We start from the raw sequence: 57,347 nt of genomic DNA, 5'->3' as shown, positions 1-57,347 counted from the left end.
GCCAAGGCCGTTCATCTTCAAAAAGGGTCTGGTTTCAGACGCCATACCGGTCGCACTTCTTCAAAGCTTCAAGGAAAAGCGTCCGCCATCTTGCGGACATTTGCCCCTATATGGCGGAAAACACCGCAAATTACCAGTGGGGCAGGCAGTCATCGCAGATATGCGTAAACGCGCCAGCCCGTTATCACTTGGTCGTCATTGCTGGGCTTGCCCCTGCAATCCATCCGTGGGCTTTCAAAGCCGGAAGCGTACGGAAAAGAGCCGATCAAGCGGCATGGATGCCATGGACGTGCCATGGCATGACGCGATGTGTTGGTGCCCTTACAGGCTCGCCGCGCTGAACGTATCGCAGGCATTGAGGTCGCCGGACTGGAAACCCTTCTTGAACCAGCTTGCCCGCTGCGCAGAGGTGCCGTGGTTGAAGCTTTCCGGCACGACATAGCCCTGAGCCTGGCGCTGCAATGTATCGTCGCCAATCCGGCTGGCCGCGTTCAGTGCCTCATCGATATCGCCTTCCTCGACAAACCCTTTCTGCCGGGCGGCATAATGCGCCCAGATGCCGGCATAACAATCGGCCTGCAATTCGACACGTACCGATAGAGCGTTGCCTTCCGCCTTGCTGAGCGTACGCCGGGCCTTTTGGAATTCCGGCAGCACGCCAAGCACGTTCTGGATGTGGTGACCGACTTCATGCGCCAGCACATAGGCCTGTGCGAAATCACCCGGCGCATTCAGCTGGTTTGCCAGTTCCTGATAGAAGGACAGGTCGATGTAAAGCTTGCTGTCGGCTCCGCAGTAGAATGGGCCGGTGGCCGCACTGGCATATCCGCAGGCTGATGAAACCGACCCTGAAAACAGCACCAACGTCGGCTCGGAGTACGTCGCACCACCGTTTTCGAAGATCTGGCCCCAGGTGTTTTCCGTGTCGGCCAGTACGACGGAGACAAATTGCGCGGTTTCCTGGTCGGCCGCACTGCGAGGGGCCTGCGTCTGATAGGACTGCGTATCGTAACCGCCCCCGCCATCCAGCTGTCCGAGAAGTGTCAGCGGGTTGATGCCGGTCAGCCAGGCAATGCCGACGATAATCAGGAGGCCCGTCAACCCGAGGCCACCACCTCTCACCCGGCGGCCACCGACGCGCATGCGTGGTCTCCCGCCCATGGAACGCCTGTCTTCAACGTTGCTGCTGCCGCGGCGGCCTTTCCAGCGCATGTCCTGATTATCTCCGTGAACCCGAACTTCGTCATACCAGACAAGACCGCGGAAACCTATGCGGTTGGCCACCGTCTCTGCCTGTGAGACACTTTTCAAAAAACGCGGCAAGGCGCGTTCGGTTGCCCTCATTGCCAACGGAATCGTGATGCGGGTTACAGAGTTGGCAGTCATGCCGACCTAATATTGCGTCCATGGGGCAGTTATGAAGGATAACGATCATGCCCGACGTAAACGCTCAACAGGCGCAACGCCTGATCAATTTCGCCACCGAAAGACTTGGCCGGGTGGAAGGCGATGGCCAGTGCTGGACGCTGGTCGACAACGCTTTCCGGCACGTCGGCTTCAACAAGCCGGCCTCCACCTATGTCTGGGGAAGGGTGATCAACAACCTGTCGGACGCCCGGCCGGGTGACGTCTTCCAGTTCACGCGCTTCGAAGTCACGGTTCGTGTAACCCAGCCCGACGGCAGCTGGGAGGAACAGACCATGTCCCGCGGCGAACCGCGGCACACGGCGATCCTGGAAAGCGTCAACGGCAACAGGGCGACCTTTCTGGAAAGCAACGTCACAGACGACCAGACCGTCAAGCGCAACGGTTTCGGAATTCGCACGGCGACGACGACCGATGACGCCGGTGTCAGGACCTCGACCACGGTCAGTGGCAGTTTCACCATCTACCGGCCACAGGTCAGTGCCAATCCTTAAGATTGTTCGGGCCGGCTCAGGCGTGGATCACCATCTCCGCGCCAAGGCCGATGTTCTGAAGAATCAGGCGCATGTGTTCCGGTGAAACGGCAACGCAGCCTTCCGTCGGCGAATAGCCCTGCCGCGCGATGTGAAAGAAGATCGCGCTACCTTGGCCCTTCACGGCCGGGTTCAGATTGCAATCCAGCACCACGACGATGTCGTAGAGCCTGTCGTCGCGCCACATCTTCTCGTGGCTGGCCGCAAAAGGCAGTTGCACCGGCCTGTTGTAGAGGCGGTGGCCAGGGTCGTCACACCAGCCGGACGCCGGTGTCAGCGGCTCGGTCGGCAGCAGCGTTGCCGGCGGCAAGCCCCGGTCCGGGCGATAGTAGACGTGCAGCAATTCGAACCGGCCCACCGGCGTGCCGCCATCGCCTTCTCGCTTGCGCATGACAATGCCTGACCGGCCGAGCGCACACGGGACCGTGATCCGCCCAAGACTGAGCACGCCGCGTGTCCGGTTCAGAGGCGACGCACGAACCTCCAGCATTCCCGCCGATTTTTTCAAGGTTTTCATGATCCTGTCCGTTCCGCCTGTCCGCTCTGCCGGTCTTCTTGATAAACCACCCCTAAACCCCGCGTGAAGAAGAATTGACGGGACACCGCTTGTGCGGGAACAATTTCCCACGCACATAGAAGCAGGAACGCGCTTGTGTCCTTTGCACAAGTCGTCGTGAAGAGATTTTGGATTCTGGCGAGGGACGCGACGATGACCGCCCGCACGATTTTGATTGTCGATGATGATACCGAACTGCGCGAAGCGCTGGTGGAGCAGCTGTCGCTTTACGATGAATTTGAGACGATCCAGGCGGATTCGGCCACGTCCGGCATCGCCATGGCCAAGGAAGAGCACGTCGATCTGCTGCTGATGGACGTCGGCCTGCCGGACATAGATGGGCGCGAAGCGGTCAAGCTGCTGCGCAAGGGCGGTTTCAAGGCACCGATCATCATGCTGACCGGTCATGACGGCGACAGCGACACGATCCTGGGGCTTGAGGCCGGTGCCAACGACTATGTCACCAAGCCGTTCAAGTTCGCCGTGCTTCTGGCCCGTGTCCGGGCACATTTGCGCCAGCACGAACAAAGCGAAGACGCCACCTTCGCCATCGGCCGCTATTCGTTCCGGCCCGCCGCCAAGGTGATGCAGGACGACAGCGGCTCCAAGGTTCGCCTGACGGAGAAAGAAACCTCCATCCTGAAATTCCTCTACCGCGCCGGCGAAAAGCCCGTAACCCGCGACGTGCTGCTGCACGAGGTCTGGGGCTACAATTCCGGGGTGACCACCCACACGCTGGAAACCCACATCTACCGCCTCAGGCAGAAAATCGAGCGTGACCCGTCCAATGCGGAGCTTCTTGTCACAGAAGCCGGTGGATATAAGCTTGTGCCGTAACCGGTAATCGGCGTATTTCTTGGGCATGAGCCTTGCCCAAGACATTGCGATTCTCAAACAAATCCCGATGCTTTCGGACTTTCAGGACGATCAGCTGCGCCTGCTCGCCTTCAGCGCCGAAAGCATGGATTACAACCGCGGCCAGCGCCTGTTCGATCAGGGCGACCGCGCCGATGGCGGTTTGGTAATTACCAGCGGCACGGTCAGCCTGCTGACGAGGACCAAGGACGGCTTTGAGGAAATCGAGCGCGTCGGTCAGGGCACACTGCTGGGCGAGACGGCTCTTCTTGCGGAAAACAAGCGTCCTTGCCGGGCAGAAGCCGTTGACGGCGTGCGCATCATCCGCATTCGCCGCGCGCTCTTCAAACGCATGATCCAGGAATTCCCGGAACTTGCACAGCGCATGCTCGACCAGCGCGCCAGCCAGTTCCGCCAAACGGTTTCAGCCCTGCGCCCCATCGGCGAAAAGATGGCCGAACTGGAGCAGATCAACGCCGAACGCCGCGTGCGCGACGACGAGAAACAGTCGTAGGGCGAAAGCCCCGACGCTGATTGTCTCGCAATTCAAACAGGGTGGCTGAATCTGATTCTCGGCTGGTCTTCGAATTCCCTGGAGATAATCTTCACCTGTGGCCGTCATTGCCGGTGTTGATCCCGCAATCCTGGCCGTTCCACACATCCAAGCTCATCAGAAGATAAGGGGATCGGCATGGATCCCATGGTCGAGCCATGGGATGACGGGACTGGGAAACCTGGAGACTCAGCTTATTCCCTCATGGGGTGGCTCCCCAACCAGACCATTCCAATTCCTGAGACCACACCCTCTTTCCGTCATTGCCGGGCCAGACCCGGCAATCCATGCCGTGACCTTTCCGCATGAAACACCCGACCGGGGTGGAGGGTGCTCGACTTGGGTCCGAGGGAAAAGCCACGGGATGATGGTAGTGGGGTGTGAAGGCTCGGCGATATTTTACGCCCGTTTCAGCCCCAGCTTGGGGCCGAGCAGTCCGCCGATCCATTGAACCATTGCCGCCACACCAACCCCGAGCCCGATGATCCCGACCCAGATAGCCGGACGGATTGCAACGGAAAGGGCGAAGTTGGCTTGAAACACCCGGTCGGCAGGAATGCCGGTGGCAAGTGCGTACCAGGCAAATTCGATCCCGGCAGTCCCTGCAGCTGCCAGCAGCGCGCAAACCGCCAGAACCAGCGGGTTTGCAAGGCTGAAGCCTGCCTTGACCGCAAGTCTGTAGGTCATCAGCAGCACGAACATGCCTGCCATCAAGGTGGCCTGCGTGACGTCCGACTTGGACTGCAGGAAGAAGTGGAACAGCATGAGACCGCCGATCGGATAGATCAGGGTGTGCAGCCGCTGCCAGTTCCGCCCGAGTTTGCGGATGGCGCTGTCAAAGGAGGTCGCCCCCAGCACCGCCAGCCCGAACAGCGCGACAAAGCCGATGGCCAGATAGAAACGCAGAACGATTTCAGACACGACCTTGCCGAGGTTCCAGCTTTCCTGCGCAGCGTAAAGCCCCAGGTGCAAGAGCGCATAGGCAAGCACTGTCACACCCAGCATGCGCCTGACACCGACGATCCTGTTCCAGGAGAAGATCCTCCGCAGCGGGGTGACCGCCAGGGTCACAAGCAGGAAGCGCACCGTCCAGTCGCCACTGGCATGAAGCTCCATCTCGAAGGGCTCCGGCAGCACTGGTCCGAAGGCGAGTCTGTAGAAGATCTGCAACGCCGGAAGAAGCACGGCAATGAATACAGCCAATCGCAGACCGGAAAGGTTGCCGCGTCGGTCGGTCCAGGGAGCGTATGGTGCCAAGGTCATCATATCCATGCGTTCGGACTATCGCACGAAACGTTCAAGGACACTGAAAAGCTTTTCAAGCCTGCGTGAAGAAGATGAGAGGCGGTTATCCAGCTTTCCCTGTCCCGCTTCACCGGCAAGCGCCTTTCGGCGCCGCCCCTTTGTATTCAATCCGACAGGAACCAGGGATGCCCAGGTGATTTGTCATCCCGGTTTGTCGCGTCAGCGGCAAGACCGGGATCCAGTACGCCATGGGAACAGACTTCGAAAACCTTGCGAACCCAGTGAATCCTGGATCCCTGCCTTTGCAGGGATGACAAGGTTGATGGGCTTCAGGACAACACGGCTGAATGCTGTAGCCGTGATCGAAATCCGGAGGATTGCCCCTGTGAGTGGGGGATCATGTCTTGGCGACGCGTCGCGCGCCTTAAAGAACCTGAGGCAACCAAAACAAAAAAGCCGGGTCGTGAAACCCGGCTTTTCAAAAGTCTTTGCAGTCCGGCTCAGACCCAGGGACGGTCGTTGCCCATCTTGCTTTCAAAGGTGTCGATTTCACCGGCCTTCGCCATGGTCAGGCCGATGTCGTCGAGGCCGTTGATCAGGCAATGCTTGCGGAAGCTGTCGATCTTGAAGGCGATGTCGCCGCTTTCAAGACCTTTGATTTCCTGGCTTTCCAGATCGATCGTCAGCGTGAAGTTGGCGCCGCGCTCTGCCGCATGCATCAGGGTTTCCAGCTCGTCTTCGGAAACCTGGATCGGCAGAATGCCGTTCTTGAAGCAGTTGTTGTAGAAAATGTCGGCGAACGAGGTGGAGATCACGCAGCGGATGCCGAAATCAAGCAGCGCCCAGGGCGCATGCTCGCGCGAAGAACCGCAGCCGAAGTTGTCACCGGCGATCAGGATCTTGGCATTGCGGTAGGCGGCCTTGTTGAGAACGAAGCTGTCGTTCTCCGATCCGTCGTCGTTTGTGCGCATTTCGTGGAACAGCGCGGTGCCGAGGCCGGTGCGCTTGATCGTCTTCAGGAACTGCTTCGGAATGATCATGTCCGTGTCGATGTTCACGATCGGCAACGGCGCTGCGACACCGGTCAGGGTCTCAAATTTTTCCATTCTTCTTCTCTCCTGAAAGGCCTGAAAACGGATGCCGCTTACGCGGCAAGGCTGGTTGTCTGATCGACACCGAGCATCAGATTGAGGTTCTGGACCGCAGCACCGGACGCGCCCTTGCCCAGGTTGTCGTAGACGGCAACGATCGCAGCCTGCGCCCTGGCGTCATTTGCAAAGACGTGCAGATGCAGCTTGTTGGTGTCGTTGAGCGCCTGCGGGTTGAGGCTGTCGGATTTTTCGAGCGCTTCCAGCGGCGCGACCTCGACAAAACCGCCGGGTGCCGAAGCGAAATGATCGGCGATCGCCGCATGCAGCTGCTCGCCCGTCGGCACCTTGGCAAGGCCTGCCAGGTTCAACGGAACCACCGTCAGCATGCCCTTGTAGAAATCTCCGACAGTCGGAGTGAACAGTGGAGCTGCGTCGAGCAGGCCGTATTCCGTCATTTCCGGAAGATGCTTGTGATTGAACCCGAGCGCATAGGGCGCAAACGAATTTGCGCTGGTTCCGGCGGCTTCGTAATCGGCAATCATGCCCTTGCCACCACCGGAATACCCGGAGATGCCGAAATAGGTCAGGTTGAAGTCCGTCGGCAGCAGCTCCGCGGCAATCAGCGGACGAACCGCCGCGATCAGGCCTTGCGGCCAGCAGCCCGGATTGGCAACGCGCATGGCCGCGGCGATGATGTCGGCCTGGTCGAGGTCCATTTCGGCAAAACCGTAGGCCCAGCCCTCGGCAACCCGGTGGGCGCTGGAAGCATCAATCACACGGGTGGTGTCGTTCTCGATCAGGGCAATACTTTCCTTGGCCGCCGCATCCGGCAGGCAAAGAATGGCAATATCGGCCTTGTTGAGGTAGTCGGCCCGGGCAGCCGGATCCTTCCGGCTTTCGTCCGGAATGGAGATCAGCTCAAGGTCGCGGCGCATGGCAAGGCGCTCGCGGATCTGCAGACCCGTCGTACCGGCTTCACCATCAATAAACACGCGCGCAACCATCGCCCGTTCCTCTCCCTCTCATGATCGCCGCCAGTTTCGAACCCCAGGGCCCGAAAGCCGTCAGGCAGATCGGTGCAAAATCGCAAGCGTCATACACCCAATCGCGCGGCTTGTCACCGCCGCGCGACGCTCCGTTATCTCAACGGGCCCTTGAGTGATACTCATCATTCGGGCGCATGTCGGACGCCGCAGCCACCCTGTTGGACATGTTGAAGAAGCCCGTTACCGAGGCGATGTCCCAGATGTCGCGATCCGTAAACCCGACATCGCGCAGGGCTTGCCGGTCGCTTTCCACGATTTCCGCCGGCTTCTCCGTCAACTTGACGGCGAAGTCGAGCATCGCCCGCTGCTTTGGCGAAAGGTCCGCAACGCGGTAGTTCATCACCATCAGTTCCCCCAGCACGGGGTCCCCGGAAAGCTCGCGCACCGCAGCACCATGAGCCGTCAGACAATAAAAACAGCGGTTGACCGCTGATACCGCAACGGCAATCATCTCTCTCTCGAGCTTGGAGAGTGTACATTCGCCCAGCATGAGGTCGTTGTACATGTCGGTGAAGGCGCGCAGCTTCGTTTCGTCGAACGCATATGCCTTGAGGACGTTGGGAACGAGACCCAGCTTCTCCTGGCACAAGTCGAAATAAGCCTGTGTCTTTTCACTCAATGTTACATTTGAATCGATTTGCAAGGCCGTGACTTTACTTGACAATTTGCTCCTCCCGTCATGAAACCGTTTATGTCGCTGAAATATGAACTTAAGTCTTAGAACGAGCGAGCGACAGAGCCAAACCATACGATCGCCTAAGGGGATGGAAAATGCCGGACAAACACGACGTCGAGAAACTCAAACTCATCGACGCGGTCCAAGCAACCTTGAATCAGGAAGATCCGGCTCTCGCCGAGTTTTCCCGCGCCTTTTATGACCGGGGCGCAGCGGAAGACCTCGTGGCCTACACCGCGGAAGAGCTGACCGGCTTTGCCCGGGACGCCTGGCAGGATTTCCAGAACCACGAACTCGGCACGCATCGTGTCAGCATCGCCGATCCGGCGTTCAAGGCACAGGGCAGCAAGGTCAAGGGCGTCTCGATTATCGAGATCGTCAACGACAACATGCCCTTCCTGGTCGATTCCGTCATGGACGAGCTGCAGGAAAGCAAGATCGAAGTGCATCTGGTCCTGCACCCGATCTTCATCGTGGAACGGGATGACAACGGCAAACTGACAAGCGCAACGGCCCGCAAGAAACCACCGAAGCGGACCGATCGGCAGGAAAGCCTCATCCATATCCACGTGACACGGATTGATTCGCCCGAAGCCCGCGCGGCCCTCAAGGCACGACTCGACAAGGTTCTGTCCGATGTCCGCGCCGTCGTGTCGGACTTCAAGCCGATGCAGGAACGCCTGGCGGAGGCCATCGACACCTACAAGACCACGCAAATTCCCGGCAGCAGCGACGAGTTGTGGGAAGCAATCCACTTCCTGGAGTGGATGGAGAACGACAACTTCATTTTCCTCGGCATGCGCGAATACATGTTCGAAGGCGGCGTCGAGGAGGGCGAGCTTTCCCCCCATGAGGGCACGGGCCTCGGCCTCTTGTCCGACCCGGACGTGCGCGTTCTCCGCCGCGGCACGGAGTTCGTGCAGATCACGCCGGAAATTCGCGAGTTCCTGAAGAAACCCGAACCGCTGATCATCGCCAAGGCCAACGTGAAGAGCACCGTGCACCGGCGCGTGCACATGGATTACGTCGGCGCCAAGCTTTATGACGACGAAGGCAACATGAACGGTGAGCTGCGCATTGTCGGCCTGTTCGCCTCGACCGCCTATACCGAACCGACCAGCACCATCCCGTTCCTGCGCCGCAAGGTTGCCAGCGTTCTGGCCCGCGCCGGCTACGGGTCGGAAAGCCATTCCGGCCGCGCCCTCCGCAACGTTCTGGAAGCTTTCCCGCGTGACGAGCTGTTCCAGATCGAACGGGAGCGCCTGTTCGACTTTTCCATCGCCATCCTGCAGCTGGACGAGCGCCCGCGCATTCGCGTGCTGTCCCGCCCGGACAAGTTCGACCGCTATGTCTCCATTCTGGTCTTCGTCCCGCGTGATCGCTATTCCACCGAAGTTCGCCTGAACGTCGGCACCTATCTGGCCTCGGTCTATGAAGGACGCGTGTCGGCCTGGTACGTTACCTATCCAGAAGGTCCGCTGGCGCGGGTTCACTACATCATCGGCCGCGATCGCGGGGAAACGCCGACGCCCCAGCAGGAAGAGCTGGAGGCCGCCGTTGCCGACATGGTGCGCACCTGGTCCGACAGCGTGCGCGACGCGCTCAAGGACGAATTCGCACCTTCACAGGCCCGCAAGCTGGCCGACCGTTACGCGCTTTCGTTCCATGGCGGCTACAAGGAAGTCTACAACGCCCAGTCCGCGCTGTTCGACATCGTCAAGCTGGAAACCCTGTCCGACAAGAACGACACCACCATCACGTTCCACCGCCAGGCCGGCACCAGGGACAGCCGCCTGTCGCTGAAGGTCTATCACCGCGGTTCGCCGATCCCGCTGTCCGCGCGCGTGCCGCTTCTGGAAAACATGGGTTTCCGGGTGATCAACGAGCGGACCTACCGCATCACGCCGGCCGATGCCCCCTTGTCCTACCTGCACGAAATGACGCTGGAATCGCGCAGCGGTGAAGACATCGTCTTTTCCGATCAGCTGCAACCCCGGCTGGAAAGCATGTTCATGGCAGTCTGGACCGGGCTGGCGGAAGACGACGGCTATAACCGCCTGGTGCTGACGGCGGAGCTTGCCTGGCGCGACGTGGCGGTGATCCGCGCGCTGTCGAGATACCTGCGCCAGGCCGGCATCCGCTTCTCCGAAGACTATATGTGGTCCACGCTCAACAACTACCCGAAGATCGCGGCCAAACTGGTGGAACTGTTCCACCTGCGCTTCAACCCGGATGTCACCGAAAAGGACCGGGACCTCGGCACGGAACGGCTGGAAAGCGAACTGACCGCCGATCTGGAGGACGTCGCCAGCCTTGACGACGACCGCATCCTGCGCCGGTTCCAGAACACGATTGAATCGATCCTGCGCACGAACTTCTACCAGCTCGACAAGAAGGGGCAGCCCAAGCCGACCTTTGCCTTCAAGATCGACAGCCGCCAGATCGACGACCTGCCCCAACCGCGTCCGTTCCGGGAAATCTTCGTCTACAGCCCCCGCGTGGAAGGCGTGCACCTGCGTTTCGGCATGGTTGCCCGTGGCGGCCTGCGCTGGTCTGACCGGCCGCAGGACTTCCGCACCGAAGTGCTGGGTCTGGTGAAGGCACAGCAGGTGAAGAACGCAGTGATCGTCCCGGTCGGTGCCAAGGGCGGTTTCGTACCCAAGAACCTGCCGCCGATGAGCGATCGCGATGCCTGGTTCAAGGAAGGCACCGAAAGCTACAAGATCTTCATCAACGCCCTTCTGGACGTGACCGACAACCTCGGCGAGGACAACATCCTGCCGCCGGAGCGCGTGCAGCGCTATGACGGTGACGACCCCTATCTGGTGGTTGCAGCCGACAAGGGCACGGCCACCTTCTCCGATACCGCCAACGGCATTTCGGAAGGAAGGCATTTCTGGCTGGGCGACGCTTTCGCCTCCGGCGGGTCCGCCGGCTACGATCACAAGAAGATGGGCATCACCGCACGCGGCGCCTGGGAAGCGGTCAAGCGGCACTTCCGCGAGATGAACCGGGATATCCAGACCCAGCCCTTCACGGCGGCCGGTGTCGGCGACATGTCCGGCGACGTCTTCGGCAACGGCATGTTGCTGTCGAAGGCAACCAGACTGATCGCGGCCTTCGATCACCGCGACATCTTCATTGATCCGGATCCGGACCCGGCAAAGACCTGGGAAGAGCGCAAGCGGATGTTCGACCTCGGCCGCTCGTCCTGGAAGGACTACAACACCGACCTGATTTCCAAGGGTGGCGGCATCTTCTCGCGCCAGCTGAAGTCCATTCCGCTTTCACCGGAGATGCAGTCCCTGCTCAACCTGAACAAGGGCAGCGCAACGCCGCAGGAAGTGATGACCGCCATCTTGAAGATGGAAGTCGACCTGCTGTGGTTCGGCGGTATCGGCACTTATATTCGCGCCAAGTCCGAGACGGACGCCGATGTGGGCGATCGTGCCAATGACCCGATCCGCATCACCGCATCGGAAATCGGCGCAAAGGTGATCGGCGAAGGTGCCAACCTCGGCCTGACCCAGCTCGCCCGTATCGAGTTCAACAAGAAGGGTGGACGCTGCAACTCCGATGCGATCGACAATTCCGCCGGGGTGAACTCCTCGGACATGGAGGTCAACATCAAGATCGCCCTCGGCGCCGCGGTGAAATCCGGCAAGCTGACCATCGAGCAGCGCAACGAACTTCTGGCCGAAATGACCGACGAGGTCGCCGAACTCGTGTTGCGGAACAACTACCTGCAGACCCTGGCCATCTCCATGACCGAACTGCGCGGCATGGAAGACTTCGGCTACCAGGTGCGCATGATGCGCCAGCTGGAACAGGCAGGCCTTCTGGACCGGGTGGTCGAACAGCTGCCGGACGAGGCAACACTCGACGAGATGCGCAAGGCCGGGCAGCTGCTGACCCGCGCCGAACTGGGCGTGCTGCTGGCCTATGCCAAGATCACGCTTTACGACGCGCTGCTGGAAAGCTCGGTTCCGGACGACGATTATCTGGCGCGCGAACTGTTCCGGTATTTCCCGGACCAGATGGCCGACACCTACAAGGACGAGATCAGCGGCCACCGCCTGCGGCGTGAAATCATCGCCACGATGCTGGCCAACTCGATGATCAACCGGGGCGGGGCGACCTTCATCACCCGTCTGCGTGACCAGACCGACGCAACCGCGACCGAAATCGCTCAGGGCTTCGTTGCCGTGCGCAACAGCTACGACCTGACCGATCTCAACACGGAGATCGACCAGCTCGACACAAAGATCGACGGCGCTCTGCAGCTGGAGCTCTATTCGGAAATCCAGTCGCTGCTTCTGGAACGGGTCGTCTGGTTCAAGCGCAACGTGTCCTTCGACAAGGGCCTGTTTGCCGTTGTCGAGCGGTTCCGTGCCGGTATCGCCGCGCTGCGCGACCGCCTGGAAGCGGTCTTGCCGGAAGAACCCGCCGCGGTCCTGGCGGAGCGCACTGCAGCCTTCGTGGAGCAGGGTGTTCCGGAAAGCCTCGCGCGGCGGATTGCCTGGCTGCCGGCCGAGCGGGCCATTCCCGATATCGTCATCGTGTCGGAAGAAACCGGAGCAGATCTGGATACGGCTGCAAGGGCCTATTTCGAAGTTGCTCACCATTTCCAGCTCGGTGCGATGCTCGAGCTCGCCAACGATCTCGACGTCCGGGACTACTACGACGGCCTCGCACTCGACCGGGCACGGGCCATGCTGGTCTCCGCGCAGCGCGCCCTGGCCATCGCGGCGGTTCGCGCCGGCGGTTTTACAAGCTGGCTGGAGGAACACGAGGCGGAAGTGGGCCGGCGCAAACGCTCTGTTTCCGAAATCCTCGACGGCGGTCTCAGCGTGTCGAAATTCTCCGTGGCGGCAAGCCTGCTCGCGGAAATCTGCGGCACCGCGTAACCGGGCGGAAATCGCGTTATGGGGCCGGCAGTTCCGCTGCCGGCCTTGGCTTTTCAGCGGTATTGCCGTCGCCCCGGCAACACTATGCGCGAGCGGGGAATGGAGAGCCAGCGGCACCCAAGGCAAAGCGTACCTTCCCAAGATGATCTTTGGCTCACCGATCCCGGATCTTCGCTGCGCGGTGTCCGGGATGAGGTGATATGTGTTGCCAGGCTGGTGAGAGGCCCACCTTCCCACACCCTCATCCTGAGGAGCCGCGCAAGTGGCGTCTCGAAGGATGGGCCGCATACGCCAACCGAAACTCTCTCCTGCAACAGACACCGGATATTCGCAAACACCTGTGGGCTTCAGGAGCGGGAAGCGATATGCATGAATGAGTTGGGCTCGTCCCGGTCTTGATCCCCCAGGCAGCGAGTTGCCCTTTTCCATGACAACCGTTTCAGACATCCCGTTGCAATCTACCGACAGGCGCGCCGTTCTCTCCTGGGCGCTGTTCGACTGGGCGGCACAGCCCTTTTTCACGCTGATCACAACATTCGTCTTTGCGCCTTACTTTGCCTCGACACTGGCCGCGACCCCGGCCGAAGGCCAATCGCTTTGGGGATACGCAACTGCGGCCGCCGGACTGTGCATTGCCTTTGCAGCACCGGTACTGGGCTCGATCGCGGACGCAACAGGCCGGCGAAAACGCTGGATCCTTCTCTTCTCGTTGCCGTTTGTCATCTGTTGCTGGGCATTCTGGTACGCCGCTCCGGGAAGCCCGAATGGCATCGCCATCGCGCTCATCGCCTTTGCCATCGGCACACTGTCCATCGAAATCGCGACCGTCTTCAACAACGCCATGATGCCTTCGCTGGTGCCGCCGGAACGCATCGGACGCCTGTCCAGTTTCGGCTGGGCACTCGGCTACGCCAGTGGACTGGTCACGCTGGTGATCGCCCTCGGATTTTTCGCCGCCAGCCCCGAGTCAGGCAAGACCCTGCTGGGTTTCAAGCCGGTTCTGGGTCTTGATGCGGCGACACAGGAAGGCGATCGCGCCGTCGGGCCGTTCTCCGCGCTCTGGTATCTCGTTTTCGTGTTGCCGATGTTTCTCTTCGTGCCGGACGTGCCGCACCAGGCAAAGATCGGTCCAGCCATCCGCGCTGGCCTTGCAAACCTGCGCATGAGCCTGGCCCAGGCACGCACAAACAGGAATATCTTCCTGTTCCTTCTCGCCAACATGATCTTCAAGGATGGCCTTGTCGCCCTCTTCGCGTTCGGCGGAATATATGCCGCCGGCCAGCTTGGCTGGGGATCCATCGAAATCGGCACTTTCGGCATCATCCTGACCATCACCGGAACACTGGGCCTGTTGCTGGGCGGGCCGATGGATGATCGTTTCGGGGCCAAGCCGGTGATTGTCTTCTCGCTCATCGTTCTGATGATCTGCGGCCTCGGCATGATCTCCATCGACCGGACAACGGTGTTCTTTGTCATCAAGACCGCCGCTGCCCCCGAGGGTGCCCTCTTCGCGTCGCTGCCGGAACAGGTGTTCATTGCACTCGGCGGTGTCATCGGCGCGGTGTCCGGCCCGTTGCAGGCCTCCTGCCGCAGTCTTCTGGTCCGCATAGCCCCGCCGCAGCACGTGACCCAGTATTTCGGTCTTCTGGCGCTCTCCGGAAAGGTCACCAGCTTCCTGGCCCCGCTCACCGTCGGCGTGGTAACCGCCCTGACTGCCAGCCAACCCGCCGGCATGTCCGTCATCCTGGTCTTTTTCGGAGTTGGCCTCCTGTTGTTGTTGCGGGTGCGGGAGCGCTAACAGACGCTTTTTTAGGAAACGGTGCGGGCATTGCCCAAACAAAAACGCGCCGGAAAATCCGGCGCGCTTCATGTTCAGATGTTGGCAGTTTCGCCTCAGGCGACCTGACGAACGCTGGCAAGGAAACCTTCAACTTCCTGCTTGAGTCGGTCGGCTTCAGTCTGCAGGACGTTGGCGGAGGCCGAGACCTGGCGGGCGGCATTGCCGGTGTCGTCGGCAGAGGCTGCCACCTTGACGATGTTCTGCGCCACTTCCTGGGTGCCGTTGGAGGCTTCCTGGATGTTGCGGGCGATCTCGTCGGTGGCAAGGCCCTGCTGTTCGACCGAAGCCTGGATGGACGAAGAGATCTCGTTCATCTTTTCGATGGTTTCGGAAATGCCCTTGATGGCATCGACCGATCCGGCGGTTTCCGTCTGCACCGACTGGATCTGCAGGGAGATTTCCTCGGTCGCCTTGGCGGTCTGGTTGGCAAGCTCCTTCACCTCGGCGGCAACAACGGCAAAGCCCTTGCCCGCTTCGCCGGCACGCGCCGCCTCGATGGTGGCGTTCAGCGCCAGGAGGTTGGTCTGTTCGGCAATGTCAGTGATCAGCTTGACCACTTCGCTGATCCGATTGGCTGCTTCCGCGAGCCCCTCGATCTTCCGGTTCGTCGACTGGGCCTGTTCCACGGCGTGGGAGGCAATCTCGGTGGACTGGGTCATCTGGCGGGAAATTTCACCGACCGATGCCATCAGTTCTTCAGCCGCGGACGCAACCGTTTCCACGTTCGACGACGCTTCCTCGGAAGCGGCAGCCACTGCCGTGCTCTTCTCGCTGGTGTCGTCTGCTCCCGCCGTCAGCGTCATCGACGCCGCGTTGAGGTCCTGCACCTGGTGCATCACCGTCTGGGTCAGCTCTGAGATTTGGCGGTCGAAATCCTGCGACAACTCGCTGATCCGGCCTGCGCGCGCCAGCTGCTGACGCTGCGCTTCTTCCTGCTCGGCGGCCAGTGCCTCGGCCTGCCGGGCCTTGTCGCGGAAGACTTCCAGCGCCTTGCTGATCTCGCCGATTTCGTCCTGGCGGTCGGTATCGTGGATCGGCTCGTCGTAACGGCGATCGATGAGCGCCTGGATGCTGCGCACGGCGCGCTCCAGCGGACGGCGAACAATCGTGTTACCGACAAGATAGATGGAAAGAGCCACGACGATGAGCAACACGACACCGACGCCGACGATCATGGTCGTGATCGAAGACGAAGCCGCATTGAGGGTCGCCAGCGGCACGTTGACCACCACGGCAAGCTTGGCATCGGTACCGGTCACATGGACCGGCATGACGATGCGGTGCACTTCCGTGCCAAGCGTGTTGGAATATCCGTCATAGGCAAATGGTTCGCCGTTCTTGACCGCCGCCAGAAGCTTGTCCTGCACGGCAAGGTCGGCTTCGGACTGGCCTTCCATCCATGGCTTGCCGAGAACGGCCGGGTCGGCGTGAGCAATCCAGACGCCGTTCTGCGACAGGAGGTGAACCGATCCCGTGTCCAGTGGCCGTTGCTGGCCAAGCACTTCGGACAACGGTGTCAGAAGGATGTCGCCACCGGCAGCACCAATCACCTTGGACCCGTCTCGGATCGGCGAGGAGAACGACACACCGGTTACGGTCTTGCCATCGGCTTCCCAGCTGTAAGGTTCGGTCATGTAGTCCTTGCCGGACACGTAGGCACCATTGAACCAGAGGTCGCTGGTTGCACTCAGATCACCGACGGCGATCTTCTCGATGGGCCGGTAGGCCAGCGTCCCATCCGCCTTGCGGAAGTAATAGGGCTGCCATTCGCCGTCTTCGGCCCATTTCTCGTCGCCCTTGTACTCGGCATCTTTGCCGTCGAGCTCGTCTCCGGCAACCACGCCCCAGGTGCCCGAAAGGTCCTTGTTGGTCAGCGTCAGGTTTTCAACGACGGCGTTCCAGGCTTCACGGTCGACCGATCCGGCCTTCTTCATGCCGCCGAGGGAACTTGCCAGCGTCTGTGCGGATTTCAGGCCGTTTTCAAGACCGCGCTGGACGAATTGCGCCTGCTCGCGTGCCACTGTCTCGGCTTCGGACCGTGCAAGATCTCCCGTAATGCGGGACGCTTCCCATCCGATAAAACTGATGCCGACCACAAGGGCAACCGTCAGGGTCGCCGCACTGGCCCCAATGAGCTTTGTTGTGACCTTCGCTCTTCTAAACACCGGCAATCTCCGCGAATCGCAAGAAAACGGCAGGCGAATACCTGCCAAAGCTTGCTGCAGACTACCCGTTGGGCGTTAACAAGGTCTTCAGTGGGAGGGTTTTTCTTAATGACCCCTGTCATTTTTGACAGTAATTTTGGATCGTTAGCTTGCTAATGTTTTACAAGCTCAGATGAAGTGCCGGTTCGAATGAAAACCGGCACTTCAATTCATCGGCGAATACCCGAAATCAGTGCCGGAAATGACGCATGCCGGTCATGACCATGGCAAGGCCAGCTTCATCGGCTGCCGCAATCACGTCGTCATCGCGCATGGAACCACCCGGCTGGATAACGGCGGTTGCTCCGGCTTCGGCGGCAGACAGAAGACCATCGGCAAACGGGAAGAACGCATCGGAGGCGACCACGCATCCCTTCGTCAGCGGTTCGGAAAGACCGGCGGCCTCGGTCGCGTCCAGAGCCTTGCGGGCAGCGATGCGTGCGGAATCCACCCGGCTCATCTGACCGGCCCCGACACCAACGGTCGCACCGTCCTTGGCATAGACGATGGCATTGGACTTCACGTGCTTGGCAACCCGGAAGGCGAATTTCAGATCGGCCAGTTCCTGCTCGCTCGGGGCGCGCTTGGTAACGACCTTGAGGTCAAGGTCATCGACCACACCGTTGTCGCGTGACTGGACCAGAAGGCCGCCGGCAACGGACTTGACGAAGAGACCCTTGGCGCGTGCATCGGCGAGGCCACCGGTGACCAGAAGGCGCAGGTTCTTCTTCGCCGCGATGATTTCGCGTGCCGCGTCGTCCGCATCCGGCGCGATGATCACTTCCGTGAAGATCTTGACGATTTCCTCGGCCGCAGCGGCATCCAGTGTCTGGTTCAGGGCGACGATGCCGCCGAAGGCTGAAACCGGATCGCAGCGCAGGGCCAGCTCGTAGGCTTCCTTCAGGCTTGCGCCTTCGGCCACACCGCACGGGTTTGCGTGCTTGATGATGGCAACAGCACTGGTGCGGGCCGGATCGAACTCGCTCACCAGCTCAAACGCGGCATCGGTGTCGTTGATGTTGTTGTAGGACAGGGTCTTGCCCTGAAGCTGCCTGGCCGTGGCAACACCCGGTCGCTGCTCACCGGTGGTGTAGAAACCGGCCGACTGATGCGGGTTTTCGCCATAGCGCATGACTTCGGCAAGCGAACCGCCAACCGCACGATGGGCGGGCGTTGCTTCGTCCAGCTGATCCGCCATCCAGTTGGAGACGGCGGCATCATAGGCAGCCGTGCGGGCAAAGGCCTTTTGCGCCAGCTTCTTGCGCAGGGCCAGCGGGGCCTTGCCGCCGTTGGCATCAAGCTCGGAAATCACTGCATCGTAGTCGGCCGGGTCGGTGACCACGGTAACATAGGCATGGTTCTTGGCGGCCGCACGGGTCATTGCCGGTCCACCAATGTCGATGTTCTCGATGCCGGTGGCGTAGTCGGCGCCGGAGGCGACAACGTCCTCGAACGGATAGAGATTGCCGCAAAAGAGATCGATGCCGACGATGTCATGCTCGTTCATCGCCTTCTGGTGGTCGGCATCATCGCGGATCGAGAGCAGACCGCCGTGTACCTTCGGATGCAGCGTCTTCACGCGGCCGTCCATGATTTCCGGAAAGCTCGTGACTTCCGAAATGTCCAGAACCTTAAGCCCGGCTTCCTTCAGCGCCTTGTAGGAACCGCCGGTGGAGACCAGCTCGACGCCGCGCTCGGACAGCGCTTTTGCAAAGTCGACAAGACCGGTCTTGTCGAAGACGGACAGAAGGGCGCGCTTGACGGGAACCAGCTCGGGAACGGGTACGGCTTTGGACACAATGGCCATGAATTTGCCTCGCAATTGGGGACGGTCCGGGAGTTGCCGTCGCCCTATCACGTCTTCAGCAAAAGCGGAAGGTCTCTATTCTTCCAGCGGGAGTTCGTCCGGCTCGTCAAAATCGCTGGTGCCGCGCCGGCTGAGTTTGGCCGTCGCCGTCTTGCGGAACTGCCACCCCACAGAGGGGGCCTCGAGCACGGCACCGGAGATCACGATCTGCTCGGTCTTGCGGTGGCCGTAGACATCCGAAAGATAGATGCTTTCTTCCAGCATGACCTCGGTCCCGGGCGCTTCGAATTCCCAGGCTTCACCGTCCCGGCACACCAGGAGCACCGCTGATCCGCCGCGGATGAGCGAGCTGCGCAGGCCCGGATGCAGGTGAAAGCGGATTGCGTAGCGGTTTTCGCTGTCCACAGGGCCGATTGCCGAAAACGTGTCGATGCCGTCCAGCACCGTGCCGTCGCCTGCAAGGCGAATGTCGCGCTCATGCAGGACATGGAACTCGCTGGCATAACCATCATGGGAGGCCGTGATCCGGCTGCCGGCGGCATCGTCTTCCCGCTCCACCGGCACCCTGACCGGACCGGACAGGATGGGTGCGCCCAGAATATGCCCGAACGGCCGGTTCGACAGGAACCGGCAGGAGGACGTATCCTCGATCACCGCCGTGGAATGGGCAGGCGTCGAGCGGCTGACCCGGCGCCAGGCCGGATTGGACTTGGGCGAGACGCCGCAATTGACGACGATCCGGTTGTTGCCGGAGGAGAATTCGAACGAAAGACAGCCTGCATGAGCGTCGCCGGAAACGCCGATGGCCGGGGCAGGGCCGGTGTCGATCAGGACGACGGAATTGCCACCGGTTAAGCGCTGATAGCCCGAATGCGGCGCATTCTGCGGTGGGGCGCCCCGTGCATCGTCATAGGCAAGGATGGTGGCGACAAGGTCGCTCGGCGTCGAGCCCATGCCGTTGAAATGGGCAAGGGCCCCGTCGCCATGACGGAAGAAGCGCAGCAGTGGCATCATCCGGTCCACCGACTGCACCATCGCCGGCGGCACCTCCAGCCCTTGCGCAACGAAGGCCTGGCGAACCGGCAGCAGGTCCGCGAGAATGTCGATCAGCGCTTTCGGATTGCGCGAGATGTGGCCGCCATCGGGCAGGATCTGGCGTGTCAGCTCCTGATCGAGACGCCGGATGCTCTGGCGTGCAAAGCGGCCCTGTCCGGCCATGGAAATACAGGCGGATGCCATGGCAAGGGCTGCATGCAGGCGCTCGACGCCGTCTTCCGTTTCATTGATGGTCTGGCGCAGGTAACGCACCTGGCGAGCCAGTGACCGCACGAAACTGCGATAGAATTCGTGATCGCCGTCCTGAAGAATGAAGGGAGAATGCGCCAGCCAAGACAGAATGCGGCGGGTCACGACCGACGCTTCCCAGCCGATGTCGTGCCAACGACCGCAAAACTTGATCCAATCCTCCACCAGCGCCCGGGCATTTTGCCGGGAAATCTGGCTGTCGGCGGCGCGAAGGTCCCGCATCCAGCCGAAGCTGTGAAGCTCACGCTGCCAGTCTTCGTGAACGGCCTGAAGCTCGAACGGAGATCTGCCTTGCGTCTCCACCAGATGACCGGAGAACAGGAACCGGCCGCCATAGATATCGGCAGCATTGGTCGCGTCGGCAGTGCGCAGATCCTGCGGCGCAATGAGCAGGCGCGCAGGCACAGCCGAAAACGGCTGCATGCGGAACAGCGGCCCGCCATGCATCCATTTCAAGGAGCGTTGCCAAATATGCAGGGCCACAAGCCGCCAGATGCGGCTTCTTTCACTCAGGCTTGCAGTATTCACCAAACCATCTCCAAAACTGATGGTTTCTGCGCGTTTATGGGGAATCTCCGGTGTCTAATTCAGGAAACGAACCATTAAGGTTAGCATTTCATTTAAAGAATCATTGCAAGTGAACAGTTTATTCCGCGTTAAAACCGGCGGAACCTTGCGGCAAAAAAGCCGTCCATGCCCTTGCTCACCGGATCCAAGGCGGCGCTATGGCAGGGCAGACAGCGAAGATAACCTTCATTTGTGACACATTCGGCAAGGCCGCCCACCTCTGAGGCCTCGACCGGAACCAGTTCGATTTTTCCGGCCTGCCGCTCCAGAAAACCGGCCACCTGGGCTTCACCTTCCGCCGCTTCCAGCGAACAGGTACAATAGACGACCAGCCCACCCGGCTTGACCCAGCCCATCACCCTGTCCAGCAATTCGCTCTGGATTTCCGTCAGCTTTTCAATGTCGTATGGCTTCTTGATCCAGGGCACATCGGGGTGCCGGCGGATCGTGCCTGTCGCGCTGCAGGGCGCATCGAGCAGGATTGCATCAAAGAGTTCTTCCGGCTCAAAGGCCCGCAAATCCGCCGCAACCGTTTCAACACTCAGGCCGAGCCGCGTCATGTTTTCTTCAAGACGTTTCAGGCGCGCCTTTGAAATATCGACCGCGGTTACGCTTGCACCCGCGGCCGCCAATTGCGCGGTCTTGCCGCCCGGTGCAGCGCAAAGATCGGCAACACGCAGACCCTTCACGTCACCAAGAAGCCGGGCGGGAAGTGCCGCGGCGGCATCCTGCACCCACCACTGGCCGTCGCCGTAGCCTTCAAGTGCATCGACAGCGCCCTTGCGCACGAGGCGGATGCTGCCCGCACCCACAATCTGGCCGTCCAGCTTCCTGGCCCATTCTTCGGGATCCGCTTTCACCGACAGATCCAGCGCCGCTTCGCTTTCGTGAGCCCGCGCGATCTCGCGCGCTGTCTCCACTCCATAGGCTGCCTGCCAGCTTTCCATCAGCCAGTCCGGTGTGTTCAGCACCGCCGGATCGAGATCACCAGTCACTTCGTCCCGCTCGCGCCCGAGCCGGCGCAACACACCGTTGACCAGGCCCTTGTAGGGACGAGCCCGGCGGTCGAGACCGGCATGATCAACAGCAAGAGACACGGCAGCACGGTCCGGAATGTCGAGAAACAGCATCTGGGCAATGGCCACATGCAGGATATCCAGGATCCGGCCCGTCTTTTCCGGGATCGGCCGATCAAGCAACCGATCCAGGATTTCAGCGATTTCACCCCGATGGCGCAAGGCCGCACCGATGATTGCGCGAACCAGCGAACGATCGTTGCCGGCCAGCGCCCGAAATCCGGAGTGGCCGGACGTGATATCCAGCTCGCCATCGAGAGGCCGTTTCTTGTGAACGACGTTGCCAAGAATATCGGCAGCCACCTTGCGTGCGGCAAACCCCGGCTTTTCGGCCTGTTCGGGTGCCGGTTTGCCTGAAGGCTTCTGTTTGTTGTTCGGCCGTTTGGTCAAGGCTCAATCCATTCACGCGCCCGGCCCTGCTGTTACGGCCGGTATCAAAATCAAGCGCCGCAGACCGGTCTGCCGGTCGCGGCGCATCTGGTGATACTAAAGCCGGGTGGTCATCCGGCAAAGTTGTTTTTGTCAAAGAAGCTGACGTTCCGGGGGACTGTGGCCTATCCCCACGGCCCTTTTGGACGGCGCGGCGCGGAGGAAGGCCCCGTCGGACCGGCGCCGCTCCACGGGCCGGCCTGCTGTGGAGCCTGGCGGGTAAACGACATGGGACCGCTTCTGCCGCCCCTGCCACCGGTGCCCAGACCTGCATCCGACAGCTTGCGCAGTTCGTCGATCCGGTTCTGGGTGTTCGGGTGGGTGGAGAACAGATTGTCCATCCGCTCGCCTGACAGCGGGTTCATGATGAACATATGTGCGGTTGCCGGGTTCGCTTCCGCGTCCGGGTTATGGATGTGCTCCACCCCGCGCGAGATCTTCGCAAGTGCTGAAGCCAGCCACATGGGTTCGCCGCAGATCTGTGCGCCCATCCGGTCGGCCGCATATTCGCGCGTCCGGGAGATCGCCATCTGCACGACCATTGCCGCCAGCGGCGCCACGACCATCATCAGGATAACCCCGACAATGCCCAGCGGATTGTTGCGGTTGCCGCCGAAGAAGAAGGCAAAGTTGGCCAGCATGGAAATCGCACCGGCGATTGTCGCCGTGATCGTCATGATCAGCGTGTCGTGGTTCTTCACATGGGCCAGCTCATGGGCCATCACACCGGCAATCTCCTCGGGCGTCAGCATGTCGAGCAGGCCCGTCGTTGCCGCGACGGCAGCGTTTTGCGGGTTGCGTCCGGTCGCAAAGGCATTCGGCTGCGGATTGTCGATGATGTAGACCTTGGGCATCGGCAACTCGGCATTCTGCGCCAGCTGCCGTATCATCCGGTAGAACTCCGGCGCTTCGCGCTCACCCACTTCCCTGGCATGATGCATGCGCAGGACCATCTTGTCCGCGTTCCAGTAACTGAACAGGTTCATGGCGGCTGCAATAAGCAGCGCGATCAGCATGCCCGACTGACCGCCGATCATGAAACCGATCCCCATGAACAAGGCGGTCATCCCCGCCAGAAGCATTGCCGTGCGAATGTAGTTCATCGCCGCTTGTTTCCGTTTCTGTCCTGTTTTCGACTGCTTGCAAGAAGGCGCATAATGGCCTTTGTATCCGTCCAACAGATGGGGAGTGCTGCCATTCTTGGCAAGATTACCCTATATACGCCAGACAAGACTGCAAACTGAACGACCCGAAGAGCCATGACAGAAACACCGGACAACCCGACGAGCCGCTACAGCCAGAACGAGGCTCCCTCCCTGAAGACCAATGTCGAGGAAGCTCCGAAGCGGAAATTCGAGGACCTGCCACCGGCAGCCCAGCGCGCCCTCAAGGAAGCCGAAGAACGGCGCAAGGAAATCGACGCAAGACAGCAGAACATGGCCGAAGAAGTCAACGGACGCGGCGGCCTGGAGCCCACCCGCTACGACGATTGGGAGATCAAGGGACTGACCTCAGATTTCTGAGGGAATGTTCAGCCGGTCTGCCTGTCGGAGACAGCTCTAACCGCAGCAGGCAATCCAGTCTGCCAATTCAGTTTGCCAGCTTGCGCACTTCCGCTGCCACTGCCCTGGCGAGATCGGCCTGCGGCTCCGCATCGAAATGGACGGCATCAACCGGGCTGGCGGAAATCACCGTTCCTGCATCGAAGAAAGCTGCACCATATTCAGCCGCCTTCTCCCGGTAGCAGGCGGCCAGGCGATGGGATTCCGTGACGCTCTGTTCGCTGAACTGTGCCACGAAGGGTGTGCCTGCCAGTGGTGCCAGCGGCGGCGGTGACATCAGCAGCACCTTTGGCGCCCGGCCTTCGACATCGTCGGTTGGCCTGCGGGCAAAATCCAGGAGGCGCCCCATGGCAATCGCGATCGTTTCCGCGTTCATGCAGAACCGGGCCTGAAGGTCGTTGGTGCCGAGCATGATGATCAGAATGTCGATCGGCATATGCGTCTTGCGAACGGTGGCCAGATGAGCAAGACCGTTCTTGTCGCCCTTGACCGGATCCTCGAACACGGTTGTTCGGCCGTTGACGCCTTCTTCGGCCACATAAAACCCGTCACCCAGTTCTTTCTGCAGAAGTCGGGTCCAGCGGATGTCGTGGCCGTACCTGGATTTGTCGACCGGATTGAATCCCCAGGTGAGAGAGTCGCCGAAGCAAACGACGCTTATCGGATTTTTTGTTGTTTTCGACATCGTAGAACCTGTCCAGGTGGGCGCACTTTGAAAAAGGTCAGGCATATTTCATTTCTGCCGACCGCGCCGATGCCTTCAATTTCTACAGAGTCTTCGTTGACGATCAAGGACTTCCGGGCAATTCCCGCCAACCAAGGACGGAGGGGTGAAATTGTCCCTATGGACAGGTCAGACGCCCGGGCAGGCAGTGCGGGAAAATCCGCAACCATTTGCAGCATTTCCTGTGCCCTGCCCCGCTTGGTTAATAAGGGATTTACCACACCGGCTATAGGGTCTGAGCAAAGTTATGCGTAACGAGTGCCGGATCATTCATGCTTGCCAGCAAAAAAGCCTATCAGCGCGGTGTGTCCCTGCCGAGCTCCAATCCGTTTCAACGACTTGCCGAACTCCTGAGCGGCGAGACGCCGGGGCTTGACCCGATTGTCATGACGATTGGCGAACCGCAACACGCCATTCCTGATTTTACCGCGGAAGTTCTGGCTGAAAATATGGCCGGGTTCCGCCGTTATCCGCCGATCGACGGCTCGCCTGAATTCCGTTCGGCCGTCGCATCCTGGCTGGATCGCCGATACAATCTGGGTGGGTTGATCGACGCCGACCATGGTGTGCTGCCGCTGAACGGGTCCCGCGAGGGACTTTCCTTCGGCGCCATTGCCGCGCGTGATCAGCTGAACAAGGGCCTGGACCACCCTGTGGTGATTCTGCCCAACCCGTTCTACCAGACCTATGCTGCCGCAGCGCATGTCGCCGATGCGGAGGCCGTGCTGCTCGACGCGGTAGCGGGAAACAATTTTCTGCCGGATCTCGACAGCCTCGATGCGGAGCTGCTGGAAAGGACCGTCGCCTTTTATGTTGCCTCGCCCACAAATCCGGAAGGGTTTGTGGCCGATACCGCCTATTGGCAGCGCCTGATCGGTCTCGCCCGCAAGCATCGCTTCTATATCTTTGCAGACGAATGCTATTCGGAAATCTATCGCGAGACGCCGCCAATCGGCATTCTGGAAGCGGCCAGGGATCTGAATGAAGAGCAGGGCGGTGGCTTTGCCAACATCATCGTCCTCAATTCTCTGTCCAAACGCTCCAACCTGGCAGGTCTGCGCTGCGGCTTTGCGGCAGGCGATCCCGAGTTCCTGAAAAAATGGGCAAAGTTCAGAGGCCTTGCCGCACCGCAGGTGCCGCTGCCGGCACAGGCAGTTGCGGTCCGGGCCTATCAGGACGAATCCCACGTCATTGAAAACCGCAGGCTCTACAACGAAAAATTCGAAGCTGCCGAAAAACACCTCGGCCCGATCCTTGGGCCGGTCACGCCTGACGCCGGGTTCTTCCTGTGGCTGGATATCAGCCGCTGGGGCGACGCCGTTGCGGTCACGAAGGCACTCTGGACCGAAATCGGGCTCAAGGTGCTGCCAGGCAGCTACCTTGCCTCGGACCAGTCGGACGGCAGCAATCCGGGGCGGAACTATATTCGCATCAGCCTGACGGCTCCTCTTGAGCAGACAGAGATCGCTCTGGAGCGTCTGGCAAAATGGTTGGGGGACAAGGCATGAGGCGGGCCAGCGCAGTTCGCGGCAACGGCCGCAGATCTTCGGTTGACCTTCTGGACACCGAGAGCCCACTGAAGCGGTTCATCCGGCGCAATCTTGTTGGGGCCGCGGGCCTCGGTATCATTGCGCTGGCGGCAATGCTCGCGGCAAGCCTTGCTACCTGGTCCGTCAGCGACCCGAGCTTCAATCATGCCACCGGTGGCCAGGTGCGCAACGCCCTGGGAACACCAGGCGCTGTCCTTGCAGACATTCTGATGCAGACAATCGGCCTGGCGACGGCCGTCTTCCTGATTCCTCTGGTTCTGTGGGGCTGGCGGCTTCTGACCGGCCACGCGCTTGGCATCGGCCGCAAGCGCCTGGTCTACTGGCTGATCGGCACAAGCCTTGCCGCAGGTGCCCTGGCGTCGCTGCCGGTTCCCGAAAGCTGGCCGCTGCCGACCGGTCTCGGCGGCTTTTTCGGCGACACCGTTCACCATTTGCCTGCGCTCGTTACCGACAACATGACAAGCGGCGCCGCCACGATCGTCGGCGTGCTTGGTCTTGGCGTACCGGCTATCCTATGCCTGCTGGCAGCTGCCGGTTGGCTGGGCAGCATCGGCGCTCCGTCCGAACGGATCGAGCCTGTGGCCGGCCCTGTCGGTCACGGCAAGGCCGCCGAGCATGAACTCGACTTTGACGACGACGATGGCGAGTCCCGCATCGGTATCTTCATGAGTGCCTTCGTCGGCCAGATGGAGCATTTCGGTCTTCAGGCTGCCGCACAGGTGCGCCGGTTGACCGGGCTGAAGCGGAGCCAGGCCCAGGACGAAGAAGAATACTGGGACGAGGATGAGGACGACACCGACTACGAACCGGAAGACACCCGCCAGGGTAGCCGCCTGAAGGCATTCCGCAAGGCCCTCGCCGGCCGGCTGATGCCGCAAGATGACGACGGCCTGGACGACTTCTACCAGCGTGGCCGTCATGCGGACGACGGAGACGAACCCTACGCGGAAGAATACTACGACGAGGAAGGCGACACCTTCGAGCCGGACGATCTGATGATCGACAAGGGCCCCGTCAACGGTCGTCCTGCGGTCCCGGTCGGCATTGCCGCGCCGGAGGCTCAGCAGGCACCTGCGCAACCGGCAACGAACGGCCGTGTCATCCCGCAGGCACCGCGTCCGAAGCAGAGCAAACGTGCGATCGAGGAAGCCCAGCCATCTTTCCTCGGAGCCCCGGAAGAGTACGAATTGCCTCCACTGCGGCTGCTGGCCGAGCCGAAGGTGGCCGGCAAGGTGCCGGGTCTGTCCGCCGATGCGCTGGAGCAGAATGCCCGCATCCTGGAAGGCGTGCTTGAGGATTTCGGTGTTCGCGGCGAAATCATCGAGGTTCGCCCCGGTCCGGTCGTGACCCTGTACGAACTGGAACCGGCACCTGGCATCAAGTCCTCGCGTGTCATCGGCCTTGCGGACGACATCGCCCGCTCCATGAGCGCGATTTCCGCCCGTGTGGCGGTGATCCCGGGCAAGAACGCCATCGGTATCGAACTGCCGAATGCCCGCCGTGAGACGGTTTACCTGCGTGAACTGCTGGCCGCCCAGGACTTCGAAAAGTCCAAGGCCAAGCTGGCACTGGCCCTGGGCAAGACCATCAACGGCGAAAGCGTTGTCGCGGATCTGGCCCGCATGCCTCACCTGCTTGTGGCCGGGACCACCGGCTCGGGCAAGTCGGTCTCGATCAACACCATGATCCTGTCGCTGCTCTACCGGCTGACGCCCGAGCAGTGCAAGATGATCATGATCGACCCCAAGATGCTGGAACTGTCGATCTACGACGGCATTCCGCATCTGCTGACACCGGTTGTGACCGATCCGAAGAAAGCCGTCGTCGCCTTGAAGTGGACCGTCCGCGAGATGGAAGACCGCTACAAGAAGATGTCCAAGATGGGCGTCCGCAACATCGACGGCTACAACACCCGCATCAAGCAGGCGCTGGAAAAGAACGAAACATTCACCCGCACCGTTCAAACCGGCTTCGACCGCGACACCGGCCAGCCGATCTACGAAGAAGAGCAGCTGCCGCTCGAGGCGATGCCGTATATCGTCGTCATCGTCGACGAGATGGCCGACCTGATGATGGTGGCCGGCAAGGACATCGAAGGTGCTATCCAGCGGCTGGCTCAGATGGCCCGCGCCGCCGGTATTCACCTGATCATGGCCACGCAGCGGCCGTCGGTGGATGTCATTACCGGCACCATCAAGGCCAACTTCCCGACCCGTATCTCCTTCCAGGTGACGTCGAAGATCGACAGCCGCACCATCCTGGGTGAAATGGGCGCCGAACAGCTTCTGGGCATGGGCGACATGCTCTACATGGCCGGCGGCGGGCGCATCCAGCGTGTGCACGGGCCGTTCGTCTCCGACGACGAGGTCGAGGATATCGTCAAGCACCTGAAGGTTCAGGGCACGCCGCAATATCTGGAAGCCGTGACCGAGGAAGATGACGAGGCCGAAAGCCCCTACGACGGTGGCGGCGGACTTGCCGGCGGCGAGGAGGGCAACGATCTGTACGACAAGGCGGTTGCCATCGTGCTGCGCGACAAGAAGGCGTCGACCTCCTATGTGCAGCGGCGCCTTTCGATCGGCTACAACCGTGCTGCTTCGCTGATTGAGCGGATGGAAAACGAAGGCCTGATCAGCGCCGCCAACCATGCCGGAAAACGCGAAATTCTCGTGCAGAACGGCGTGGAAGAAGATTTTTGATGGTAAACTGCCAAAGCTTTGCCACACACGCTCCCTAGCTAGGGGGAAACGTGTCACACAGAGAACGATTTAGGACATTGCATCATGCTGAAACGCTTCGCTTCCCGCCTGATCAAACCTATGCTGGCAGCCGGTATTGCTGCGGCTCTGTCCCTGTCGGCACTGCTGCCCGCCGCGGCGCTGACCGAGCAGGAACAAAATGCCCTCAGGGATCTCAACTCCTATTTCAACTCGGTGAAGACCATGCATGGCGACTTCATCCAGTTCGGTCCTGACGGAAACCAGTCCGACGGCAAGTTCTATATGGCCCGCCCGGGAAAGGTGCGCTTCTACTACAACAAGCCTTCCGTGCTCGACATTGTGGCCGACGGCAAGTCGGTGTCCGTGCGCGACCGCAAGCTGAACACCCAGGACATCTGGCCTCTTGGCCAGACGCCGCTGCGCTTCCTGCTGTCCGACGACATCGACCTGCAGAAGGACACCAACGTCACCAATGTTCTGGTGGAAGAAGACCTGATCACCGTCACCATCCTGGACAAGACCAAGTTCAACTCCGGTACCCTGACGCTGATCTTCGATGCCAAGGACTACGCATTGAAGCAGTGGACCGTTACCGACCAGCAGGGCTACGACACCTCCGTTGCGGTCTATAATGTTGTGTCCAACGGCCCGACCAATCCGGACCTTTTCAAGATCGATTATCTGGCCAACGCCCGCCAGAAAAACAACTGACAGCCCGGCTGGCCCCAGCATGACGGAAACGGCCGGCCGGCGCGCACTCGTCTTTGACCTGCTTGAGGCCTATTGCGCCCGCAAAGGCTACCGCCTGACGGCGGGCGACGGCCATGGCCATGCCGGCATGGTCGAAAGCCCGTCCGGCAAGCGCTGGTTCTTCAAGGGCACAAGGTTCGACCTCAACACACTCGGCGCAGCGGAGATCGCCACCGACAAGGCCTATGCCGCGTCCTTTCTGAAGGCCGCGGACCTGACAGTGCCGGACGGACTTCTGGTTTTCGCACACGACATCCGCACGAGCCGAACTGCGCCGCAAGACCTTCTGGATTTTGCCGGGAACCAGGGGTTCCCGCTTTACGTCAAACCGAACTGTGGCCGGGAAGGGCGGGACGTAGTGCGGGTCGACACCAGTCACACCCTTCAAACGGCCCTGCACACCCTCGCCAAGAGCAACGACCAGCTGCTGGTGCAACCGGAGATCCGCGGACAGGAACTGAGAATTATCGTTCTGGACGACGATGTGCTGTGCGCCATCGAACGCCATCCGCCTCAGATCACGGGCGACGGTCATCGCAGCATTGCCGAGATCATCGGCGCCGATCCGCGCTTCGACGCTGCCGACCCCCGCCTCATCCTCGAACTGCAGCAACAAGGGCTGATGCCGGAAACGGTTCCCGCGCCAGGCCAGACGGTCACGCTTCTGCCCGTGGTCAATCTGTCCGCGGGCGGCACGGCCAGAATTGTCACCGGCTCGCTCGCCCCGGACCTTGCAGCCCTTGCCCGCGAAGCCGCACAGGCCCTGTCTCTGCGTTATGCCGCCGTTGACCTGATCTTGCCGACTGCGGCCAACGCAGAACCTGTTGTCCTGGAAGTCAACGCCGCGCCAGGTCTCGGCAACCTCGCCCGGCAGGGGTCTGAAGAGACCGCAGTGGTGAAGCATATCTACGAGCGTGTGTTCGAAGCGACATTCGCCGAATAGATCCCGCTGACCCCGGGAGCCCTGCGCGTCTAAGCGCCTGGGAAGACTGCGCCAAAGCAGGCTGCCGACAAAACTTGACCTTGGCGGGTGGGTTTTCAGATCCTACATGGAGCTCCAACGGAGATATCCATGCAGCATTTTTCCCTTCTCGATCTGTCCCCTGTGCCGGAAGGCCAGACAGCGGCCGCGGCTCTGGCAAACACGGTCGATCTGGCGCGGTCCGCGGAACAGGCAGGCTACCATCGCTACTGGCTGGCCGAGCATCACAACATGCCGGGCATCGCCAGCGCCGCTACATCCCTTGTCATCGGCCAGGTGGCGGCAGCAACCTCCACCATGCGCGTCGGCGCGGGCGGTATCATGCTGCCCAACCACTCGCCGCTGATCATCGCCGAGCAATTCGGCACGCTTGCAACGCTGTACCCCGGCCGGATCGACCTGGGCCTGGGCCGCGCCCCGGGCACGGACATGGCGACGGCCAGGGCCCTGCGTCGCCACATGGCCGGTGAGGACAGTTTTCCGCAGGATGTCCAGGAGCTGATGGGCTATTTCAGACCCGCTTCTGAAACCAGCAGGGTGCGTGCGATCCCGGGCGAAGGCACGCAGGTACCGATCTGGATCCTTGGCTCGAGCCTTTACGGCGCGCAACTCGCGGCGGCCTTCGGGCTGCCCTATGCCTTTGCCTCTCATTTCGCACCGGACATGCTGGAAGAAGCGCTGGAGATCTACCGGGCAACCTTCCAGCCGTCACCGCAGCTCGCCAGACCGCATGTGATGGTGGCAGCTGGCGTATTTGCTGCCGACACCGACGAAGAGGCTGATTACCTGCGCTCTTCCCAGTTGCTCGCTTTCGCCCGGTTGCGCATGGGCAACCCCGGCAAACTGCCCCTGCCGGTGGAAAATGTCCCCGCCGAAATTCCGCCCGCCGTTCTGGCGCAGGTCGAACACGCCCTGTCCTGCTCGGCAACGGGATCTCCGGCGACGATCCACGACCAACTGTCGGCAATCATCAACCGCTATGAGCCCGACGAACTGATGATCACCGGCATGATCCATGATCACGGCGCCCGCGTGAAATCCTTCCAGCTCGCGGCCGACGTCCTGAAGGATCTCGTGACAGCTTAGTCAACTATCAAAGGCGCTTCGACAAATCTGGGCGGTTTCTTCCAGCCAGTCTTGCCGCTGGGGATAGGAGCTGCCCACAACGGGCCTGAAGACGTGGCGCTCGTAATCCAGAGCGCCACAATACGGCAGCACGCACCGGCCCCAGATCAGCTCCAGCGGGTCTCCAAGATCAAGTCGCTCTCGCTCCGCCTCGGTGTCGGACGTGTTGAAGATGACGGCCTTGCGGATCGACAGCAGTCCTTCCGGCAGACCGTCGGCAGTCTGCAGCCGATAGGCAACGCCCGGCACCAGCACACGGTCCATCCAGCCTGCAAGGATCGCCGGCGGTTTGCCCCACCAGTTCGGATGGACGACCAGCAGACCATCGGCGTTCGAAATACCTTCCCTGTGCCGCGCAACGACGGCATCCTCTGAACGGGACAGCACTTCTTCCAGAGTATCGCCGATCGAGTAGGCTTCCTCTGCTGTCAGACAGGGATCGAACTCTTCGGCGTAAAGATCGTGGTGATCTATCTGGTGCCCCTCGGCCTCCAGAGCATCACGCGCCTGTTTCGACAGCGCATGGCAGAAGCTGTTGTCCCTGGGGTGCGCCAGAAGGGAAAAGATGCGCAACGGCCTGTTTCCTTGATGCAAATTGAAAATACCGGCTCGCAAATGTGCCGGAGCAATTCTTGTTCCCATGACTTCGCAATTCATTTCAGCCGTTTCAACCCTGGCAAGACCATTTGCCTGGTTTGACCTTCTGGACGGCTGTCGAAGGATCGAAATCCGCGCGTAAGCACCTGCTTATGATGCTTGGCGTCAGCAGTCCGTCAATCGACCGAAGCCGAGTTTGCGGCCAATCAGGACGAAGACCGCAACGGTCGCAGAAACCTGATGAAGGACACAATCATGCTGAAGAAATCTCTCGCCGTACTCTGCCTCTGCCTTGCTCCGGTCGCCGCGCAGGCCATGCCCGTCGTTGGAGACATGGTCGGCACCAATCCCGAGGAGGCCACCGCGGCACTGGCCAAGGCCGGTTGCACCGTCAAGGAATTCGAAGCCGAGGACGGCAAGATCGAAGCGAAATGCACCGATGCGCAAAACAAGCTTTGGGAAGTCTACATCGACCCGAAATCCGGCAAGGTCACCAACGTCAAGAACGAAGACTGATCATGGGTGCCTCAAACACCCCGCAATCGAACGAGGGGGCGCAAAGCCCCCCCGAATTGTGGGATCCGCTGGTGCGTATCAGTCACTGGCTGATCGCAGTCGCGGTGATAGCCAACGGTCTCCTCAACAAGCCGGGTGGCACCATTCACATCTGGATTGGCTGGGGGGTTCTCGCCCTGCTTGCGCTCCGTTTTGTCTGGGGATTTCTCGGACCGGCGGAAGCCAGGTTCTCCGCCTTTCCACCTGATCCGCGCGCTGCGGTGTCTCACCTGATCGACCTCGTTCGCGGTAGCCCGCGCCACTACCGCTCCCATAATCCCGCTGGAGCGATCATGGTCTATGCGCTCTGGGCCTGCCTTGTAGTGGTAACCGGAACCGGCCTTTACATGACCGGCGCCAAGAGCCCCATCACGATTGCCGAGGAAAAGGCGGCGGTTGCCGCCGGAGACTGGTCGGTGCTCGTCAAGGACGACGATGATGAAAAGGGCGAAGACAGCAAGGTGCTGGGGGAAGCTGCAAAGGAAGTTCATGAAATTGCAGCCAACCTGATGCTGGTGCTGGCCCTGATCCATGTCGCAGGTGTCGCAGTTGAAAGTCGCGCGACGAGGCGTAATCTGGTCCGACCCATGCTGGTTGGCCGGATCAAGGACAAATGACATTTACAGGGATCAACCTTCGACAGGGGCGGCGGGAGACGACCGCCCTTGCCGCGTTCATGCTGTTGCAGTCCGTTGCCGCGATCTTTTTTGTCGGCGATGCCTTTACCGATCTTGTGACCGACGTCAGCAGCCCGCATTCCATTTTCGAATTCTTTGTCGCCTTCGTGTTGATCGTCGGCATTTTTCTGGCCGGCTGGCAGTTGCGGCTCACCCTGGAAAGACTGCGCAATCAGGAGCGCGCCCTTGGAGCCGCCCGTGGCGACCTTGCCCGGATCATTGACGCCCAGTTTGCCGAATGGGGCCTGACGCCTGCCGAAAGCGATGTCGGCCTCCTGGCCCTGAAAGGCCTGGATCTTTCCGAAATCGCTCAGTTGCGGGGCGCCGCACAGGGAACCGTGCGCGCCCAATTGACCAGGATCTACGCAAAGGCCGGTGTTTCGGGCCGTCACCAGTTCGCGGCCTGGTTCGTTGAGGACCTGCTTCAGGACGGCATTGCGGACAGGACCACGGTATCCGCTGAGGCCTGAATCTGTATGGCGACACCAGAACCCGAACATATCCCGGGCAAATCCTGGGCGGTTCCCGGATGCGACCATTCCGTGCATTAAACGTAAGCACTATCACAGCTTGGCTTATTGCCGTGTTGCGCCTACTCTGCCAGAGGAACTCACCGAGCGTGTTCAAGGGAGACGAGGATCATGTCTTTTCGACATCTGCTTGCAGGCTTGCCCATCGCACTTCTCATGACGTGCACAACGTCCATGGCGCAAGAGTCAAAACCACCAAACATATTGGTCATCTGGGGCGACGATGTCGGTTGGCAGAATGTTTCCGCCTACGGCATGGGCACCATGGGTTACACCACACCCAACATCGACCGCCTGGCGAATGAAGGCCTCCGCTTCACCGATCACTACGCCCAGCCGAGCTGCACCGCAGGCCGTGCGGCCTTTCTGACCGGCCAGTACCCGATCAGGTCCGGCATGACCACCGTGGGTCAACCCGGGTCGTCGCTCGGTCTGAAAGCAGAATCGCCAACGCTTGCGGAAGAGCTGAAACAGATCGGCTACCGCACGGGACATTTCGGCAAGAACCATCTGGGTGACCGGAACGAGCACCTGCCCACCGTCCATGGCTTCGACGAATTCTTCGGTAATCTCTATCATCTCAATACGCAGGAAGAAGCCGAACAGCGCGACTACCAGCGGTTCGGCGAAGCCTTTTCCGGCAGCCTTGAGGAATACGAGAAGCAGTTCGGAACACGGGGTGTCATACACAGCTTTGCATCGGAAACCTTCGACGATACCGAACAGCCCAGGTTTGGTGTCATAGGCAAGCAGACGGTCGAGGACACCGGTCCGCTCACCCAGGAGCGGATGAAGAACTTCGACGAGGGAGAAGTCATCCCTCTGGCCAAGGACTTCATGAAAAACGCCCAGGAAGCAGGCGAACCGTTCTTTGTCTGGCTGAACACCAGCCGCATGCATCTCTATACGCGGCTGAACGACGAGTGGCGCTACGCCGCAGAAGCCTATACGACCGAAGCCGACTACCACGGCTCGGGCATGCTGCAGCACGATCATGATATCGGCCTGGTGCTGGACTGGCTCGACCAACAGGGCCTGACGGAAAACACCATTGTCTGGTATTCGACCGACAACGGTCCGGAGCATGCCTCCTGGCCTCATGGCGCTACCACCCCGTTCCGGGGCGAAAAGATGACCACCTATGAGGGCGGTGTGCGTGTCATTTCCATGGTGCGCTGGCCGAATGTGCTGGCACCCGGCCAGGTCATGAACGGAATTCAGGCGCACCAGGACATGTTCACCACCCTTGCCGCAGCTGCCGGCATTGAAGACGTGAACGCCGAAGTGATGGCCGAGAAGCAGCAGTTCATCGACGGGATCAACAATCTGGCCTACTGGAAGGGCGAACAGGCCAATTCCAATCGCAATCACATCTTTCACTATTACGAAAGCGTGCTGACGGCGATCAGGATGGGACCCTGGAAATTCCACTTCTCGACCAAGGAAGACTATTACGCCAACCTGGTTCCGCGGACCGTCCCACTGGTGTTCAACATCCGTGCGGATCCATTCGAGAGCTACGATTCAACCGATGGCTACGGGCATCTGATGCAGAAGGTATCGTGGCTTATCCAACCGATGGGCGTGCTCATGGGCCAGCATCTGCAGAGCCTTGCAGACTATCCCCCGGTCCAGGGCGGGGCGTCGTTCAACATGTCGAACATTGTTGAGGACTTCCTGTCGAAGGGGATGCAGTAGCGAACCGAACTTCTTGACCCGACAAAGCGAAACGGCCCCGGAACTTTCCGGGGCCGTTGAATTTTCAGCGCTCGCTCAGAGCAACCTGATTAATCGAACCGACTGCGATCAATAGTCGCCGAGCTTGATGTCCCGGGAGTATTCAACGCCTTCGACTTCCTTTGTCACTGCCTGGCCGCAAATGGTCGCGCCACGCGTTGCGTCGTAGGTAAGCGAAGGAGAACCGGACAGCTGCCAGCCCTTGTTGAGAGCCTGGGTAACCCGGTGGCAGAATTCGCTGTCGTCGATGCCGGTGATGAAGCGGTAGAGTTTCATGAGAGCTCTCTTGTGTGTCAGGTCCGGGCAGCGATGGCGTCGGCGATGGCGATCACCCGCTTGCCCATGTCCGCATGTAGCCTTTCAACCATCTTGCCGTCCACCTGGATTGCGCCCTTGCCCGCATTTTCAGGCTCATCGAACAGAGAATTGATCTTGCGTGCCCAGGCAACTTCCTCTTCCGACGGACTGAAGGCCGCGTGGCAGGCGGCGATCTGTTTCGGGTGGATCAGCGTCTTGCCGTCCATGCCCATGTCGACACCCTGGGCGCATTCGGCGGCGAAACCTTCCTCGTCCTGAAACGCATTGTAGACACCGTCCAGAATGTCGATGCCACCGGCACGCGCTGCCGCAACGCAGGTCATCAGCCAGGGCGTCATGGCGGCGCGGCCGGGCGTGAGGCGTGCCCTTGTTTCCTTGGCCAGATCATTGGTACCCATCACGAAACAGGAAAGCCGCACAGCCGGATCCAGACCGCAGGCGCCGATGGCGGCGGCATTCAGCATGGCGAGCGGCGTTTCCATCATGGCCCAGAGTTTCAGGTCCGCTGACGCCCCCAGAAGTGATAGCTTGTGCGCAACCATCTGCAGGTCGGCCGGGCCGTTGACCTTGGGCACCAGAATGGCATCCGGATTGGCCTTCACCGCTGCCGCCAGATCGTCTTCGCCCCAGGGCGTCTCCAGCCCGTTGATTCGGATCACCACCTCGCGATTGCCATAGGGACGGGCCGAAACGGCTTCGACGATCTGGGTGCGCGCCATGTCCTTGGCATCGGGGGCGACCGCGTCTTCAAGGTCCAGCAGCAGGCAGTCCACATCCAGCGTTGCCGCCTTTTCCAGCGCCCGGGCGTTGGAGCCGGGCATATAGAGAGCGGAACGGCGGGGTCTTGGCTGTGTTGTCATGGGTCGATCCTGCAAGTCGGGAAAACGGATTTCCGGTTAACCTAGGGTGTGGACTCAAAAATGAAGACGAAATGGCATGAGAAATGGCGAAACCGCGTTAGGAAGGGTGCGCGGAGCGGGCTTTCTGCCCGGTCAAGCACGCTGACGACACGCGGTGAAGCCATTTTCATGTCCTTCGGATTTGACCGGATTGGTCCTCCTCAGCGTTGCGAAAGCTTGAAAATGAACCACATTTCCTGCGCCTCCGCGCCTTGAGGAAGACCAATCCGCCTCAAACCATTTCATCTTCATTTTTGAGTCCACACCCTAGTGGATCGCGGCGACCAGGGGAATTCGCCGAAGGGGGAACAGCCGCGTTCGTGCACCGGGGTACCGCCAAACGCAGTCGCTGCCGCCGATCACGGGAGTTCGTCTGCCTGCACGCTCACCGACGCTTTCTGTCGACGTTTGAAGATCATGTCCTTTGCGGCAATCACCGCCCCCAGCGTAATCGCCACACAGGCGATGCCAACGGCAGGTGTCAGCGCCCCGAAGCCGAAGGCAATCAGCAACAGGGTGGACAGAAGCGGTGCCGAATAGGCCGCTGCGCCCAGCACCTGGATGTCGCCATGCTTGACGCCGACGTCCCAGGTGAAAAACGCAAGTCCCACCGGAAAGGCGGCAAGAGCCAGCACCGATGCCCATTCCAGCGACGATGCAGGCAGGATCGTTTCCTCCAGTGCCAGATGGCAGATACCCGAAAGGATTGCGGTCATCACACAGAACCCTGCAACGGCTTCGGTCGGAACCGCACCCAGTCTGCGCGACAGCACGGAATAGCTGGACCAGAACAGACACGAGGCCACCGCTGCCCCATAGCCGAGCATCGAGCCGGAGGAAAAACCGACACCTTCCCCGCCGGTGATCAGAAGCACTGCACCGGCCAGGCCCAGAACCGTTCCAATGACATGATGCAGACGCAGCCGTTCCCCCGGTAACAGGGCGGAAAACAGCACGATCAGGAGCGGCCAGGTGTAGTTGATCAGATTTGCTTCCACAGGCGGCGCGTTGCGGATGGCAGTGAAATAGAAAAAATGAAAGCCGAACAGGCCGAACGTGCCGAATGCCCAAACGCCAAGCGGTTGCCTGAGCAACCGGGTTCTGCCAGTCGCGATCAGCCAGATCAGCGCCATGATGCCGGAGAAGCCGAAACAGAGCGTGTTCAACAGGAACGGAGGCACACTTCCGGAACCGGCACCAAACAGGCCAAGGGTCGCCCACATCAGCACAGCTGTAAGTCCGATCAGCGTCGCCCTCAACTTTTGCTTGTCCGCCATTTCCTGTTCCCGTCTTTTCCGTGCATCGCTCATGGCACGAAATCGCCGCAAGCGAAAGGCCGCAGAGCCCGGACAGGGCCTGCGTAGCCGACCGTCAGCAATGCCGCAGCCATTAATTGATCGAAGTCCTTGATCAGCGAACCCGTTTCGGGACATGGTGGGCCAAAGTCACACTCTTAATCGATTTGCTTTCCGGGGAAATCATGACGACAACGCAAATCAGGGCCCTTCGGCTGGATGATGCTCATAAGCTTGCGCCGCTTATTGCCGAAAATGCGCAGGCGCTGCGGCGCGGTGCACCGCGTCGTCCCGACGCCTATTACGCCGAACGCATTCTGTCGGACAAGACGGCCGAGGTTCTGGGAGCTTTCGAAGGCGACAAGCTGGTCGGCTTCGCAGTTTTCTTCGACCTGCCGGAACTCATTACGGGCCTCAGGATCGGCCAGATGGATGACATCTATGTCCATCCCGATCACCGCAACAAGGGCACCGGCCGCAAGATGATCGAAACCCTGGTCAGCGAAGGCCAGAACCGCGGATGGCTGCATTTGCGCTGGCTCGTACCGGGCAAGAATACACCTGCGGTTGCGCTCTACGAAAAGATCGCTGAACCCGATCATCGCAAGAGCTACCTGATCCCGATCGACCGCATCGCCGGCGACTGACCGGGCTTCGCCTTCAGGCAGGTTTCAGTCCGCATACCGCTGTTCAGGGTGCGGACTGAGGCCATCAAGTGATCAGGATCCCGCGGGAAACAACGGCGGGATCTGGCCAAGCGGCAGAAAACCGATGCGAACCACGCCGCGGTCGACCGAGACCGGCAGCGTGATGGTCCGCACACCGTCGACTTCCTTGGCGGCAGGCTCCAGGCTCTTCACCACATTCTGCAGCAGTGAAAAAGTCTGATCTTCAGGCGGGAACAACGGCTTCACGCTGTCCAGAAGCGCGTCCGGATTGCCGAGGTTCAACTCCAGTGATCCGCTCAAGGTGCCGTCACCCGAAAGCACAAGATTGCCGCTTGCCGTTGCCTTGCCAGCTCCGAGCAGTATCTCGGTAAGCACCAGTTCGACCGGCAATTCTCCGCCCTGCGCCCGCACAAGCGAAACGAGGTCTGCCCCTGCAAGCAGGGCCGTGCCGCCTTCGATACGGGCATGGCTGCGCAGGGAAATCGTCTGCTGAAGTTCCGGCAGAGATTTGAGGCTGAGGTCCTGAACCGTGACGAAACTTTCCAGTGTCGCCGCGCTTTCGGGTTGCTTGCGCAGATGGACTTCGGACTTTTCAGCCGCAAACAGCCCCCGGGCGAGGGCGGTGTCGAACGCTGCTTCCGGTTTGTCGATCACCGCATCGAACGATCCGAGCGCATTGTCGCTGAACTTCACGCTGGCGCGGGCCGTCTGCCACGTCAGGCCACCCTCGAGGCCGTTCACCGGCACCGACATGGCCGCAGGCGACTTTGCCTCGAAGATCACGTGCCACGGATTATAGATCAAGGCGACGGCATTCAGCCCGCCGAGCGATGCGGCTGTTCCCCAGCGGTCGGCCGAACGCATGTCCGCGCAGGAGACCTCATAGCGGAACGGATAGCCGGCAATGGCAAGATCCGCGCAGCTCACATCCAGGCCCTGGTCCGCCATGCGGACAATTTGCCGGTCGAGTTGTTCCCGCAGCACGGATTGCCCATAGAACCAGGCGGCTGACCAGCCAGCAATCACCAGAACGACAGCTCCTGCCAGCAGGATATACCCGCGTCTGGTGGGTTTCGGCGGCTTGGTCTTGATATCGGACACTGGGAGACACTCTCTTCTGGTTCGGGCGATTTCCGGACCGGTCACACTGCCGACAAGGGCCACCTGCAAGACAGGCGCTGCCGGAGTGCCATTGAAACGACCGGTGCAGCTTGCTATCTCCGCAGCTGCGGTAACACAAGACAGGTCGATATGAGCGATTTTTGGGTCTTTGGCTACGGTTCTTTGATGTGGAACCCAGGATTTGATCACCAGCGCGCCGAACCGGCGCTGCTGCGCGGTGCACATCGCTCGCTTTGCGTCTATTCCTGGGTACATCGGGGTACGCAGCAGAGACCAGGTCTCGTCTTCGGCCTCGACAACGGCGGCGCATGCCGGGGCATCGCCTATCAGGTCTCCGGGGATATCTGGCCGCAGGTGCTGGAATATCTGCGCGCCCGGGAACAGACGACGATGGTCTACAAGGAGCACCATCATCACGTCGAGCTCGACAGCGGCGAGAAGGTGGAAGCGCTGGTCTACATGGTCGATCACGGCCATGCCCAATATGCGGGTTCCTTGCCGCTTGAAGAGCAGCTGGAAATCGTAAGAGGCGCTGTCGGCAAGTCCGGCGCCAATCCGGACTATGTCATCAACACCGCCGCCCACCTCCAGGAAATGGGCATTCCCGATACGGGTCTTGCCTGGCTGGCCGAGCGCCTGAAAACCTGAGCCAGGCTCAGGGACGGCAGTACAGGTCTTGCAGGATGCTAACGTTCAGGGAACACCCCACCAGCGCAATGTCTGCTCGCAATGATATTTCAAGGCTTGCACCGCAGCGGCCTCGTTCCGGGTTTCCAGCGCCTCGATGACCGCCAGATGCTCGTCCATCGCCGAGGCGATCCGATCCGCAAGAAACGGCCGCGCATGCTGGATGACGGCGATCCGGATACGGTTTGCGTCATAGGCAGCCGACAGCAGCGAATTTCCAAGTCCTTCACCAAGGTACGTGTGCAGGGACAGGTCTACCTCGATCGCCTTGGGCGGCAGGCTGGCCGCAGGCCCCGTCCGCACCTCGTCGCGCATGATCTCGTGACGCCGGCGCAAGGCGTCCAGACCCTCCAGATTTCCCTGTGATATCCGCCGGCGCGCACCTTCCTGGTCCAGCACCAGACGCACGTCCAGACATTCGCGAATGTTTTCCGGGCTAGCTTCCATCACCTGCAGGCCGCGTTTGGGCACCGTCGTCAGGAACCCCTGCGAGCTGGCGTATTTGACGGCTTCGCGCACGGGCGCGATCGGATAGTCCAGCTGGTCGACAAGCTGCGACATCGACAGGAACTGGCCATTGCGCAGCGAACCGCTGCGCAAGGCTTCGACAAGCGCCTGAAAAGCCTTGTCGTTCAGCAATTCACCCTTGTTTGCGTCCTTCATTGCAGCTCCGTCGATCCGGTCCGGATGATCGCAGGTTGTCGCCACTGGCATTTCCAAGCAAAGCCGAAAGGACCTGCTTGAAATTCCGTATAGTCTGTTACCTAACATGCTTTGTAAAATGTTAGATGCAAGCACAAACTTTTTGCAATGCACAGCCAAGAGCTTCCTGCGTCCGGGAGAACGCAAGAAGACCTGCGAATGTCCGGAAAACACCGAAGCCGCCGGGGATGCGGCCACATGGAGGAGACTATGGCGAATTTATCTGGCAAATCGGGTCCGCGAGACGGAGGCCTCTACAACGAGGACCTGGCACCGATCCCGGCTTCGGAGCGCAAGTGGGGCGCCTTCGAAATCTTCAACGTCTGGAACAACGATATCCAGAGCCTGTTCGGCTACACGCTGGCCGCATCGCTGTTCATCACCTATGGCCTCAACGGCTGGATGGTTTTCGCGGCAATCGTGCTGGCCGGTTTCTTTGTCATGGTGCTGGTCAATCTCACCGGCCGCCCGTCGGTAAAGCACGGCGTGCCCTATCCGGTGATCGCACGCGCCTCGATGGGCGTCTACGGCGCCCGTTTCCCGGCGCTCGTGCGAGGCATCGTTGCCATTTTCTGGTATGGCGTGCAGACCTACTTCGCCTCCACGGCGGTTGCCTTGCTGTTCAACACGCTGCTCGGCACTGAGGGCGGCGCGGAATTCCTCGGCATGACAACGGTCGGCTGGATTTCCTATCTCATCGTCTGCGTCTTCCAGGTTGCCCTGTTCATGAAAGGCATCGACTGGGTCGGCAAATTCCTGAACTGGGCAGGTCCGTTCGTCTACATCGTCATGATCGCGCTGTGCCTGGTGATCTGGTGGAAGGCCGGCAACGGCATCTTCTCGGCTCTCGGCACCATCTTCGAAGGCAGCGAAGCAACCGACCCGCGCGGTCCTGTTGCGGCCTTTGTCGCGGTGGTCGGCACGATGATCGCCTATTTCGCCGCCGTCGTGATCAACTTCGGCGACTTTTCCCGCTTCGTGTCGGATGAACGCGCCATGAAGCGCGGCAACTTCTGGGGCCTGCCGGTTTCCATGGCCTTCTTCTCCTTCATCGCCCTGTTCGTGACGGCAGGCACCGTGGTGCTGTTCGGAGAAAAACTGGTGAATCCGGCTGATATCGTCGACCGTGTCGACAACGTCCTGCTGACGCTGATCGCTGCCGTCACCTTCTTTGCGGCAACGGTCGGCATCAACCTGGTGGCAAACTTCATTCCGCCGGCCTATGACATTGCCAACCTCAACCCGGAAAAGATCTCGGCCAGGACCGGCGGCATCATCACCGCTGTCATTGCGTTCTTCATCGGCGCGCTCTGGGTGTCGGTCATCTCGAACATCGGCATTGCCGCATTCGTCGATACGCTTGGCGCCTTCCTGGCACCGCTCTACGGCATTCTGGTCGCGGACTACTACCTGGTTCGCAAGCAGAACATCGATGTCGAAGCGCTGTTTTCCTCCGATCCGGACGCCCGCTACCACTACAACAACGGCTGGAACATGAAGGCGATCTTTGCCTTTGCCATCGCCGCACTGTTCTCGGTGGCAACCGTTTGGGTTCCGGCCCTGTCGGAACTCTCCGGCTACGGCTGGGTCATCGGCGCGGTTCTGGGTGGTGTGCTGCATCTGGGCCTGATGCGCCTGCAGACGACCGAAGCCGGCAAGACAGCACAATAAGGCAGCCTGAAGACAGGTTCAGGCGATGATATCGCCTGGACCCGTTCAAACTGAAAGACCGTCTCAACGCATTGGGGCGGTCTTTTTTTTCAGACCGGCTGTGCCTTGCGGCGCGTGTCGACTTCTTCAAGCACCGGCGAGGGCTTGCGGGCCGTGCGGGCTTCCTCGATCAGCCGATCGCTGGCCGTCTCGATATCCGTGACCATTCTTTCGTAAAAGGCATTGGGCGCCAGGCCCGGCTCGATCGGTGGCAGAATCTCGACAATCACCGTGCCCGGATAGACCTTCCACGAGGCGCGAGGCCAATAGAGGCCGGCGTTGTGAGCTATCGGGACAACCGGACATTTCAGGTCGCGGTAGAGATGCGCGATACCGAACTTGTATTTCGGCTCTGCCCCGGCCGGCCGGCGGGTGCCTTCCGGAAAGATCAGGATCTGGCGTTTCTCGGCAATCGCCTCCTTGGCGGCCAGCATCATTGCCGCCAGCGCTTCGGACCGCTTGCCCCGGTTGATCGGGATCTGCTTGAACTTGGCTGTGTACCAGCCGAAAATCGGTATCCAGCGCAGTTCGCGCTTCAGGATGAAGGTCGGGCTTCTGAAGAGGGGGATCAGCGCCACTGTCTCCCAGGCGGACTGGTGCTTCATGGCGGCGATGAAACCGCCGTCAGGCAGGTTTTCCCGTCCCCGGACTTCCACCTTGATGCCCGCAAAGACACGCATCAGCAGCTGCAACACCCGTGACCAGGTCGGCACCACCCACCAGCCCCAGCGCCGCGGCAGCAGCATGACTGGCGCGAACAGGATCATCAGCACGAACGTGACGAGATAGAACAGGATCTGGAAAAGGGTAGAGCGCAGAAAAACCATGGCACCATAAAGACTGGTCGTGGGTGAAGCCACCGCTCGGCCGTGGTCCGACAGCTGTCAGCGCACACCCTGCACGGTAATCCGAAGTCGGGCGAGGATATACTTCACATATTCGCGCATGAGAAGCCGCATCGTTGCCGGTTCCCTGTACCAGCTGTCCAGCTTCAGGTCCTTGGAAAAGACCGGATAGGCAATCAGGGCGACATTCGGCAGGGCACCGGCAAGTTCTACCTTGGCACGCGGCAGATGGTAGGCACTGGTCACGACCAGCAGGGACGAGAACCCGTTCTTCTTGACCCAGTTGGCGGTTTCCACCGCATTGCCCGCTGTATTGAGCGCGACCCGGTCAAGATCGACGCTGTTTTTTTCCAGCGGCATGCTGGACGCAGTAACGGCGGCAAGCTGTTCACGCGTGGTGCCGGGATGAACGCCCGAAATCAGCAATCGGTTGGCACGGCCTTCTTCCAGGAGACGGATTGCCTCGTTGACGCGGGCATGCCCGCCCGTCAGCACGACAATGGCATCCGCATTTGCGGAAGCCGGCACTCTGGCATTGGCAACCTTCTGCGCGAACATGGCAAACTGCCCGACGGTTCCCGCAACAAGAGCCGTGATGACGGCAACGAAAAGGATCCTGAGACCGAAGCGTTTCTTGCGCGCATCACCGCTTGTGGCGTTCCTGCGCGCTGTGCCCTTGTCCTTTGAAACGGACACACGTCGATCGCCGACGACGGAAGAACCGTCGTCCAGAACGGGGTCTAACACTGTGTCAGCATGGGTCATGGCGCGACTATGATAAGTGATTCGGCCAATTTCACGGCATTGTGCGATAAAATCAATCCACTTTTGCCAAATGGGCCTTGACGGCAAGGCCAGAAGTCAGGGCTGTCAGGATCGCGACGAGGAACACCACACCGAATACACCGAGGTAGCCGGGCAGGCTGACGGAGATGCCGCCGAAGAGAGCCGACATCTGGTCCGACCCCGCCTGGCCGGAGCTCTGCCGGGTCAGCATGTCAACCGTCAGAAAGGCCAGGATGGCCGCAACACCGCCGGAAACACCGCCCTTCAGGCCCAGCATCAGGAAGTGGCGCTGGAATTCACGAGCGATGAAACCGTCTTCCGCTCCAACGAAATGCAGAACGGAGACGACGTCCTTGTTGCCGGCCATGGCTGCCTGGGTCGCAAAGACGACGCTCAAGACCATCGAGCCGAGCACAAGCACCATGATAGCAAAGCCGCCCAGCACCACCGCGCCTGCCATGGCCGACAGACGAGACGTCCAGACGGAATGATCGTCGACGCTCGCGCCCGTCACGTTCTGCGAGACCATCGAGCGCAACTGCGACAGGTTCAGAAGTTCCGGATCCCCGACCGTGATCTGAATGAGCCGCGGCACCGGCAGGCCGTCAAGCTGAAGGCCTTCGCCCAGCCAGGGCTCCAGCAATGACTTGGTTTCGGCATCTGACAGAGCCCGTACGGAATCGATGCCCGGAAACTCCTGCGCAAGCGCAACGGCCTTGTCGATCTCCCGCAGCATGTCGACGCCTTCGGCCGGGCGGATCTGAATGGTGATCTCACGCACCAGATCGTTCTGCCACGCATCGGCTGCGTCCCACACCACCGACACTGCACCGACCGTCAGACAGGCCAGAAAGCTCATGATGGCCACCACCAGCGTGAGAGCCCGCCCGGCGACTGCCTGTGGCGGAACGATCGCCGCGGAGGGGCGCAACTTGGCATCGTCCCCCTGGGGTGCTTCGTTCTTCGGCCTGGGGGCGGCCTTGCGCGCCGGCTTTCGGCCACGCTTCGGTCGTTCGGCTCGCTTGGGCGGGCGAACACTGGCGGCGCTTGCCTGTTTTTTGTCTGTGTCGTCGGACTGAGCCATCATGCCGCCTAATCGAAAATTGAGAGGCGCCCGTCGGCAAGCACCATGCGCCGGGCGTCCACCTGTTCCAGCAGCGCGATATCGTGGGTCGCGATGACGACAGAGGTGCCGAGTTTGTTCAATTCGATGAAAAGGCGCAACAGACGACGTGCAAGTGGCGGATCCACGTTACCGGTCGGCTCGTCCGCGAGCAGCACCTCCGGCCGGGTGATCAGCGCCCGCGCAATGGCCGCTCGCTGCTTTTCCCCACCCGAAAGCACCGGCGGCAGCACATGCATGCGATCCCCAAGTCCGACCCATTTCAACAGATCAATCACATCGGAGCGGTATTCGGATTCGTCCTTTCCCACCACGCGCAGTGGCAGCGCCACGTTTTCATAGGTTGTCAGATGGTCCAGCAGGCGAAAATCCTGAAACACCACGCCGATCTTGCGCCGGAGCTTCGGCAATTCCTGCTTGTCGATCACGCTCAGGTCGCGGTTGAAAACCTTTATCAGGCCTCGGGTCGGGCGCAAGGACATGAACAGGAGCCGGATCAGGCTGGTCTTGCCTGCCCCCGAGGGACCGGTCAGGAACTGAAACGACTGCGGTTCGATCTGAAAAGTCAGGTCGCGCAGGATTTCCGATCCCATTCCGTATCTCAATCCGACATTTTCGAAGCGGATCACAAAATTACTCCTGTTGATGGCCCGAACGCTATAGCCTGGCCGTTAACGGTGCATTAATCATATAAAGGTCCATTAAGGACCTGAAAGCCCGTCATAGGATTTGCTTGGCCCTTGTCCAATATTTCGTGCCGGATTTCGACCCCCCGGTTCCAAAGTGAACCGCTAGAGCATGCCATGGCGAAAGGTCTTCGCACATGAAGATCAAATGTCCGGACTGCAGTACGTCCTACGAGATTAAGGTAGAGGCGCTTGGCCCGGAAGGGCGTAGCGTCAAATGCGCCAAGTGCGGCAACCGCTGGTTCGTTTCGCCCGACGATGACGAAGAAGGCGATGTTGCGTTCAGCGCAAAGAACGACGTCGACGAAATTGCACCTCCTTCCGTTGAAGAAGATCCCGCACAGGACGAAGCCGATTGGGCAGCCGACGCGGAAGAAGAAACGTTCGACGCGGAAGCGGATGACGACGACGACGAACCCGAAGCAGCCGTCACTCCCGAACCCGCAACCGCCCGTACGGCCAGCGACGAGGCAAAATTCGCTGCGGATCTGAAAGAAGACGCCAGGACCGGTGAGCCTGAAAACAAGGCCGACATCGAATCCATGGCCAAGCGGCCGAAGATCATCGTCAATCCGAACAAGTTCCGACGGGACCAGATCGGTGCGATCCTCAACTGGATCCTGCGGCGAAATTATCGGCGCATTGGCGGTGTTGCCCTGTTCGGCGTCGCGGTTGCGGCCTGTGTTTTGTTTGTCCTCATGCGAGACTCGCTCGTCAAACAGTCTCCTGACCTGGCAAGCCTGTTTCGGATGATCGGGTTTGAAGTCAATCTGCGCGGACTTGAATTCCGAAACCTGCGCACCTTCACCGAGGTCGAGGACGGCAAGAAGGTTCTCGTGGTCGAGGGCTCGATCCGCAACCTGCTTGATGAACTGAACTCGGTGCCCGCCGTGCGCCTCTCGATCCGCGGTGCGGACATGCAGGAAGTTTATGCCTGGACTGTCGAGCCCAGAACAAAATCGCTAAACGCACTGGACGAAACCCGGTTCAGGACGATATTAGCCGACCCTCCGAAAACCGCGTCCGATATCCAGGTCCGGTTTGTTGAACGCGGCCAACGCCAGGTAGTTCTAGAGTGACCATGACATCAGATATCCATACTCTGTTCGATGAAGACGCCATTGCCCAACGTGTTGGCGCGCTCGCAGAGGAAATCGCCGAAGGCAAACCGCAAAATCTTTTGGTTGTCGCGGTTCTGAAAGGCAGCTTCATTTTTGCGGCTGATCTTGTGCGGGCAATGCACCGGGCAGGACTGCAGCCGGAAATGGAGTTCATGCACCTGTCCTCTTATGGCGCCGGGACTGAAGGCTCCGACACCATCCGGATTTTGCGCGATGTTGAAAGTGACGTTAACGAGCGCGATATTATTTTAGTGGATGATATCCTGGAATCCGGTCGCACGCTCGCCTTCGCGCGGGAGCGGCTGCTGAACAGGGGCGCGCACTCGGTGAAGATCGCAGCTCTGCTGGATAAACCCGAGCGCCGTAAAGCTGCCATATCTGCCGATTATGTCGGTTTTGCCTGTCCTGATAAGTTTGTCGTCGGATATGGTATGGATATGGGCCACGCTTGGCGGCAGTTGCCCTATATTGGATACGTTGTCGCCCCGGACGACGGAGCGGCTGACGGCAACACAGGAGAGTGAGCATGGCTCGCATTCTTCTTACTGAAGACGATGAAGCTGTCCGCAGCTTCGTAAAGCGTGCCCTGGAGCTTGACGGTCATTCCGTTGAAGCGGCCGAGGATGGCGGCGAAGCCGTCGAGGTTCTGACCCGCGAGAAGGGCGGCTTCGACCTGCTGCTGTCCGACATCAAGATGCCCGTCATGGACGGCATCGCCCTGGCTCTGCATACGGCGCGCGACTATCCACGGCTGCCGATCCTCCTCATGACCGGCTTTGCCGACCAGCGTGAACGGGCCAATGGCCTGGAATCCCTGGTCCATGACGTGGTCACCAAGCCGTTTTCGCTGGCCGATATCCGCAAGGCCGTGCGCAACGCCATTTCCGGCGATCTGCCGAGCGAAACCCGCCGCTACGCGTAAGGCCTGCCGCCGCAATTCCGAAACCCAAGACCCCGCTTCGGCGGGGTTTTTGTTTGGGCTGATCATGCCGGTAGTCACCGTATTCCTTCAGAACACAGAGAATTGAGCAAGCGGCCATCCTTCGAGACAGCGCTTCGCCCTTCCTCAGGATGAGGGTGATCTTGCGGCAAAGAAATATCCGAATGTGGCTGGGCTCTCCACGGGGCTACAAAAGGCCTCCCCCCAAGAAGACAACCTCATCCTGAGGAGCGCACGTGTGCGCGTCTCGAAGGATGGGCCACAAACACGAACATCACCGTCAAAAACAACTGACCCCGCCGAAGCGGGGTCATGAAACCTTGTCAGAAACGGGCCTAGTACCGCTTCAGGAGCCGTTCCAGATAATCGAGCTCCAGCTGCGGCCGGGAGGGATCGGAGAAGCGGCGGCGGAGCTCTTCCAGGATCCGGCGCGCCCGCTGAACATCGATTTCGTCAGGGATACGCACCCGGTTGTTGAAGTCCGGGCCTTCGGTGCGCCGCGGACGGCCAAGAGGGTCTTCGTCCATCGGCGACGCGCCGTTGGGCGATCCCGGGCCTTCGCCCTGACCCATCATCTGCTCCGTCAGGCCCTGCGCGCCGCGCCGAAGGGCATCCAGGGCGTCGCCCTGCTCGCCGAGCGCCTGCTGACCCTGTCCATCTCCCAGGGACTGCTGAGCCTCGCCCATGGACTCGCCGGCTTCACCCAGCGCCTGGTTCTGGCCCATGCCGTTCTGGCTAAGCTGGTCCATGAGTTCCTGCAGCCGCTGTGCCAGGTCACCCTGGCCCTCCTGAAGCTGCTGAAGCATCTGTTCCAGTTGCTCCTGGGTCAGCTGTTGTCCCTGGCCCTGCTGTTGCTGACCGGGTTGCTGCTGTTGACCGCGACGCTGCTGCTGCTGATCCTGGTTGAACTTGTGGGTTTCATCCATCAGCTGCTGTTGCCGCTGGATCATTTCACCCAGCTGGTTGAGCATCTCCATCATTTCGCTGGACATGCTGTTGGGCATCATCTGCGGTCGACCGGCCTGAAGGTTTTCCAGCATCTGCTGCATCTGTGCCAGCAGCTCGCGCGCGGCATCACGGGAACCGGTACGCGCCAGTTCCTCGATCCGGTCCAGCATTTCGCTCAGGTCCTGTTCGCTGAGCGTCTGCTGGTTGCCGTCGAAAGGCTGCATGGCCTGCGGGTTCTGGCGCATCTGCTCGGCCAGTGCCTGCATGTATTCGTTCAGGGCTTCTCGCAGTTGCTGGGTCAGCTTGGCGATTTCCTCGTCGCTCGCCCCTTCTTCCAGCGCCTTGCGCAGGGCCTCCTGAGCATCACGCAGCTTGCGTTCGGCTGCGGAAAGGTCACCGTCCTCGATCGACAGGGCGAGGTCCCACAAAAGCGGCAACAGGGCCTTCAGGTCTTCGTCGGTCCTCGCGTTCACCAGAGAGCCGTAGGCAAAGCGCATGCCCAGATAGTTGCGCGGCTTGAAGTCGAACATTTCCGGCGCCAGCATCAGGGCATCGAACGCAATGATGACCTCGCTCTGGCTTTCGGCATCAAGCGCAAGATTACGGCGCTGTTCGACGACAGCGCGGGCCAGAGGCTTGCCGAAGCGTCTCTGGGGCAGGGTGATGCGATACGCGGGCGATTGCCCTTCCTGACCGGCCTGGTCACGTGCCAGCAGCGATAGATTGACTTCAGAACCGGCCCAGGGATGCGACGTCAGGTCCCGGATGGTTTCCGCCGTCTTGGCTGTGCCGGCGCGCGGCGGCAGTGAAAGCGGGAACTGGGGCGCCTCCACAAGCGGGCGCGGAGCCCGGTTGTTGTTGTCCGGATTTGGCAGGGGCGCGATGCGAGCCTCGGCGGCCACAACGCCGTAGTCGTCATTCACAAGATAGGAAAACTTGAGCGCACCGCTGAGCTGTTCTTCAGGATCGTCCGTCAGCCGGATATCCGGTGCATCGTCCGGCTTCACCGCGAAGACGTAGCTCAGCATCGGCTCTTCGCCGTTGAGCAGCTCGACGATACCGGTGGTTTCCAGCTCGAGCCGGCGTTCAACCGGCAAAAGCGTTTTCAGATCCGGATCTTCCGTTTCTGTCCCAAGTTCAGGTTCGATCACCTGAGGCTCGGTGTCTTCCGCACGGGCGTAGGTCATCTTGAGATCACGTGCGCCTTGCGTGCGGACCACAAGTATCGACCCTTCCGGCACGGAGATCGGCGCACCCGGATCACGCAACTGGGCGCTTTCGCCCGTCAGGTAAATCGGTGGCTCGCTGGTATAGAGCGGCGGCGTGACCCAGGCATCGAGACGGCTGGGCGGTTCCACTGTCTTGAACGGGTTCTGAAAGGCCGAGACCAGCCGGCCGAAATGATCGCCACTGGCTGTCGAAAACCCGATCAGAAGCACACTGGCGGCCAGGACGCGAAGCGCCCAGGGATCGCGTCGGAAGGCCTGCGGATCCGGCGCTTTCGAACGGATCGCGGCGACTGCTTCGGCTGTGCGGCGCTGATGCAGGGCCCAGATCGCCTGGCTTTCGCGATCGCTCGCACCGACCGACAATTCGTCTTCAAGCGTTGTCAGGGGACGGTGGGTACGGCCAGAAGATTTCTCGACCCGGGAGAGCGCATCCTCACGCGTCGGCCAGGCAAGGTGGAAGAGATCCCGCGCCGCCCAAACGGTGGCGGCAGCGAATACCAGAAGTCCGAGCGGGCCTGCCCAGGCAGGAAGAACAAGCCACAGACCAAGCCAGGACACCCCGACAAACAGGCCGAGTACCACCAGCACCGGAAGCAAAGCACGCCACAGGCGTTCGATAAACAAGGCACGGCGGCTTTGGCGCACCAGGCTGTCCAGCCGGGATCGGATCAAGGCCCGCCAGCCGTAGGTCTCGGAAGAAATCTGCCGTTCTTGATCGGGATCGCTGTCGCTCGGGCTCAATGGCACCTCCGGTTTTGCCCCCCGAACTGCCCGTTTCTCCGGAAACGCAGCCCGCTGGACCTGCCCACCATACAATAAGGTGAGGCATAGCGGGCTGTCCGGCAACCTGTCGGTTCAACTAATTGTCAGCCGATCTGTTCACGAACCCTTGAGCCAGTCCGGAATCCGGTCCAGACCGAGTAGGTCTTCGTAGCTGGTCCGGGGCCGGATAACGGCAAATTGGTCTGCATTTACGAGTACTTCGGGCACCAGAAGCCGCGAATTGTAGGTGCAGGACTGGACTGCGCCATAGGCGCCGGCCGAATAGACCGCCAGCATTTCCCCGGCTTCTACCCTGGGCATATCCCGGTTCTGGGCCAGAAAATCACCGGTTTCGCACACCGGACCGACGATATCGGCCTTGATTCGGTCTGTTTCTTCCCCCGGTTCGCGCACCGGGCGAACCTCGTGATAGGCCTCGTAAAGCGTCGGACGGATCAGGTCGTTCATGGCGGCATCGACAATGACGAAATTCTTGTCGGCACCTTCCTTCACATAGACAACTTCGGTGACCAGGATGCCGGCGTTGCCGGCAATCATGCGGCCCGGCTCGAACATGACCTTGCAGTCCAGTTCGCGCACATGCTTCTTGACCACCTGGGCATAAGCGTCCGGATGCGGCGGCGGATTGTTATCGGTGATATAGGGGATGCCCAGTCCGCCACCGAGGTCGACATGGTCGATCGTGTGGCCTTGCGAGCGCAGATCCGTGATCAGTTCGCCCAGACGCGCAAATGCGTTGTCGAAAGGCTCCAGCTCCGTGATCTGCGAGCCGATGTGCATGTCGATGCCGGTGACCTTGATACCGGGCAGAGCCGCTGCCTCGGCATAAACGTCACGTGCACGCTGCCAGGGAATACCAAACTTGTTCTCGGCCTTGCCGGTCGCAATCTTGGCATGGGTCTTGGCATCGACGTCCGGGTTGATGCGCATGGACACCCGAGCGGTCTTGCCCATTGCAGTGGCGACCCGTGAAAGCTGGCGCAACTCGGGCTCGGACTCCACGTTGAAGCACAAGATGTCTTCCTGAAGCGCGTAGGCTTGTTCGGCCTCGGTCTTGCCGACCCCGGAAAAGACGATCTTCGACGCGGGAACGCCCGCTGCCCGTGCACGGCGCAATTCGCCTTCCGACACAACGTCCATGCCGGCGCCCAGCTGTGCAAGCGTCTTCAGGACCGCCTGGTTGGAGTTTGCCTTCATCGCATAGCAGACCAGCGACGGGATATCGCTGAATGCGGCGGCAAACACCTGGTAGTGACGGGTGAGCGTTGCCGTGGAATAGCAGTAGAACGGCGTACCTACTTCACGCGCGATCGTCTCGATCGCCACGTCTTCGGCAAACAGCTCGCCATTCTTGTAATCGAAGTGATGCAAGGGACGGCCCTCATGCGGCTGGATCAGGTTCAGGGCCGGTCGGTGTTACCAGACCGTGCGGAAGCTGATCGGCATTGAAACGATGGAGCGTATCGGTTGCCTCGGCAGAGCCGGCTCGCTCCGATGCGCAGCCGGCTCTGCCGCTGCGCGCATGGTTTATCGGATCATGAAATCCAGGAAAAAAGGCTTGTCGCTTTGCGGCGCTTCCGGCTGCACCGGTGCTGCCACAGCGGGATCAACCGCGGCGTCCGCCTGCTGCACAGGCGCTCCCGGGTTTTCCAGCCCGCCCTTGCGGCCACACCCTGCCAGGGTCACGCTCAGGCAAAGACCGACCAGAGCCAGGGTTTTGAACCGCATTGTCATCACCATCATGCCTTTTTGGATCGACTGCCCCGCGTCCGGGCGGACACGGGAGTTCTTACAAAGTCACATACCGGTCCTTCTCCTCGCATGACACGGCGCGTTCGGCAAGACCCAGTTCGCGCCGTGTGTTGCGGGGAATGCCGACCTTCAATGGGCCATCAGGCCTTGGCCAGCTCTTTCAGCCAGCGGCGTGCCTGCTTGCGTACGTTTACCGGCGACGTGCCACCATAGCTGGTTCGGCTGCGTACGGATTTGTCGACGGAGAGCACCTGGAAGATCTCGTTGGTGATCTTCGGCTCCACCGCCTGCATCTCTTCCAGCGAAACCTTGTGCAGTTCGATGCCCTTCTCGACGGCAATCGCCACGATGCGCCCGGTCACGTGGTGGGCGTCGCGGAACGGCAGACCGAGAACGCGAACCAGCCAGTCGGCAAGGTCCGTTGCAGTCGAATAGCCAGAGCCTGCGGCCTTCTTCAGCGCCTTGGTGACAGGCTCCAGATCGCGGATCATGCCGGTCATGGCCGCAAGAGCCAGGGAAACGCTGGCCAGGCCGTCGAAAGCCTGCTCCTTGTCTTCCTGCATATCCTTGGAATAGGCGAGCGGCAGGCCCTTCATCATCACCAGAAGCGCTTGCAGTGAACCGTAGATGCGGCCCGACTTGGCACGCACCAGTTCCGCCGCATCCGGGTTCTTCTTCTGCGGCATGATCGACGAACCGGTCGAAAACTTGTCCGACAGTTTCACGAAGCCGAACTGCGCCGAGCACCAGATGACGATTTCCTCGGCAAGGCGCGACAGATGCATGGCTGTGAGAGATGCCGTCGCCAGCGCCTCGATGACGAAATCACGGTCGGAAACGGCATCGAGCGAATTGGCAGCCGGACGGTCGAAACCGAGCGCCTTGGCGGTCATGTGCCGGTCGATCGGGAAGGACGTGCCGGCTAGCGCCGCTGCACCAAGCGGGCATTCGTTCATGCGCTTGCGCGCATCGCGTACACGGCCCCGGTCGCGGCCGAACATTTCGACGTAGGCCAGCATGTGGTGCCCGAAGGTCACCGGCTGGGCCGACTGCAGGTGCGTGAACCCGGGCATGACGTCGGCAGCATGGGTTTCCGCCTTTTCCGCCAGGGCCTGCATCAGCTCACCCAGCTGGTCGTCGAGCGTATCGAGCGTGTCGCGCACCCACAGGCGGAAATCGGTCGCCACCTGGTCATTGCGTGAGCGCGCCGTGTGCAGGCGTCCGGCAGCCGGGCCGATCAGCTCGGCGAGGCGCGCCTCGATGTTCATGTGGATGTCTTCAAGCGCGCGGGAAAACTTGAATTTGCCGCTTTCGATCTCTGACAGGATTGTGTCTAGACCTTGAACGATCTTGTCGGCATCGTCCCGCGTCACAATGTCTTTTTCCGCGAGCATGCGCACATGGGCTTTCGAGCCGTCGATGTCCTGCTTATATAGCTTCCGGTCGAAGTCGATGGAGGCGTTGATCTCCTCCATGATGGCGTCCGGTCCCTCAGCGAACCGGCCTCCCCACATGCGATTGCTCATGTCCTGTCCCTTAGAAGGCGCCCCCTTGCGGGGTGTGAACGAATGACAAAGCCAACCGAACCAGCGAAAACCAACAGACGCGGCATTGTTGCCGCCGGGCTTGCGGGTGCAGTGGCCGCCGTAGCGGCTCTATACGTGATCGCTGGACCGAATGGCAACATCGCCGGTGCGCAAAGCTGTTCGGCTGCGCTCGATTTTGCGGCGGCGGCCAAGCCATTTGCCACTGGAGAAGTGGCCGCCTTCCTTCCGGCAAGCGCGCCGCTGGACCTTCAGCACCTGACCTTCAAGGGGCCCGACGACCAGCAGATGGCGTTGTCGGACTTCGGCGGCAAGACAGTGCTCCTCAATCTCTGGGCAACATGGTGTGCCCCGTGTCGCAAGGAAATGCCGGCCCTGGACGAGCTGCAGGCGGAGATGGGAGACGACAATTTCGAGGTGGTTGCGGTCAATCTCGACCGGGGCGGACCGGAAAAGCCGAAAGACTTTTTGAACGAGATCGGCGTCGGCAATCTCACCTTCTATCAGGACAGTTCGAACGATCTTCTGAAGGATCTGCGCAAGGTTGCGCGGGCAACCGGTTTGCCGACAACCATTCTGGTTAGCCCCAAGGGCTGCGAGATCGGCACCATGTACGGCCCCGCCGAATGGGCCTCCGGCGAGGCCAAGGCGCTTATTAAAAACGCAATGGCGGCCCCGGACGCCTGACGTCCGGCTGCCGCCAGAAATATCAAGATCATCAGCCCTTTCGAAGCCGGTGGAGGTGACCCTCCGCCGGATCAGACGCTGATGTCGACCGCGTTGCCCAGACCTGGAATGCGGCGCGACTCGCGCCGATCTTCTTCCTGGGTCGCCTGGGCCTGCTCCAGCCGCTCGGCAACCTGGCGTTCCTGCTGGTTCTGGTCCCTTACCGCATTGGCAGCAAGTTCGCTGCGAACACTTGCAGCGCTGTAGGCGGCCGAGGAAGAGGAACTGTCGATAGCACTCGGCATGATGGGTTACTCCTTCGCCGTGGTGATGAGGCTTGTCCGCAGCCGTTGGTCACCCGTCATCCTTACAATCGGGCGCTCCGGCTTTTGTTCGTTCGTCTTATGCTTCCAGTCGGCTTATCCGGAAGATGCGTCACATCAGGCCAGGATGTTGACCTGTAATCCGACACCATCTTCCAGCCGACGCGTTTCCGCGCGATTTTCCAGTTGCTCAGCTTGCCGGCTCAGGAATTCTGCCCGGTTCGTGCTGAAACTCGCCTGGCGTTGCGCAATCACGGCTGCAGCTTCAGAGCGTTTGGTCTTGAACGCTTCGGCTTGTTCTGCAACCTGGCCCGCACGCGTGTTGGCCTGGTTCGGCTGATACGCCTGGGATGCTCCATATCCTATTGCTTCAGGCATGGTCGTTCCAATCCTTGGATACGATTTCAAACTTCATCTTGTATGAAATACCTGAATTCAAAGGTAAATTTCCAAAACAACTGTCAGAGTTGCTGACTCAAATACTGAATTGATCAGAATATTTTTCTTAAAACTTTACGTAATTATGGATAAGCATTTGAAAGACGGGAACTTTCAGAAGCATCTTTCGAGAGGTGCTTTTCAGGTTTCACCCGAAAAAAGACACCCGGCGGAGCAACAAAAACGGCCCGTGCGGGGCAAATCCGCACGGGCCGTTAACAAAACTGCAAAGGAACGGGATCAGGCGCTGACGTCTACCCGTCCGCCGAGACCGGGAGGTGGTGTAGCCTGTTGAGCCTGAAGATTGTCAGCCCCTTGCTGCAGCAGCGCCACCAGATTGGCGTCCTGCTGGGCGGCCATCTTCATCATCTCTGTCTGAAGCGTCTGGGCTGTCTGTGCCTGGGTCTGCGCAACGAATGTCGTGGCAATGCCAACGCTGTCCATCATTAACTCCTGAGCTTGTGGCCACCCTAACCCCCTACCCTTAATCAGGTGTTAACGAATGTCAGTGCCCCTCCCGCAAGACACTGCGCCGGACCTTGCCGGACGGTGTGCGTGGCAACTGTTCCAGCACCTTGTAGACCTTGGGACGCTTGTATTCCGCCAGGTTTTCTGCCGCATGAGCGGCAAGACTGTCGGCATCCAGCTGTCCGGGGAGGACCGGCACCACGAAGGCCGTTATCAGGCTGACACCTTCACGCGCAGGCACCGCCGTCACGGCCACTTCCTGCACCTGCGGGTCCGCTGCCAGCACCCGCTCCACTTCCTCCGGAGCGACCCTGTAGCCGAAAGCGTTCATCAGATCGTCAGCACGGCCTTCGTACCAGAAATAGCCGTCTTCATCCGTACGCGCCCTGTCGCCGGTCAGGAACCAGTCGCCCCTGAATGCGGCCGCTGTTTCCTCGGCACGGTTCCAGTATCCCAGCATCAGGCCCGGTTCATCCCTGTGAACAGCCAGAAGCCCTGTCTCCGTTCCGGACACCGGCACCGGCGTGTCATCCAACTCGCTGAGAATGGAAACCTTCCGGCCTTCCTGGGGTTTGCCCGGGGAACCCGGCTTTACCGGAACGCTGGGGCTGCTGGAGAGATAGGTGGAGATCTCGCTCATGCCGAGCGCTTCATAAAGTTCGCGGCCGGT

The 57,347-nt window shown here is 60.6% G+C and carries 53 protein-coding genes (2 of these 53 running past the window's edge); 22 read left to right on the top strand and 31 right to left on the bottom strand.

What is annotated here, in order from left to right:
- Positions 1–45 carry the start of a diaminopimelate epimerase gene (dapF, locus tag J7447_RS21250; protein WP_209170837.1) on the bottom strand. Its footprint begins 867 nt before the window's first position, so only the first 45 of its 912 coding nucleotides appear in the window; the start codon lies at positions 43–45; its stop codon lies off the left edge, out of view.
- A 276-nt stretch (positions 46–321) separates the two neighbouring features.
- Positions 322–1,212 (bottom strand): neutral zinc metallopeptidase, encoded by an 891-nt coding sequence (locus J7447_RS21245; protein WP_209171098.1) that lies wholly within the window; start codon positions 1,210–1,212, stop codon positions 322–324.
- A 221-nt stretch (positions 1,213–1,433) separates the two neighbouring features.
- Between J7447_RS21245 and J7447_RS21240 the strand changes: the two genes are divergently transcribed.
- Complete coding sequence (locus J7447_RS21240; protein WP_055660126.1) at positions 1,434–1,919, top strand: hypothetical protein; 486 nt, start codon at positions 1,434–1,436, stop codon at positions 1,917–1,919.
- 16 nt (positions 1,920–1,935) lie between these two features.
- Here J7447_RS21240 and J7447_RS21235 read toward each other — a convergent pair whose 3' ends face one another.
- Positions 1,936–2,475, bottom strand: coding sequence for a L,D-transpeptidase family protein (locus tag J7447_RS21235; protein ID WP_055660129.1), 540 nt, complete (start codon positions 2,473–2,475; stop codon positions 1,936–1,938).
- 192 nt (positions 2,476–2,667) lie between these two features.
- Here J7447_RS21235 and J7447_RS21230 point away from each other — a divergent pair, with 192 nt between their 5' ends.
- On the top strand, positions 2,668–3,351 hold the full coding sequence (locus tag J7447_RS21230; RefSeq protein ID WP_023002571.1) for a response regulator transcription factor: 684 nt from the start codon (positions 2,668–2,670) through the stop codon (positions 3,349–3,351).
- Positions 3,352–3,376: 25 nt separating this feature from the next.
- Entirely contained in the window at positions 3,377–3,883 is a 507-nt protein-coding gene (locus tag J7447_RS21225; protein WP_055660131.1) for a cyclic nucleotide-binding domain-containing protein, read from the top strand.
- Between the two features lie 438 nt (positions 3,884–4,321).
- Here J7447_RS21225 and J7447_RS21220 read toward each other — a convergent pair whose 3' ends face one another.
- From J7447_RS21220 to J7447_RS21205, 4 genes are all read right to left on the bottom strand, one after another.
- Positions 4,322–5,188, bottom strand: a complete 867-nt coding sequence (locus J7447_RS21220) for a protein-methionine-sulfoxide reductase heme-binding subunit MsrQ (RefSeq protein ID WP_209170836.1) — start codon at positions 5,186–5,188, stop codon at positions 4,322–4,324.
- A 479-nt stretch (positions 5,189–5,667) separates the two neighbouring features.
- Complete coding sequence (gene leuD / locus J7447_RS21215) at positions 5,668–6,273, bottom strand: 3-isopropylmalate dehydratase small subunit (RefSeq protein WP_209170835.1); 606 nt, start codon at positions 6,271–6,273, stop codon at positions 5,668–5,670.
- A gap of 38 nt (positions 6,274–6,311) precedes the next feature.
- Positions 6,312–7,262: an N-acetyl-gamma-glutamyl-phosphate reductase gene (gene argC / locus J7447_RS21210; RefSeq protein WP_209170834.1), complete on the bottom strand. Its 951-nt coding sequence runs from the start codon at positions 7,260–7,262 to the stop codon at positions 6,312–6,314.
- 139 nt (positions 7,263–7,401) lie between these two features.
- Entirely contained in the window at positions 7,402–7,968 is a 567-nt protein-coding gene (locus tag J7447_RS21205; RefSeq protein ID WP_031270047.1) for a peroxidase-related enzyme, read from the bottom strand.
- A 107-nt stretch (positions 7,969–8,075) separates the two neighbouring features.
- On the opposite strand from J7447_RS21205, the gene J7447_RS21200 reads away from it, so the two are divergent.
- Positions 8,076–12,887: an NAD-glutamate dehydrogenase gene (locus J7447_RS21200; protein WP_209170833.1), complete on the top strand. Its 4,812-nt coding sequence runs from the start codon at positions 8,076–8,078 to the stop codon at positions 12,885–12,887.
- 427 nt (positions 12,888–13,314) lie between these two features.
- Positions 13,315–14,685, top strand: coding sequence for an MFS transporter (locus J7447_RS21195; RefSeq protein WP_209170832.1), 1,371 nt, complete (start codon positions 13,315–13,317; stop codon positions 14,683–14,685).
- A 95-nt stretch (positions 14,686–14,780) separates the two neighbouring features.
- Here J7447_RS21195 and J7447_RS21190 read toward each other — a convergent pair whose 3' ends face one another.
- From J7447_RS21190 to htpX, 5 genes are all read right to left on the bottom strand, one after another.
- Positions 14,781–16,892, bottom strand: coding sequence for a methyl-accepting chemotaxis protein (locus J7447_RS21190; protein ID WP_209170830.1), 2,112 nt, complete (start codon positions 16,890–16,892; stop codon positions 14,781–14,783).
- Between the two features lie 229 nt (positions 16,893–17,121).
- On the bottom strand, positions 17,122–18,738 hold the full coding sequence (gene purH, locus J7447_RS21185) for a bifunctional phosphoribosylaminoimidazolecarboxamide formyltransferase/IMP cyclohydrolase (protein WP_209170828.1): 1,617 nt from the start codon (positions 18,736–18,738) through the stop codon (positions 17,122–17,124).
- A gap of 75 nt (positions 18,739–18,813) precedes the next feature.
- Positions 18,814–20,571, bottom strand: a complete 1,758-nt coding sequence (locus J7447_RS21180) for a heparinase II/III family protein (RefSeq protein ID WP_208984644.1) — start codon at positions 20,569–20,571, stop codon at positions 18,814–18,816.
- Positions 20,572–20,699: 128 nt separating this feature from the next.
- Positions 20,700–22,076, bottom strand: a complete 1,377-nt coding sequence (gene rsmB / locus J7447_RS21175) for a 16S rRNA (cytosine(967)-C(5))-methyltransferase RsmB (RefSeq protein ID WP_168687318.1) — start codon at positions 22,074–22,076, stop codon at positions 20,700–20,702.
- A gap of 164 nt (positions 22,077–22,240) precedes the next feature.
- Complete coding sequence (gene htpX / locus J7447_RS21170; RefSeq protein ID WP_062491241.1) at positions 22,241–23,218, bottom strand: zinc metalloprotease HtpX; 978 nt, start codon at positions 23,216–23,218, stop codon at positions 22,241–22,243.
- Between the two features lie 156 nt (positions 23,219–23,374).
- Between htpX and J7447_RS21165 the strand changes: the two genes are divergently transcribed.
- Complete coding sequence (locus J7447_RS21165) at positions 23,375–23,638, top strand: DUF1674 domain-containing protein (RefSeq protein WP_023002557.1); 264 nt, start codon at positions 23,375–23,377, stop codon at positions 23,636–23,638.
- Between the two features lie 67 nt (positions 23,639–23,705).
- On the opposite strand, the gene J7447_RS21160 is transcribed toward J7447_RS21165, so the two are convergent.
- A complete protein-coding gene (locus tag J7447_RS21160; RefSeq protein WP_023002556.1) occupies positions 23,706–24,362 on the bottom strand; it encodes an SGNH/GDSL hydrolase family protein in 657 nt (218 codons plus the stop codon).
- A gap of 311 nt (positions 24,363–24,673) precedes the next feature.
- Between J7447_RS21160 and J7447_RS21155 the strand changes: the two genes are divergently transcribed.
- The 5 genes from J7447_RS21155 to J7447_RS21135 all read left to right on the top strand — a co-directional run bounded on the left by J7447_RS21155 (position 24,674) and on the right by J7447_RS21135 (position 31,489).
- Positions 24,674–25,909 (top strand): aminotransferase class I/II-fold pyridoxal phosphate-dependent enzyme, encoded by a 1,236-nt coding sequence (locus J7447_RS21155; RefSeq protein ID WP_062486136.1) that lies wholly within the window; start codon positions 24,674–24,676, stop codon positions 25,907–25,909.
- Positions 25,906–28,650, top strand: a complete 2,745-nt coding sequence (locus J7447_RS21150; RefSeq protein WP_209170827.1) for a DNA translocase FtsK — start codon at positions 25,906–25,908, stop codon at positions 28,648–28,650. The genes J7447_RS21155 and J7447_RS21150 overlap by 4 nt, the downstream gene beginning before the upstream one ends.
- A gap of 84 nt (positions 28,651–28,734) precedes the next feature.
- Positions 28,735–29,382 carry an outer membrane lipoprotein carrier protein LolA gene (locus J7447_RS21145; RefSeq protein ID WP_023002553.1) on the top strand — a complete coding sequence of 216 codons (648 nt, stop codon included), beginning with the start codon at positions 28,735–28,737 and terminating at the stop codon, positions 29,380–29,382.
- Positions 29,383–29,401: 19 nt separating this feature from the next.
- Complete coding sequence (locus tag J7447_RS21140; protein WP_209170824.1) at positions 29,402–30,364, top strand: hypothetical protein; 963 nt, start codon at positions 29,402–29,404, stop codon at positions 30,362–30,364.
- 129 nt (positions 30,365–30,493) lie between these two features.
- Positions 30,494–31,489, top strand: coding sequence for an LLM class flavin-dependent oxidoreductase (locus tag J7447_RS21135; RefSeq protein ID WP_209170822.1), 996 nt, complete (start codon positions 30,494–30,496; stop codon positions 31,487–31,489).
- Here J7447_RS21135 and J7447_RS21130 read toward each other — a convergent pair whose 3' ends face one another.
- Positions 31,490–32,101: an NAD(P)H-dependent oxidoreductase gene (locus J7447_RS21130; RefSeq protein ID WP_286189410.1), complete on the bottom strand. Its 612-nt coding sequence runs from the start codon at positions 32,099–32,101 to the stop codon at positions 31,490–31,492.
- A gap of 279 nt (positions 32,102–32,380) precedes the next feature.
- On the opposite strand from J7447_RS21130, the gene J7447_RS21125 reads away from it, so the two are divergent.
- From J7447_RS21125 to J7447_RS21110, 4 genes are all read left to right on the top strand, one after another.
- Complete coding sequence (locus J7447_RS21125) at positions 32,381–32,641, top strand: PepSY domain-containing protein (RefSeq protein ID WP_031270036.1); 261 nt, start codon at positions 32,381–32,383, stop codon at positions 32,639–32,641.
- Positions 32,642–32,643: 2 nt separating this feature from the next.
- Positions 32,644–33,297, top strand: coding sequence for a cytochrome b/b6 domain-containing protein (locus J7447_RS21120; RefSeq protein WP_209170819.1), 654 nt, complete (start codon positions 32,644–32,646; stop codon positions 33,295–33,297).
- Positions 33,294–33,827: a helix-turn-helix transcriptional regulator gene (locus J7447_RS21115; RefSeq protein WP_168687313.1), complete on the top strand. Its 534-nt coding sequence runs from the start codon at positions 33,294–33,296 to the stop codon at positions 33,825–33,827. The genes J7447_RS21120 and J7447_RS21115 overlap by 4 nt, the downstream gene beginning before the upstream one ends.
- Before the next feature lie 171 nt (positions 33,828–33,998).
- Positions 33,999–35,585, top strand: coding sequence for an arylsulfatase (locus tag J7447_RS21110; RefSeq protein ID WP_209170816.1), 1,587 nt, complete (start codon positions 33,999–34,001; stop codon positions 35,583–35,585).
- A gap of 108 nt (positions 35,586–35,693) precedes the next feature.
- On the opposite strand, the gene J7447_RS21105 is transcribed toward J7447_RS21110, so the two are convergent.
- The 3 genes from J7447_RS21105 to J7447_RS21095 form a co-directional block, all read right to left on the bottom strand.
- Positions 35,694–35,900: a DUF1737 domain-containing protein gene (locus J7447_RS21105; RefSeq protein ID WP_023002545.1), complete on the bottom strand. Its 207-nt coding sequence runs from the start codon at positions 35,898–35,900 to the stop codon at positions 35,694–35,696.
- 17 nt (positions 35,901–35,917) lie between these two features.
- Positions 35,918–36,802 (bottom strand): CoA ester lyase, encoded by an 885-nt coding sequence (locus J7447_RS21100; RefSeq protein WP_209170815.1) that lies wholly within the window; start codon positions 36,800–36,802, stop codon positions 35,918–35,920.
- A 398-nt stretch (positions 36,803–37,200) separates the two neighbouring features.
- Positions 37,201–38,118: an EamA family transporter gene (locus J7447_RS21095; RefSeq protein ID WP_209170813.1), complete on the bottom strand. Its 918-nt coding sequence runs from the start codon at positions 38,116–38,118 to the stop codon at positions 37,201–37,203.
- A 203-nt stretch (positions 38,119–38,321) separates the two neighbouring features.
- Here J7447_RS21095 and J7447_RS21090 point away from each other — a divergent pair, with 203 nt between their 5' ends.
- Positions 38,322–38,783, top strand: a complete 462-nt coding sequence (locus tag J7447_RS21090) for a GNAT family N-acetyltransferase (RefSeq protein WP_023002542.1) — start codon at positions 38,322–38,324, stop codon at positions 38,781–38,783.
- A 72-nt stretch (positions 38,784–38,855) separates the two neighbouring features.
- On the opposite strand, the gene J7447_RS21085 is transcribed toward J7447_RS21090, so the two are convergent.
- The gene (locus tag J7447_RS21085; RefSeq protein WP_075282715.1) at positions 38,856–39,905 is read right to left on the bottom strand and encodes a DUF2125 domain-containing protein; all 1,050 of its coding nucleotides are present in this window, start codon (positions 39,903–39,905) and stop codon (positions 38,856–38,858) included.
- 150 nt (positions 39,906–40,055) lie between these two features.
- Between J7447_RS21085 and J7447_RS21080 the strand changes: the two genes are divergently transcribed.
- Positions 40,056–40,574 carry a gamma-glutamylcyclotransferase gene (locus tag J7447_RS21080; protein ID WP_152505086.1) on the top strand — a complete coding sequence of 173 codons (519 nt, stop codon included), beginning with the start codon at positions 40,056–40,058 and terminating at the stop codon, positions 40,572–40,574.
- 45 nt (positions 40,575–40,619) lie between these two features.
- Here J7447_RS21080 and J7447_RS21075 read toward each other — a convergent pair whose 3' ends face one another.
- Positions 40,620–41,327 (bottom strand): GntR family transcriptional regulator, encoded by a 708-nt coding sequence (locus J7447_RS21075; RefSeq protein WP_286189409.1) that lies wholly within the window; start codon positions 41,325–41,327, stop codon positions 40,620–40,622.
- A 198-nt stretch (positions 41,328–41,525) separates the two neighbouring features.
- Between J7447_RS21075 and J7447_RS21070 the strand changes: the two genes are divergently transcribed.
- Positions 41,526–42,986, top strand: coding sequence for an NCS1 family nucleobase:cation symporter-1 (locus J7447_RS21070; RefSeq protein ID WP_209170810.1), 1,461 nt, complete (start codon positions 41,526–41,528; stop codon positions 42,984–42,986).
- An 89-nt stretch (positions 42,987–43,075) separates the two neighbouring features.
- Here J7447_RS21070 and J7447_RS21065 read toward each other — a convergent pair whose 3' ends face one another.
- The 4 genes from J7447_RS21065 to ftsE are packed head-to-tail and all read right to left on the bottom strand — an operon-like array spanning position 43,076 to position 46,408.
- Positions 43,076–43,885, bottom strand: coding sequence for a 1-acyl-sn-glycerol-3-phosphate acyltransferase (locus J7447_RS21065; RefSeq protein WP_209009568.1), 810 nt, complete (start codon positions 43,883–43,885; stop codon positions 43,076–43,078).
- 24 nt (positions 43,886–43,909) lie between these two features.
- A complete protein-coding gene (locus J7447_RS21060) occupies positions 43,910–44,635 on the bottom strand; it encodes a YdcF family protein (protein WP_023002536.1) in 726 nt (241 codons plus the stop codon).
- Between the two features lie 52 nt (positions 44,636–44,687).
- Positions 44,688–45,740, bottom strand: a complete 1,053-nt coding sequence (locus tag J7447_RS21055) for an ABC transporter permease (RefSeq protein ID WP_031270020.1) — start codon at positions 45,738–45,740, stop codon at positions 44,688–44,690.
- 8 nt (positions 45,741–45,748) lie between these two features.
- Positions 45,749–46,408: a cell division ATP-binding protein FtsE gene (gene ftsE / locus J7447_RS21050; protein ID WP_031270017.1), complete on the bottom strand. Its 660-nt coding sequence runs from the start codon at positions 46,406–46,408 to the stop codon at positions 45,749–45,751.
- 194 nt (positions 46,409–46,602) lie between these two features.
- Here ftsE and J7447_RS21045 point away from each other — a divergent pair, with 194 nt between their 5' ends.
- The 3 genes from J7447_RS21045 to J7447_RS21035 are packed head-to-tail and all read left to right on the top strand — an operon-like array spanning position 46,603 to position 48,508.
- Positions 46,603–47,544 (top strand): zinc-ribbon domain-containing protein, encoded by a 942-nt coding sequence (locus J7447_RS21045; RefSeq protein WP_209170805.1) that lies wholly within the window; start codon positions 46,603–46,605, stop codon positions 47,542–47,544.
- Between the two features lie 2 nt (positions 47,545–47,546).
- Positions 47,547–48,110 carry a hypoxanthine phosphoribosyltransferase gene (gene hpt / locus J7447_RS21040; protein ID WP_035907880.1) on the top strand — a complete coding sequence of 188 codons (564 nt, stop codon included), beginning with the start codon at positions 47,547–47,549 and terminating at the stop codon, positions 48,108–48,110.
- Positions 48,111–48,112: 2 nt separating this feature from the next.
- The gene (locus tag J7447_RS21035; RefSeq protein WP_209170804.1) at positions 48,113–48,508 is read left to right on the top strand and encodes a response regulator; all 396 of its coding nucleotides are present in this window, start codon (positions 48,113–48,115) and stop codon (positions 48,506–48,508) included.
- Positions 48,509–48,861: 353 nt separating this feature from the next.
- On the opposite strand, the gene J7447_RS21030 is transcribed toward J7447_RS21035, so the two are convergent.
- The 4 genes from J7447_RS21030 to argH form a co-directional block, all read right to left on the bottom strand.
- Entirely contained in the window at positions 48,862–51,444 is a 2,583-nt protein-coding gene (locus J7447_RS21030; protein ID WP_209170803.1) for a TIGR02302 family protein, read from the bottom strand.
- A gap of 138 nt (positions 51,445–51,582) precedes the next feature.
- On the bottom strand, positions 51,583–52,857 hold the full coding sequence (gene lysA, locus J7447_RS21025) for a diaminopimelate decarboxylase (RefSeq protein ID WP_209170802.1): 1,275 nt from the start codon (positions 52,855–52,857) through the stop codon (positions 51,583–51,585).
- A 156-nt stretch (positions 52,858–53,013) separates the two neighbouring features.
- A complete protein-coding gene (locus J7447_RS21020) occupies positions 53,014–53,214 on the bottom strand; it encodes a lipoprotein (protein WP_145903830.1) in 201 nt (66 codons plus the stop codon).
- Positions 53,215–53,378: 164 nt separating this feature from the next.
- Positions 53,379–54,764 carry an argininosuccinate lyase gene (argH, locus tag J7447_RS21015; protein ID WP_209170801.1) on the bottom strand — a complete coding sequence of 462 codons (1,386 nt, stop codon included), beginning with the start codon at positions 54,762–54,764 and terminating at the stop codon, positions 53,379–53,381.
- A gap of 42 nt (positions 54,765–54,806) precedes the next feature.
- Here argH and J7447_RS21010 point away from each other — a divergent pair, with 42 nt between their 5' ends.
- Positions 54,807–55,469 carry a TlpA disulfide reductase family protein gene (locus tag J7447_RS21010; RefSeq protein WP_152505082.1) on the top strand — a complete coding sequence of 221 codons (663 nt, stop codon included), beginning with the start codon at positions 54,807–54,809 and terminating at the stop codon, positions 55,467–55,469.
- Between the two features lie 71 nt (positions 55,470–55,540).
- Here J7447_RS21010 and J7447_RS21005 read toward each other — a convergent pair whose 3' ends face one another.
- The 4 genes from J7447_RS21005 to J7447_RS20990 form a co-directional block, all read right to left on the bottom strand.
- On the bottom strand, positions 55,541–55,753 hold the full coding sequence (locus J7447_RS21005; RefSeq protein WP_055660176.1) for a hypothetical protein: 213 nt from the start codon (positions 55,751–55,753) through the stop codon (positions 55,541–55,543).
- Positions 55,754–55,888: 135 nt separating this feature from the next.
- Positions 55,889–56,149 (bottom strand): hypothetical protein, encoded by a 261-nt coding sequence (locus tag J7447_RS21000; RefSeq protein ID WP_023002524.1) that lies wholly within the window; start codon positions 56,147–56,149, stop codon positions 55,889–55,891.
- Positions 56,150–56,449: 300 nt separating this feature from the next.
- On the bottom strand, positions 56,450–56,656 hold the full coding sequence (locus tag J7447_RS20995; protein ID WP_023002523.1) for a hypothetical protein: 207 nt from the start codon (positions 56,654–56,656) through the stop codon (positions 56,450–56,452).
- Between the two features lie 58 nt (positions 56,657–56,714).
- Positions 56,715–57,347, bottom strand: the final stretch of a protein-coding gene (locus J7447_RS20990; protein ID WP_209170800.1) for an AMP-binding protein. The gene runs 858 nt beyond the window's last position; 633 of the gene's 1,491 nt are visible here — the last part of the coding sequence; the start codon falls outside the window, past its right edge; its stop codon occupies positions 56,715–56,717.

Source organism: Labrenzia sp. R5_0, from assembly GCF_017743835.1.
Classification (GTDB): Bacteria; Pseudomonadota; Alphaproteobacteria; order Rhizobiales; family Stappiaceae; genus Roseibium; species Roseibium algicola.
Note: the sequence above shows the minus strand (reverse complement) of the source record. Positions and strands in the feature narration are given on the sequence as shown.

Excerpts from the sequence above, each read along its gene's own strand:
- J7447_RS21245 (WP_209171098.1), bottom strand. The coding sequence starts at position 1,212 with ATGCGCTGGAAAGGCCGCCGCGGCAGCAGCAACGTTGAAGACAGGCGT.
- J7447_RS21240 (WP_055660126.1), top strand. The coding sequence starts at position 1,434 with ATGCCCGACGTAAACGCTCAACAGGCGCAACGCCTGATCAATTTCGCC.
- J7447_RS21235 (WP_055660129.1), bottom strand. The coding sequence starts at position 2,475 with ATGAAAACCTTGAAAAAATCGGCGGGAATGCTGGAGGTTCGTGCGTCG.
- J7447_RS21230 (WP_023002571.1), top strand. The coding sequence starts at position 2,668 with ATGACCGCCCGCACGATTTTGATTGTCGATGATGATACCGAACTGCGC.
- J7447_RS21225 (WP_055660131.1), top strand. The coding sequence starts at position 3,377 with ATGAGCCTTGCCCAAGACATTGCGATTCTCAAACAAATCCCGATGCTT.
- J7447_RS21220 (WP_209170836.1), bottom strand. The coding sequence starts at position 5,188 with ATGATGACCTTGGCACCATACGCTCCCTGGACCGACCGACGCGGCAAC.
- leuD (WP_209170835.1), bottom strand. The coding sequence starts at position 6,273 with ATGGAAAAATTTGAGACCCTGACCGGTGTCGCAGCGCCGTTGCCGATC.
- argC (WP_209170834.1), bottom strand. The coding sequence starts at position 7,262 with ATGGTTGCGCGCGTGTTTATTGATGGTGAAGCCGGTACGACGGGTCTG.
- J7447_RS21200 (WP_209170833.1), top strand. The coding sequence starts at position 8,076 with ATGCCGGACAAACACGACGTCGAGAAACTCAAACTCATCGACGCGGTC.
- J7447_RS21195 (WP_209170832.1), top strand. The coding sequence starts at position 13,315 with ATGACAACCGTTTCAGACATCCCGTTGCAATCTACCGACAGGCGCGCC.
- purH (WP_209170828.1), bottom strand. The coding sequence starts at position 18,738 with ATGGCCATTGTGTCCAAAGCCGTACCCGTTCCCGAGCTGGTTCCCGTC.
- htpX (WP_062491241.1), bottom strand. The coding sequence starts at position 23,218 with ATGAACTACATTCGCACGGCAATGCTTCTGGCGGGGATGACCGCCTTG.
- J7447_RS21165 (WP_023002557.1), top strand. The coding sequence starts at position 23,375 with ATGACAGAAACACCGGACAACCCGACGAGCCGCTACAGCCAGAACGAG.
- J7447_RS21160 (WP_023002556.1), bottom strand. The coding sequence starts at position 24,362 with ATGTCGAAAACAACAAAAAATCCGATAAGCGTCGTTTGCTTCGGCGAC.
- J7447_RS21155 (WP_062486136.1), top strand. The coding sequence starts at position 24,674 with ATGCTTGCCAGCAAAAAAGCCTATCAGCGCGGTGTGTCCCTGCCGAGC.
- J7447_RS21150 (WP_209170827.1), top strand. The coding sequence starts at position 25,906 with ATGAGGCGGGCCAGCGCAGTTCGCGGCAACGGCCGCAGATCTTCGGTT.
- J7447_RS21145 (WP_023002553.1), top strand. The coding sequence starts at position 28,735 with ATGCTGAAACGCTTCGCTTCCCGCCTGATCAAACCTATGCTGGCAGCC.
- J7447_RS21140 (WP_209170824.1), top strand. The coding sequence starts at position 29,402 with ATGACGGAAACGGCCGGCCGGCGCGCACTCGTCTTTGACCTGCTTGAG.
- J7447_RS21135 (WP_209170822.1), top strand. The coding sequence starts at position 30,494 with ATGCAGCATTTTTCCCTTCTCGATCTGTCCCCTGTGCCGGAAGGCCAG.
- J7447_RS21125 (WP_031270036.1), top strand. The coding sequence starts at position 32,381 with ATGCTGAAGAAATCTCTCGCCGTACTCTGCCTCTGCCTTGCTCCGGTC.
- J7447_RS21120 (WP_209170819.1), top strand. The coding sequence starts at position 32,644 with ATGGGTGCCTCAAACACCCCGCAATCGAACGAGGGGGCGCAAAGCCCC.
- J7447_RS21115 (WP_168687313.1), top strand. The coding sequence starts at position 33,294 with ATGACATTTACAGGGATCAACCTTCGACAGGGGCGGCGGGAGACGACC.
- J7447_RS21110 (WP_209170816.1), top strand. The coding sequence starts at position 33,999 with ATGTCTTTTCGACATCTGCTTGCAGGCTTGCCCATCGCACTTCTCATG.
- J7447_RS21105 (WP_023002545.1), bottom strand. The coding sequence starts at position 35,900 with ATGAAACTCTACCGCTTCATCACCGGCATCGACGACAGCGAATTCTGC.
- J7447_RS21100 (WP_209170815.1), bottom strand. The coding sequence starts at position 36,802 with ATGACAACACAGCCAAGACCCCGCCGTTCCGCTCTCTATATGCCCGGC.
- J7447_RS21095 (WP_209170813.1), bottom strand. The coding sequence starts at position 38,118 with ATGGCGGACAAGCAAAAGTTGAGGGCGACGCTGATCGGACTTACAGCT.
- J7447_RS21090 (WP_023002542.1), top strand. The coding sequence starts at position 38,322 with ATGACGACAACGCAAATCAGGGCCCTTCGGCTGGATGATGCTCATAAG.
- J7447_RS21080 (WP_152505086.1), top strand. The coding sequence starts at position 40,056 with ATGAGCGATTTTTGGGTCTTTGGCTACGGTTCTTTGATGTGGAACCCA.
- J7447_RS21075 (WP_286189409.1), bottom strand. The coding sequence starts at position 41,327 with ATGCCAGTGGCGACAACCTGCGATCATCCGGACCGGATCGACGGAGCT.
- J7447_RS21070 (WP_209170810.1), top strand. The coding sequence starts at position 41,526 with ATGGCGAATTTATCTGGCAAATCGGGTCCGCGAGACGGAGGCCTCTAC.
- J7447_RS21060 (WP_023002536.1), bottom strand. The coding sequence starts at position 44,635 with ATGACCCATGCTGACACAGTGTTAGACCCCGTTCTGGACGACGGTTCT.
- J7447_RS21055 (WP_031270020.1), bottom strand. The coding sequence starts at position 45,740 with ATGGCTCAGTCCGACGACACAGACAAAAAACAGGCAAGCGCCGCCAGT.
- J7447_RS21045 (WP_209170805.1), top strand. The coding sequence starts at position 46,603 with ATGAAGATCAAATGTCCGGACTGCAGTACGTCCTACGAGATTAAGGTA.
- hpt (WP_035907880.1), top strand. The coding sequence starts at position 47,547 with ATGACATCAGATATCCATACTCTGTTCGATGAAGACGCCATTGCCCAA.
- J7447_RS21035 (WP_209170804.1), top strand. The coding sequence starts at position 48,113 with ATGGCTCGCATTCTTCTTACTGAAGACGATGAAGCTGTCCGCAGCTTC.
- J7447_RS21020 (WP_145903830.1), bottom strand. The coding sequence starts at position 53,214 with ATGCGGTTCAAAACCCTGGCTCTGGTCGGTCTTTGCCTGAGCGTGACC.
- argH (WP_209170801.1), bottom strand. The coding sequence starts at position 54,764 with ATGAGCAATCGCATGTGGGGAGGCCGGTTCGCTGAGGGACCGGACGCC.
- J7447_RS21010 (WP_152505082.1), top strand. The coding sequence starts at position 54,807 with ATGACAAAGCCAACCGAACCAGCGAAAACCAACAGACGCGGCATTGTT.
- J7447_RS21005 (WP_055660176.1), bottom strand. The coding sequence starts at position 55,753 with ATGCCGAGTGCTATCGACAGTTCCTCTTCCTCGGCCGCCTACAGCGCT.
- J7447_RS21000 (WP_023002524.1), bottom strand. The coding sequence starts at position 56,149 with ATGCCTGAAGCAATAGGATATGGAGCATCCCAGGCGTATCAGCCGAAC.
- J7447_RS20995 (WP_023002523.1), bottom strand. The coding sequence starts at position 56,656 with ATGATGGACAGCGTTGGCATTGCCACGACATTCGTTGCGCAGACCCAG.